Source organism: Bradyrhizobium sp. USDA 376 (genome assembly GCF_054063675.1).
In genome coordinates this window covers 3,777,742-3,835,412 of sequence record NZ_JBSSGN010000001.1, presented here as the reverse complement: position 1 = coordinate 3,835,412, position 57,671 = coordinate 3,777,742, and the positions used below count along the sequence as shown (strand labels likewise).

The following is a 57,671-nucleotide window of genomic DNA, read 5'->3' as shown; positions in this document are numbered from 1 at the left end:
TGTTCCAGTCCGCGGGATTGAAACGCTCGCGCACGATCTCGTGCATTGCCTGCAGCGCGCTGGAGACCAGCGTGCCGCCTGAGGCCGGGCCGTAGAAGAAGGTCTGCTCGTCCACCTCCTCGGCGCGATCGGTGTGGCGGATGAAGACGATCTCGACATGCTTGTAGCGGCGCTTCAGGAACACGTAGAGCAGCATGTAGAAGCGCTTGGCGAGGTCCTTCATGTGCTCGGACATCGAGCCGGAGACGTCCATCAGGCAGAACATCACGGCCTGCGCGACCGGCTTGGGCACCGTCTCGAAGCGGCGGTAGCGGATGTCGAGCGGATCGATGAAGGGAATGCGCTTCGATTTCGCCTTCAGTGCTTCGAGCTGGGCGATGAGCTCGGTACGCTCGTCCTCGTCCGTGCAGGCGGCGATCGCCGCCTCCAGCTCTTCGATCTCTTCCTTGCGGGGGCGCTTGAGCGCGATGCGGCGCGCCAGCGCGAGCTTCACCGTCCGGCTCACCGAGATGTTGGCGGGCGAGCCCGACGTGGTGTAGCCGGCGCGCTGGATGCCCTCGCTCTCGGTCTGCGCGATCTTGCGCTTGGCGAGATCCGGCAGTTCGAGGTCGTCGAGAAAGAGATCGACGAATTCGTCGCGGGAAAGGACGAAGCGGAAGGCGTCCTCGCTGTCGCCTTCGCCCGGACCGGAGTCCTTGGCGCTGCCCTGGCCGGAGCGCTGGAGATAGTCGCCCTCGATGAACTTCTTGTTCCCGGGCAGCACCATGTCGCGCGTTCCGCCTTCGCGGCGGAAACGCGGCTCGTGCATCCCGTCCAGCGGGATCGTGACCTCACCACCCTCCAGGACGTCCTTGATGTCGCGTTCCTGCGAGGTCTTCTTGACGGCGCCCTGCACCAGGGATTTGGCCCGACGCAAGAACCGCTGCCGGTTCTCAAGACTCTTGCCGCCTGGATTCAGGCGCCTGTCAATAATGTGAATGGCCACTTTCCCATCCGCCTCAACCGGCCTGCTTCACGCGCATGTACCATTCGACGAGCCGGCGAACCTGACGCTCGGTGTAGCCGCGCTCCACCATGCGTGCGACGAACTCGCCGTGCTTCTTCTCCGTCTCGCCGTCCTTCTTCGACCCGAAGGAGATGACCGGAAGCAGGTCCTCGACCTGGGAGAATATCCGCTTTTCGATCACGTCGCGAATCTTCTCGTAGGAGGTCCAGGTCGGATTCTTGCCGGCATTCTGTGCTCTGGCCCGTAACGAGAACTTGACCACCTCGTTGCGGAAATCCTTCGGATTGGCAATGCCGGCCGGCTTTTCGATCTTGGTCAACTCCTGGTTCAACAGTTCGCGATCGAGCAACTGGCCGGTGTCCGGATCCTTGAAATCCTGATCCTCGATCCACGCATCGGCGTAATCCACGTAGCGGTCGAACAGATTCTGGCCGTAATCCGAGTAGGATTCGAGATAAGCCTTCTGGATCTCGTTGCCGATGAACTCGGCATAGCGCGGTGCCAGTTCCGCCTTGATGAACTCCAGGTAGCGTTTCTCGGTTTCCTCCGGCAGCTGCTCGCGGCGGATCGACTGCTCCAGCGCGTACATCAGGTGCACGGCATCGGCGGCGACCTCCTGCGGATCATGGTTGAAGGTCGCAGCCAGGATCTTGAAGGCAAAGCGCGTGGAGACGCCGTCCATGCCTTCGTCAACGCCGGCGGCATCCCGGTATTCCTGGACGCTTCGTGCCTTGGGATCGGATTCCTTCAGGCTTTCGCCGTCGTAGACCCGCATCTTGGCAAACACCGTCGAATTCTCGTGCTTGCGCAGGCGCGACATGACCGAGAACCGCGCCATCGTTTCCAGGGTCGACGGCGCGCACGGCGCGGACGCCAGCTCCGAGCCCTGGATCAGCTTCTCGTAGATCTTCTGCTCTTCGGTGACCCGCAGCACGTACGGCACCTTGATCACGCAGATGCGGTCGATGAAGGCCTCGTTGTTCTTGTTGGCCTTGAAGCTCGCCCACTCCGCCTCGTTGGAGTGCGCGAGGATCACGCCGGTGAACGGGATCGCGCCGATATTCTCGGTGCCGATGTAGTTGCCCTCCTGCGTCGCGGTGAGCAACGGGTGCAGCATCTTGATCGGCGCCTTGAACATCTCGACGAACTCGAGGATGCCCTGGTTGGCGCGATTGAGGCCGCCCGAATAGCTGTAGGCGTCGGGATCGTTCTGCGCGTAGGTCTCGAGCTTGCGGATGTCGACCTTGCCGACCAGCGACGAGATGTCCTGGTTGTTCTCGTCACCCGGCTCGGTCTTGGAGACCGCGATCTGGCGCAGCCGCGACGGCTGGATCTTGGCGACGCGGAATTGCGAGATATCGCCGCCGAAGGCTTCCAGCCGCTTGTAGCACCACGGGCTCATCAGGCCGGTGAGACGGCGGCGCGGAATGCCGTATTTCTCCTCCAGCATCGGCCCGAGATGATCGGGATCAAACAGGCTGAGCGGGCTTTCGAACACGGGCGAGAGTTCATCGCCGGCCTTGAGCACGTAGATCGGCTGCACTTCCATCAGCGACTTGAGCCGCTCGGCGAGCGAGGATTTGCCGCCGCCCACGGGGCCGAGCAGATAGAGGATCTGCTTGCGCTCTTCGAGGCCCTGCGCCGCGTGCCGGAAGAAGCCGACGATGCGCTCGATGGTTTCTTCCATGCCGTAGAAGCCGGCGAAGGCCGGATAGGTGCGGATCGTGCGGTTCAAAAAAATACGGCCAAGGCGTGGGTCCTTGGCCGTGTCAATCGTCTGCGGATCGCCGATCGCTGCTAGCAGTCGCTCGGCCGCGTTTGCGTATTTCATGGGATCGCTTCGACACGACTCCAGATATTCCGCCATCGACATGTCGTGCTGGCTTCTCGCCTCGAACGACCGAGCGAAAGCGTTGAATAGAGAATCGTTGTACATGATCCCTCTCCGCGTGAGTTCCGCTACAAGCTGAAACGAAAGCAGTTACCGGACCGTTCCTCAGGCCGTTTCGAATCAGCGTGAGCACATGACGATCATAGGACACCCGAGAGCCGACTCGACGCAACGCACAACGTAGGCAACCAGGTGAGTTACGAACAGGCACCTGCCTGTTATTTATGCGAATCTATGTATATCTTCGCTCATTTCCAGCAAATGTCACTCGGCCGCCACATCCGGGCGTTACCGGGGATCAGCTCATCCGGCGGTGCAGCATAGCCGTCAGCCGGCGGCAGCTTTATGACGCTTGTACGGCCAAGCCTTGTGCGCCCGAGCCTTGTGCACCCGAGCCTTGCGTGCCTTGATCGCGGTCTCGCCGCAATGCGGTGCATGCATCGCTGGCGGCATGGCACTCACGGCAAGCGCGCAGCAATGTATCAAAATCGGTCGCCAGTCCCTCGGTGGAAATGACGATCCGATCGTCCTGCGCGCCGCGCGACGTCGCCCGGCTCCTGCCGCGAATACAGGAGAGCTGGCGCTGCAATGCCGGCGTCGGCGTCAGCACGATCATCCTGTGCCCGCGGCGATCCTCGGTCGAAATCTCCGCGATCGACTCCCACAGCAGAAATTCATTACCGATACGGAGATCGCGGATGCCGTAGGGGGTGACGATCACCACCGGCCCGCGCTCGCCGGGAAGCAGCCAGATCAGCCGGACCGTGATCAGGCCGAACACCGCAACGCCGGCATAGCCGGCCAGCGTATCGTAGTCGCCGAGGCTGTCCCACCAGTCGAAGGCAAGGCTCGCGCTGAACAACGTCATCGCGAACCCCGCCGCGACCAGCAGCCGCAAGCGCATGGTGCATTGCTTGATTTCGAGATCGTGGGACGCATCGATGCGCACGGTCGGCGCGACCGACTGCGGGCTGTCGGCGACGGCGGACGGAGGGCCGTCAGGATGTGCTTGCATGCTTTCCCCCAGCATGGCCATTCGCGACCGCGCGACCAAGTATCTGGCGGACCGAAATCCGCCCACGACACGCTGCGCAGCGGCCGACAGACGTTACGCAACCAGACCTCGGCCGGCCCCTTCCCGGCCAACGACTTTTACGCAACACAACCACCGCCTCCTGGATCGCCATGATCGCGACGGAGTTACACTGAGAGTATGACGCGCATACCCTTGATTGGTTCCCTCCCGGGGGCATGTACGGTACAGGATAGCGCGTCAGGACCGGCGCGGAAACCCCTCGCCCGCAGGCTTGGAGATAAATAAGCATCATGAATCCCGTCAAAGAACTGGAAAAGCACGGACAAGCCGTCTGGCTGGACTTCCTGGCCCGTGGCTTCATCGCCAAGGGCGACCTGAAGCGGCTGATCGACACCGACGGCGTCAAGGGCGTCACCTCGAACCCGTCGATCTTCGAGAAGGCGATCGCCAGCTCGGACGAATATGACGCCCCGATCGGCAAGGCGCTGAAGCGCGGCGACCGGACCGTGGCCGACCTGTTCGAGGCCGTCGCCGTCGAGGACATCCAGAACGCCGCCGACGTGCTGCGCCCGGTCTATGACCGCCTCAAGGGCGGCGACGGCTATGTCAGCCTGGAAGTGTCGCCCTATCTGGCGATGGACACAGCCGGCACCGTCGCCGAGGCGCGGCGGCTCTGGAAGGACGTGGGCCGCAAGAACCTGATGGTGAAGGTGCCGGCGACGCCGGAAGGCCTGCCGGCGATCGAGACGCTGATCGGCGACGGCATCAGCATCAACATCACTCTGCTGTTCTCCAAGGCGGTCTATCTCGAGGTTGCGGAGGCCTATCTGGCGGGTCTCGAAAAATACGTCGCCGACGGCGGCGATCCGTCGCACGTGGCCAGCGTCGCGAGCTTCTTCGTCAGCCGCATCGACTCGGCCGTCGACAAGCAGCTCGACGAGAAGATCGCGCGCGCCAACGATCCGTCCGAGAAGGAGCGGCTCGCCGCGCTGAAGGGCAAGGTGGCGATCGCCAACGCCAAGCTCGCCTACCAGGACTACAAGCGCCTGTTCTCGGGTCCGCGCTGGGAGAAGCTCGCCGCCAAGGGCGCCAAGCCGCAGCGCATGTTGTGGGCCTCGACCGGCACCAAGAACAAGGACTACAGCGACGTCCTCTATGTCGAGGAGCTGATCGGCCCCGACACCATCAACACCGTGCCGCCGGCAACGCTGGATGCGTTCCGCGACCACGGCAAGCCGCGCGACAGCCTGGAAGAGAATGTCGAGGACGCAAGGCGCGTGCTGGAGGAGCTGGAGCGCTCCGGCATCTCGCTCGATGCGATCACCGAGGAGCTGGTCAGGGACGGCGTCAAGCTGTTCGCGGACGCCGCCGACAAGCTTTACGGCGCGGTCGCGCACAAGCGCGCCACCGTGCTCGGGCCGGCGCTCGACCGCCAGCAGCTTTCGCTCGGGGACGGGCTCGGCAAGGCCGTGGCCAAGAGCACCGAGGAATGGCGCGCGTCTGCCAAGATCCGCAGGCTCTGGCAGCGCGACAAGTCGGTCTGGACCGGCACCGACGAGGACAAATGGCTCGGCTGGCTGGATAGTGCGGCCAAGGCCGACATTGCCGACTACGAGGATTATGCGGGCCGCGTGAAGGGCCAGAAATTCTCCGACGCCGTCGTGCTCGGCATGGGCGGATCGAGCCTCGGACCCGAGGTGCTGGCCGAGACCTTCGGCAAGAAGCCCGGCTTCCCCAAGCTGCACGTGCTTGACTCCACCGATCCCGCGCAGGTGCGGGCGATGGAGGGGAAGATCGACATCGCGAGCACCGTGTTCATCGTCTCCAGTAAATCCGGCGGCACCACCGAGCCGAACGCAATGAAGGATTATTTCCATGAGCGCGTGGCGCAGGCGGTCGGCCCCAAGGTGAAGACCGGCCATCGCTTCATCGCGGTGACCGATCCCGGCTCGTCGCTGGAGAAGGCGGCGAAGACGCTGAACTATGCCCGCATCTTCCATGGCGAGCCCTCGATCGGCGGGCGCTATTCGGTGCTCTCACCGTTCGGGCTGGTGCCGGCGGCGACGGCCGGCATCGACGTCAAGACCTTCGTCAAGCATGCGCTCTCCATGGCCCGCTCCTGCGGACCGGACGTGCCGCCGTCCGAAAACCCGGGCGTGCAGCTCGGCCTTGCCATGGGATTGGCCGCGCTCGAAGGCCGCGACAAGGTGACGATCCTATCGTCGGAGAAGATCGCCGATTTCGGTGCCTGGGCCGAGCAGCTGATCGCGGAATCGACCGGCAAGGAGGGCAAGGGCCTGATCCCGATCGACGGCGAGCCGCTGGGCGATCCCTCGGTCTACGGCAACGACCGCTTCTTCATCGACATCCGCATCGAAGGCGAAGCTGACGCAGCGCATGACTCCCAGCTTGCCGCGATCGAAGCGGCCGGCCATCCCGTCGTGCGCATCGTCATGAAGTCGATCGAGCATCTCGGCCAGGAGTTCTTCCGCTTCGAGATGGCGACGGCGGTGGCGGGCAGCATCCTCGGCATCAACCCGTTCGACCAGCCGGACGTGGAAGCGGCCAAGATCAAGACCCGCGAGCTCACGGCCTCGTTCGAGAAGACCGGCGCGCTGCCGGAAGAGCAGCCCGTGGTCAGCACGGTCGAGGCCGATCTCTACACCGACGAGGCCAACGCCACGGCGCTGCGCGCCGCCGGCGCCAATGGCGACCTCACCTCCTGGCTGAAGGCGCATCTGTCGCGCTCCAGCGAGGGTGATTATGTCGCCCTGCTCGGCTACGTCGCGCGCGACAAGGCCACCATCGACGCCCTCCAGGCGATGCGGTTGGAAGTTCGCGAGAAGCGGCATGTCGCGACCTGTGCCGAATTCGGCCCGCGCTTCCTGCACTCCACAGGCCAGGCCTACAAGGGCGGGCCCGACAGCGGCGTGTTCCTCCAGATCACGGCCGACGACGCCAAGGACCTGGCGGTCCCGGGCCAGAAGGCGAGCTTCGGCGTGATCAAGGCGGCGCAGGCGCGCGGCGATTTCGACGTGCTCACCGAGCGTGGGCGGCGCGCGCTGCGTGTCCACCTGAAAGGCGGGCTCAAGAAAGGTCTCGCGGCGCTCAATGCGGCGCTCAACGACGCACTGAATTAAGGGAATCTCTCACATGCAACTCGGCATGATCGGCCTCGGCCGGATGGGCGGCAACATCGTTCGCCGCTTGATGCGCCAGGGACATTCGACCGTGGTCTACGACAAGGACGCCAAGGCCGTCGCGGGCCTTGCCGCAGACGGCGCGACGGGATCGGCGACGCTGGAAGAGTTCATCTCCAAACTCGAGCGGCCGCGCACGGCCTGGGTGATGCTGCCGGCCGGCCACATCACCGAGACGACGATCGACACCATCGCGGGCGTGATGCAGGAGGGCGACGTCATCATCGACGGCGGCAACACCTTCTGGCAGGACGACGTCCGCCGCGGCAAGGCGCTGAAGGCGCGCGGCATCCACTATGTCGACGTCGGCACGTCGGGCGGCGTCTGGGGCCTCGACCGCGGCTATTGCATGATGATCGGCGGCGAGAAGGCTGTGGTCGACCGGCTCGATCCGATCTTTGCTGCGCTCGCGCCCGGCGCCGGCGACATCCCGCGCACCGAAGGACGCGAGGGGCGCGATCCCCGCATCGAGCAGGGCTACATCCATGCCGGGCCCGTCGGCGCCGGGCACTTCGTCAAGATGATCCACAACGGCATCGAATACGGCCTGATGCAGGCCTATGCCGAAGGTTTCGACATCCTCAAGAACGCCAATATCGACGCCCTGCCGGCGGATCATCGCTATGATTTCGATCTTGCCGACATCGCCGAAGTGTGGCGGCGCGGCAGCGTGATTCCGTCCTGGCTGCTCGACCTCACCTCGACCGCGCTCGCCGACAGCCCGCAGCTGTCGGAATATTCGGGCTTCGTGGAGGATTCCGGCGAAGGACGCTGGACCGTGAATGCCGCGATCGACGAGGCCGTGCCGGCCGAAGTCCTGACCGCGGCGCTCTACACACGTTTCCGTTCCCGCAAGGAACACACCTTCGCCGAAAAAATTCTCTCCGCGATGCGTGCGGGTTTCGGCGGCCACAAGGAGCCGAAGCAGCCGGGCGCTTCGAAACCAAAGTAACAAGTAGACAAGCGAAGGCCGACAGTTCGTGACAAAAGACCCGCAGACAAAGCGCAAGCCGGAAAATTGCGCCTTCGTGATCTTCGGTGTCACCGGCGACCTTACCCATCGCCTAGTGATGCCGTCGCTCTACAATCTGGCGGCGGAGCACCTGCTGCCGGAAAAGTTCTGCGTCGTCGGCGTGGCGCGCAAGGGTCAGTCGGATGATGAGCTGCGCAACAGCCTGTTGAAGGGACTGCACCAGTTCGCGACCCGTCCTGTGGACGACGACATCGCAAAGAAGCTGCTGGAATGCGTGACCTTCGTCGAGGCTGATCCGAAGGATCCCCCATCCTTCGACCGCCTGCGCGAGCATCTGGATTCGCTGGAATGCGCGCAGGGCACCGGCGGAAACCGCCTGTTCTATCTGGCAACGCCGCCCGCCGCGTTCGCGCCGACCGCGCGCGAACTCGGCCGCACCGGCATGATGAAGGAGAACGGCGCCTGGCGACGGCTCGTGATCGAAAAGCCGTTCGGCACCGACCTCGCCTCGGCCAAGGCGCTGAATGCCGAGCTGCTGAAGATCATGGACGAGCACCAGATCTACCGGATCGATCATTATCTCGGCAAGGAGACGGTGCAGAACATCCTGGTGCTGCGCTTTGCCAACGGCATGTTCGAGCCGATCTGGAATCGCAACCACATCGATCACATCCAGATCACCGTGGAGGAGAAGCTCGGCGTCGGCCATCGCGGCGGCTTTTATGATGCCACCGGCGCGCTGCGCGACATGGTGCCGAACCATCTGTTCCAGTTGATGTCGCTGGTGGCGATGGAGCCGCCTGCGCGTTTCGACGCACATTCCGTGCGCTCCGAGAAGGCTGACGTGCTCACCTCCATCCAGCAGCCAAGCCGGGAAGAGGCGCTGAAGAATTCGGTGCGCGCGCAATATCTCGCCGGCCGCAGCGGCACTGACGAGATCACGGACTATCGCAAGACCGAGGACGTCAAGTCCGACAGCACCACCGAGACCTTTGTCGCGCTCAAGCTGATGATCGACAATTGGCGCTGGGCCGGCGTCCCCTTTTACTTGCGCACCGGCAAGGCGCTGGGTCACAAGCGCACCGAAGTCGCGATCAAGTTCAAGCAGGCGCCGCTGTCGATGTTTTCGGGCACGGACGTCGACCGCCTGTCGCAGAATTTCCTCACCATCGGCATCGCGCCGACCGAGACCATCGAGCTGCAATTCAACGCCAAGATCCCGGGGCCGAGCATCACCATCGACGGCGTCGAGATGAAGTTCCGCTACGGCGACTATTTCCGCGCCGACCCGTCGACCGGTTACGAGACGCTGATCTACGACTGCATGATCGGTGACAACATCCTGTTCCAGCGCGCCGACGGCATCGAGGCCGGATGGCAGGCGGTGCAGCCGTTCCTGGATGCCTGGAAGAGCGCGGGCACCAACGGCATCGAGACCTATGAAGCCGGCAGCGACGGCCCGGCCTGCGCCGACGAACTGCTCCGGCGCGACGGACGAAGCTGGCGGAAATTTTCGTGATTGCGGCCGGACAGCCGAAGCTGATCGTCGAAGCCGATGCCGAGGCGCTGGCGCAGGCCGCGGCCGAACGGGTGATGGCGCGGATCGGTGCCAATCCCGGGCGTATCGCGATCTGCCTCACGGGCGGGTCGAGCCCGAAGAAGCTCTACCAGCTGCTTGGCGGCGATGCCTGGCGCGGCAGGATCCCGTGGGACCGCGTGCACTGGTTCATCGGCGACGAGCGGTTCGTGCCTGAAAGCGATCCTCTCAACAATATGGTGGTGGCGCGGGCGACATTTCTCGATCGCGATGCGCCTGCCGGCCATATCCACCCGATCCCGACCACGACTGAAAATCCCGATGCCGGTGCCGAAGCCTATGCGCGCGAGCTGCAGGCCTTCTACGGCGCGGACCGGCTCGATCCCGCGCGGCCGCTGTTCGACCTGGTCCTGATGGGCGCAGGACCGGACGGCCACACCGCATCGCTGTTTCCCGGCTACCCTGAAATCGAGGAGACCCGGCGCTGGGTCGTCGGCGTTCCCAAGGCCAATGTCGCGCCCTTCCTGCCGCGGGTCTCGCTCACCCTGCCCGCGCTGGCCTCCTGCCGCGAAATGCTGTTCGAGATTGCCGGGCACGACAAGCGGCCGATCTTGACGCGCCTCCTCAATGGCGAGAATCTGCCGGCCTTACGCGCGCGCTCGAATGGTGAGACCGTCTGGCTGGTCGACAGGGCCGCGCTTCCGGAGGAAATTCGTGGACCGCGTTGAAGCACCTTGTGCGTTGATCGTGATGGGCGTGTCGGGTTCGGGCAAGAGCACGGTCGCAGGAGCGCTCGGCGAGCGGCTCGGCTGGCGCTTCGAGGACGGCGACAGCTTCCACCCTGCCAGCAATGTCGAGAAGATGCGGGCCGGCCATCCCCTCACCGACGAGGACCGCTGGCCCTGGCTCAACGCCATCGCCGACGAGATCGAACGGGTGTGCGGACGCGGCGAGCATATCATCATCGCCTGCTCGGCGCTGAAGCACACCTATCGTGACGTGCTGCTGCGCGGACGCGACGACGTCCGCTTCGTGTTCCTGAAGGGGACGAAAGAGCTGATCGCCGAGCGGCTCGCGCAGCGCAAGGGCCATTTCATGCCGCCCGGGCTGCTGACGAGCCAGTTCGACACGCTGGAGCCGCCGGAAGCGGGCGAGCACGTCCTCACCGTCTCGATCGACGAGACCGTCGAGGCGATCGTGGACGGCATCGTAAGGCAATTGAAGCTGGGCGGCACAATACCCAAGGTTCTGCCATGACTCCCATCTCACTCGTGGTCTCCGACGTCGACGGCACGCTGCTGACCAAGGACAAGACGCTGACCGACCGCGCGCGGAGTGCAGTGCAGCGGCTGCACCAGGCCGGCATCGGCTTCACCATCACCTCCAGCCGCCCTGCGATCGGCATGCGTTTCCTGATCGAGCCGCTGGCGCTGTGGCTGCCGGTCGGCCCCTTCAACGGCTCCTCGATCGTCGATCCCGAGATGAGGCCGGTCGAGCAGCACCTGATTCCGCCGGGCGCCGCCGCGCGGTCCCTGCAGATCCTCCGCGACTACGGCGCCGACATCTGGCTGTTCACCACCGACAAATGGCTGATCGACAATCCCAGTGGTAAATACGTCGCGCATGAGCGGCACACGATCCGCTCCGATCCGACCATCGTCACGGATTTCGCGCCGTATCTTGCGAGCGCCTGCAAGATCGTCGGCGCCAGCGCCGACGCGGCCGGGCTCGCAGCTTGCGAGAAAGCGATGCAGGAGGCGCTCGGCAGCGAGGCCACCGCGGTGCGCTCGCAGACCTATTATCTCGACATCACGCCGCCCGGCTTCAACAAGGGCACGTTCGTCGAGTTTATGGCCAAGCGCTTGGACATCTCGACCGACGCGGTCGCCACCATCGGCGACATGCAGAACGACCTCGCGATGTTCCGCGTCAGCGGCACCTCGATCGCCATGGGCAACGCCGCCGACAACGTCAAGGACCAGGCGACCCACGTCACCGCGAGCAATGAGCAGGACGGTTTTGCCGAGGCGATGGAGGTGATCTTGAAGCGAAATGGGGTTGGCTAGGCAGGCTGCCGGCTAGTTTCGACTCTCCCGCTTGCGGGAGAGGTCGCCGCGTAGCGGCGGGTGAGGGTTCTTTCCTCTTGGGGGCTCTCGCCCCGCGGAGACACCCCCACCCCAGCCCTCCCCCGCAAGCGGGGGAGGGAGCGCACCTGCGCTCTGGATACACTCAGGGCTGATCCAAATTCACTTCGACCGCTGCATCGCCGGCTTCTCGCTCTTCTGTCTTGCCGCCGACAGGTTGTGCGCGGTGTTGATCAGCGCGATGTGGGTCAGCGCCTGCGGGAAGTTGCCGGTCTGACGCCGGGCCACGGAGTCGTATTCTTCGGCGAGTAGCCCGACATCGTTCGCGACACCCACTACGCGATCGAACAAGACCTGCGCCTTGTCGAGATCGCCCGACAGCACATGGGCATCGGCAAGCCACAGGCTGCAGGCGAGGAACGCGCCTTCAAGCGGCGGCTGTCCCGCAGGCAGCTCGCGCGGATCGTGCCGCAGCACGAAGCCGTCGCGCATCAGGCATCTCTCGACAGCCTCGATGGTGCCCCGGATGCGCGGGTCTTCCGCCGGCAGGAAGCCGACCGCCGGCAGCAGCAGCACGCTGGCATCGAGCAGTTTCGAGCCATAGGACTCGACGAAGGCGTTCTCCTCCGCGTCAAAACCGTCGTTGCAGACGTCGCGGTGGATGGCTTCGCGCAAGGCGTGCCAATGCAGCAGCGGCGCCTTGAAGCCAAAGGTCTCGGCGCTCTTGATGCCGCGGTCGAAGGCGACCCATGTCATCACCTTGGAGAAAACGTAGTGCCTGGGTTGCCCGCGGCGCTCCCAGATGCCGTGGTCGGGCCGGTCCCAGACCTCCGCGAGATGGTTGAGCACGTTGCATTCCAGCGCCCAGCTCTCGTCGTCGAGCTTCAGCTTGGCCATGCGCGACTGGTGGAAGGCGTCGATCAGTTCGCCGTAGACGTCGAGCTGGAGCTGCGCATGCGCGGCGTTGCCGACGCGCACCGGCCGCGCGCCCTCATAACCAGCGAGCCAGGCCGCCTCCCATTCCAAGAGCCGGCGCTGGCCCCAGATGCCGTACATGATCTGCATGTTCGACGGCGAGCCGGCGGCCGCGCGCAGCAGCCAGTTGTGCCAGGCCGAGGCTTCCTCGGTGTAGCCCGAATTCATCAGCGCCAGCAGCGTGAAGGTCGCATCGCGCAGCCAGCAGAAGCGGTAATCCCAGTTCCTGCTGCCGCCGAGCTTTTCCGGCAGTGAGGTGGTCGGCGCAGCGACAATGCCGCCGGTGGGAGCGAAGGTCAGCGCTTTCAGCGTGATCAGCGAGCGCAGGATGAGATCGTGATAATCGCCGTCGCGGGTGCATTGGCGGCACCAGTCCTGCCAGAAATTCTCGGTCTCCTTAAGCGCGAGCTCAGGATCTATCGGCCCGGGCGGATCGAGGTGCGAGGGGCCGTAGGTCAGCACGAAAGGGATCGTCTCGCCTGCCCTCACCTCGAAGTCTGACACCGTGGTCAGATCCTCGCCGCGGGTCTTCACCGGCGTGCGGAGCACCGTCATGTCCTGGCCGGCCACCGCAAGCAGCGCGTGGTCGATCCGTCGCACCCAGGGAATGTCGGCGCCGAAGCCGAAGCGGATGACAAGCTCCATCCGCATCCCGACCTTGCCGCTGACGCCGCGCACCAGCCGCACGATGTCGGACGCCTTGCCGCGCGGCGGCATGAAGTCGATCAGCGCGACGGAGCCGCTCTTCGTCTCAAATCGCGTTTCGAGGATGAGGGTATTGCCGAGATAGCGGCGCGATATGCCGGTCACCTCCCCGCTTGGCGCGACCAGCCAGCGGCCGTTCCTGGGCGTGCCGAGGATGGCGGCAAAGCAGGCGTCGGAATCGAAGGCGGGCCAGCACAGCCAGTCGATCGAGCCGTTGCGCCCGACCAGCGCCGCGGTCTCGCAGTCGCCGATCAGCGCATAGTCCTCGATCCTTTGCATCAATGTCGTACGAGCCTGGGAAGCCCCCGGCTGTTCAACTCCCGCCGGTCAGCGAACGTTCCCGTGTCGCGGCCTTCAAAGCCGCGAGATCGACCTTGGAGGCGATCCTGTCGAGCGTAACAGGAAGGCGCTGGCGCCAGTTCGGATGCTCGTCGATCGTGCCGGGAATGTTGGGCTGGTCGATCACGCCGAGCAGGTCCTCCATGGACACCGCCAGCAGGCGCGAGGGCGTGCGCGAGAGGAAGGCGAGCACCGAATAGAGGTCGTTGGCGCCGATGCCGTTCTGGCGCAGGATCTGGTCGAGCATGCCGAGCGCATCCCAGCGGGCCTGGTCGTTCTCGCCGGGATCGAGTCCGAGCGAGCGCTTCATCTTGAGATCGCTGAAGGAGCGCCAGCCTGCATAGGTGCAGAGGTCATGCGTGTTCAGCGTCACCAGCGCGTTGGGCCGGTAATGATCGATATTGCGGAAATGGCCGGCATCGTCGCGCTCGAACATCATGACGAGATAGGACCAGATGCCGAAATCCTGCATGGTCTCGCGAAAGCCTTCCGGCACGGTGCCGAGGTCCTCGCCGATCACGATGCATTTGTGGGCCGCGCTCTCGCGCACCACCGCGGCGAGCAGCGCCTCGAACGGCATCTGCACATAGGCGCCGTTGTCGGGCTTGAAGCCGCGCGGCACCAGATAAAGCCGCTTCAACCCGAGCACGTGATCGAGCCTGATGGCGCCGGGCATGGCGCATCGACGCCGCCAGCATGTCGGCGAACGGCACGAAGGATTGCGCCTCGAGGCCGCCGGCATTGAAGCCCGCGAGGCCCCAGTCCTGGCCGACGGTGTTGAGCACGTCGGGCGGCGCGCCGACGGCGAGGTGGCGGGAAATCGCGGTCTGCTCGTTCCAGGCATCGAAGCCATTGGACTGCACGCCGACGGCGACGTCGAGATAGAGCCCGACGCGCATGCCGAGCTGGCCGGCCAGCACCTTGGCGGCATGCAATTGGCTGTCGGCCGTCCACTGCACGAATTCGACGAACTCGACCTCGCGCCTGTCAGGCCCCTTGTGCAGCTCGGCGCACTTGGCTTCGTCCGGCTGTTGCCATTCGGACGGCCATTCCCACCACGGCCGGTTGAAGCGATGCCGCAGCACCTCGAAGCAGGCAAAGCGGGACAAAAGCGGCGCGCGGGCGGCGCGGAAGGCGTCAAACTCCTTGCGCCGTGCCGCGCTCGCGCTCGTCACGAAGCTGTTGAAGGCAGCGCGCAAGGCCAGCCATTTCAGCGCCGCCATATCCGCATAGGGCACGCGGTCGCCTTCGCGCAGCCGCGCGGCAGTGGCGGCCGCGTCGGGGACGAGGTCGGCGGAATATTCCGGGATCGCCTCGACGTCGATATAGAGCGGATTGAGAAACAGCCGGCTGTTCGGCGAATAGGGGCTGCAATCGGCCGGCTGATCGTCGAACAACACATGCAGCGGATTGAGGCCGACGCCGTCGGCGCCGAGTTGCTTGGCGAGCCGGACGAGACCGGCGAGATCGGTGAAATCGCCGATGCCCCAATTGCGGTCCGAGCGGACGCTGTAGAGCTGCACGGCGAGCAGCCAGCCGCGATCGAAATCGCCGCCGAAGGCGCGCTCGGGCGCCACGATCATCGGCACGTCTTCGGTCGCGCCCCCGGCATCCGTCAGCGTCAGGCGGTGATAGCCGAGCGGCAGGCCGGCGGGCCAGGCGATGACGGGCTCGCGCGTCTCGCCTTGCGCGATCACATTGCCGTTGCCGAGGACCTTCCATTGCAGCGGCGGCGTCCCGGTTGCCGCCAGTTCGGTGCGCGGATGTCCCAGGGCGCGGACCACGACCGGCCCGCTGACGAAGCGGTAGACCCGCTTCTCCGGCAGGGCATCGAGGATGGATTTGAGCGCCTCGGGCGCGGTGACCCGCAGCTTGCCGAGGGCGTCAACGAATTCGGACTGAACGCCCTTGATCCGGGCTTGAGCTAAAAGATCCATTCGGCACGCAGCTTGCAGGCCATCGTTTGGCCAAGGGCAGGGATTTTAACGAGGTCGCGGAAGAGGTTAGTCAGGGGTAACTCGCAAACTGCGCTTGCCGTTCCCCAGGGAACCAATGACACACAAGCGGCTTTCTATACTGGTACCAAGCGTAGGTTCCCGACAAGGGAAACGGGCTCCTGCTTTCTTGTCAATGGCATCACCGTGAACAAGACAATTCAAACTGTCGAGAGTGCCGCAGCCGGCGCTTTCCTCATCGAAGACGTCTATCCCCTGATCGACGGCGGCCGCTTCGCCGTGAAGCGGATCGCGGGCGAACGGGTCGAGGTCTGGGCCGACATCTATCGCGACGGCGACGCCGTGATCGCAGCCGCGCTGATCTGGCGCCGCGAGCAGGACCGCGAATGGCGGAGCGAGCCGATGACCAATCACCGCAATGACCGCTGGTCCGGCACGTTCACGCCCATTGAGCCCGGCCAATATGTCTACGCGATCGAGGCCTGGACCGACGAGTTCGCGACCTGGTCGCACGCGATCGCGCGCAAGCGGCGGACCGGGGCCGATGTCAGCCTTGATGCGATCGAGGGCGCCGGGCTCCTGACCAAGGCGCATGGCGCGGGGCAGGACGCCGCGGCGATCATCATCAAGCGATGCGAGGATTATCTCCAGACCGGCGACGTTACGCCGCTGCTCGCGACCGAGCTCGGCGAGGCCATGGCCGAGAGCCAGTCGCGGCCCGACCTGACGCGCTCGCTGCTCTTCCCGCTGATCATCGACCGCGACAAGGCGCGCTTCGGCGCCTGGTACCAGATGATGCCGCGCAGCCAGAGCGAGGTCCCCGGCCAGCACGGCACGCTCCGCGACTGCATTGCACGCGTCCCTGATATCGCCGCGATGGGCTTTGACGTGCTCTATTTCACGCCGATCCACCCCATTGGACACACTCGCCGCAAGGGCCGCAACGACGCGCCGGTAGCGAGCGGGGGCGATCCCGGCTCGCCCTATGCGATCGGCACCGCCGAGGGCGGGCACGATGCGCTGCATCCCGAGCTCGGTACGATCGAGGATTTTCGCGCGCTGGTCGCCACGTGTCTCGAATACGGGCTCGAGCTCGCGCTGGATTTCGCGGTGCAGTGCTCGCCGGACCATCCCTGGCTGACGCAGCATCCGGAATGGTTCAAATGGCGGCCGGACCGCTCGGTGCGGACGGCGGATGGGCCCTATTCGGACATCGTCATCCCCGACTTCCGCTGCGTCGATCGCGCCGGACTGTGGAACGCGTTCCGCGACGCCATGCTGTTCTGGATCGACCATGGTGTCACCATCTTCGCCATCGACAATCACGACACCGCGCCGCTTCCGTTCTGGGAGTGGCTGATCGGCGACATCCGCCGCCGGCATCCCGAGGTGATCCTGTTCTCCAAGACCTTTGCACGGCCGAAGCTGATGAAGGGCCTCGCCAAGCTCGGCTTCGCGCAGTCCTTCAGCTACTTTCCCTGGCGCACGGCGAAGTGGGAGCTGGAACAATATCTTGGCGAGCTGACCCGTTATCCCGAGCGGGACTTCTATCGCCCGAACCTTTTCGTCAACACGCCCGACCTGTTGCCCTATCATCTCCAGAGCGGCGAGGCCTGGGCATTCAAATCGCGCCTCGCGCTCGCCGCGACGCTGTCGGGCAATTACGGGATCTTTGGCGGCTTCGAGCTGCTCGAGCACGAGGCGATTCCCGGCCGCGAGGAATATCTCGATTCCGAGAAGTACCAGATCAAGACGCGCGACTGGAACAAGCCCGGCAACATCAAGCCCTACATTGCCGCGCTCAACCGGATCCGCAACGACAACGCGGCGCTTCAGCAGACCGCGAACCTTCGCTTCCTCGGCATCGAGGATGGCGAGACGATCGCCTTCGCCAGGGAGGCGGCCGATTCCGCAAACAGCGTCGTCGTCGTGATTGCGCTCTCGCGCCATGCGCGCGAATTCTGGCTGCCGCTCGGCGACGTCACTGTTGACGCCGGCGAAGAGCGACACCATGTGACGGCACTCGAAAACCTCCTCACCGGCGAACAGTCCCGCATCGAATGGGGCGGGGTCAGGTTGCGTATCGATCCCGACCGCGATCCGGCGCTCTTGTTCCGCTGCCTGGCGTAAGGGGTCACGCCATGAATGTTCTATCTTCCGTCGATACCAAGAAGGCTGAGGCTGCCGAGGTCGTGGATGAGCTCTGGTACAAGGATGCGATCATCTACCAGCTCCACGTCAAGGCCTTTGCGGACAGCAACCATGACGGCATCGGGGACTTCGCCGGCCTGACCGAGAAGCTGCCCTATCTCCAGGAGCTCGGCGTCACCGCGCTGTGGCTGCTGCCGTTCTACCCGTCGCCCGGCCGCGACGACGGCTACGACATCGGCGATTACGGCGCGGTCAATTCCGATTTCGGGACGATGAAGGACTTCAAGCGCTTCATCCAGGAGGCGCAGAAGCGCGGCCTGCGGGTCATCACCGAGCTCGTCGTCAACCACACCTCCGACCAGCACAAATGGTTCAAGCGCGCGCGCCGCAGCCATCCGGGCTCGAGCGCGCGCAACTGGTATGTCTGGAGCGACACCGACCAGAAATACCAGGGCACCCGCATCATCTTCACCGACACCGAGAAGTCGAACTGGACCTGGGATCCGGAGGCCGGCGCGTTCTACTGGCACCGCTTCTTCTCGCACCAGCCCGACCTCAATTTCGACAATCCGCGCGTGGTCAGCGCCATCATCCAGGTGATGAAGCGCTGGCTGGACGCCGGGGTCGACGGCTTCCGGCTCGACGCCATTCCCTACCTCTGCGAGCGCGAGGGCACCTCGAACGAGAACCTGCCGGAGACGCATGCGATCATCAAGCGCCTGCGCCAGGAGCTGGATTCCTATTCGAAGGGCAAGCTGCTGCTGGCCGAAGCCAATCAATGGCCGGAGGACGTGCAGGAATATTTCGGCCGTGGCGACGAATGCCACATGGCCTATCACTTCCCGCTGATGCCGCGCATCTACATGGCGATCGCCCAGGAGGATCGCTTCCCGATCACTGACATCCTGCGCCAGACGCCGGATATCCCGGCGAGCTGCCAATGGGCGCTGTTCCTGCGCAACCATGACGAGCTCACGCTGGAGATGGTCACCGACGTCGAGCGCGACTATCTCTGGACCACCTACGCCAACGATCCGCGCGCCCGCATCAATGTCGGCATCCGGCGGCGCCTCGCGCCGCTGATGGACAACGACCGCCGCAAGATCGAGCTGATGAACTCGCTGCTGCTGTCCTTCCCGGGCACGCCGATCATCTATTACGGCGACGAGATCGGGATGGGCGACAACATCTATCTCGGCGACCGCAACGGCGTGCGCACGCCGATGCAATGGAGCCCGGACCGCAATGGCGGCTTCTCGCGCTGCGACCCCGCCCGTCTCTACGCACCGCTGATCATGGATCCGGTCTACGGCTATGAATCGGTGAACGTCGAGGCGCAGTCGCGCAGCCTGTCCTCGCTGCTCAGCGCCACCAAGCGGCTGATCTCGGTGCGCAAGTCGACGCTTGCCTTCGGCCGCGGCACCATGACCTTCATCCGCCCGGCCAACCGCGCCGTGCTGGCCTATGTCCGGCAGTATCGCGACGAGGTAATCCTCTGCGTCGCCAATCTCTCGCGCGCCGCGCAGGCGACCGAGCTCGATCTGTCGCCGTGGAAGGACCGCATCCCGCAGGAGATGCTCGGACGGACGCGTTTTCCGGCGATCGGCGAACTGCCCTACATGATCACGCTGGGGCCCTACGGCTTCTACTGGTTCCAGCTCACCGAGCGAGACAAGTCCGAACCGGTAACGCCGCGCGCGGTGCCGGAGTTCGAGACGCTGGTGGTGCCGGTCAATTCGAACTGGGTGTCGTTGGCGCGCGAGCGCGGCGTGTTCGAACGCGACGTGCTGCCGGGCTTCCTGTCGCGGACACGCTGGTATCCCGATCACAACCCCAAGCACATCAAGGCCACGCTCACCTCGGCGGTGCCATTCAGCGACATCGGCGACAACAGACCCTGGATCGCGTTCTTCGAGACGACGCGGGACGACGTCACCACGCGCTACGTGATGCCGATGCAGATCGAGTGGGTGCGCTTCGACCGCGAACGCTTCAACCCGAAGGCGCTCGCCGCTGTGCGCCAGGGCGCGCGCGAGGGCACGCTGCTTGACGTTGCGACTGAGCAGATCTTCATCGGGCTTTTCCTGCGGGGTCTGTCGCAAAACCTGGTGGTGGACGAGAACAATCTGCGGCTGGAGTTCAAGGCCACCAGCCGGTTCGCCGATTACACCATCAAGGAGCCCCAGCGCATCCGCGCGATCGAGCAGTCGAACAGCACTGCACTGGTCGACAACCAATATGTCGCCAAGATCTACCGCCGGCTCCAAAGCGGGACCAGTCCCGAGATCGAGATCGGCCACTACCTCACGGAAGTGGCCCGCTTCGCCAATACGCCGGCGCTGCTCGGCAGCGTCGAGCTGGTCGACGGCGATCACCGCAGCGCGCTCGGCGTGCTGCATGCCTATGTCGAGAACCAGGGCGACGGCTGGACGGTAACAACCGGATATCTCGACCGCTATATCGACGAGCAGCGCGTCCTGCCGCTGGGTGAGATGCCGCGCGAGACCCAGGAGCAGGCCCCCTATCTGCACTTCATGGCGCAGATCGGCCGGCGGCTCGGCGAGCTGCATGTCGCGCTGGCTGCGGCAAAGCCCGACGATCTCGCCCCGGAGCCGATCGACTCCGCACAAATCGAGCGCTGGGTCTCCGACCTCAAGGCGCGGGCGGAGCGGGTGTTCGAACGCCTCGCTGAGAGCCGCGACGGCCTGCGGGAAGCGGACCGGCCGCTGATCGATCGGCTCGGCGCGGCGCATAACGCCCTGCCCGACCGGCTGAATGCACTATTGCCTTCCGGGATCGGCGGGTTGAACATCCGTCATCATGGCGACTTCCGCCTCGGGCAGACTCTGATCGTGAAGGACGACATCTTCATCATCGACTTCGACGGCAATCCGCGCCGGCCGCTGGCCGACAAGCGGCGCAAGCTGCCTGCCGCGCGCGACGTCGCCGGCCTGATCCGCTCGATTGATCTTTCGGTTAACGTGGCCCTCAATCGCGCCCTCACCGGCGCTTCCGACGAACAGGACCGGCTTGCGGCCGCGCTCGGCGAATGGCGCGAACGCGCCACCACGACGTTCCTGCACGCCTATCGGGAGGCCATGACGGACCGGCGGCTATGGCCGAAAGATCCGCAAGCAGCGCAAGGCCTGTTAAGGTTTTTCCTGCTTGATCAAGCGTTCGACGACGTAGAGTACGAACTGTCCCACCGGCCCGAGGGGCTCCATGCGCCGCTGACCGGACTGCTTCGCATTCTGTCCAGTGCCGAGAGCGAAGCCCATGCCTAAACTACCAGCCGAAGCCTACGCGATCATCGAGGGCCGCCACTCCGACCCCTTCCACTATCTCGGGCTGCATCCCGAGGGCGGCAAGAGCGTGGTGCGGGCCTTCCTGCCCGAGGCCTCCAATGTCGAAGCGGTCGGCGAGCATGGCGAGGTCGCGCCGCTCGACCGCGTTCATGACTCCGGCCTGTTCATCGGAGCCCTGCCCAACGGCTCGAAGCACTACCAGCTGCGCGCGAAATTCGGCAACAACGTCGTCGAATTCGAGGATGCCTACCGCTTCCCGCCGATCCTGACCGATTTCGATCTCTACCTGCTCGGCGAAGGCACCCACCAGCGCCTCTACGACAAGCTCGGCGCACATCCGATGCGGCTCGACGGCATCGACGGGATCGGCTTCGTGGTGCTGGCGCCGAATGCGCGGCGCGTCTCCGTGGTCGGCGATTTCAACTTCTGGGACGGGCGGCGTCATCCGATGCGGGTGCGCGGCGCCGGGTACTGGGAACTCTTCCTCCCGCATGCGAAGATCGGCGACCACTACAAGTTCGAGATCATCGGCCCGCATGGCCATCTGCTGCCGCTGAAATCCGATCCGCTGGCGTTTGCGAGCGAGGTACGGCCGAAGACGGCCTCGATCGTGCTCGACGAGGCGCATCTGCCGCGGCCGCGCCCGGCGCCCGACGGCATCAACGCGCTGTCGGCGCCGATGTCGATCTACGAGGTCCATCTCGGCTCGTGGCGGCGCAAGGCCGACAATGAATGGCTGACCTATCGCGAGCTGGCAGAGCAGCTGCCGGCCTATGCCCGCGACATGGGGTTCACGCATCTCGAAGTCCTGCCCGTCAGCGAGCATCCGTTCGACGGCTCCTGGGGCTATCAGCCGACCGGCCTCTATGCCCCGACCAGCCGGTTCGGAAGCCCCGAGGATTTCGCCGCGCTGGTCGACGCCTGCCACCGCGAAGGCATCGGCGTGCTGCTCGACTGGGTGCCCGGCCATTTCCCCGACGATCCGCACGGACTGGGCAGCTTTGACGGCACGGCGCTCTTTGAACACGCCAACCCGCTCCAGGGCCGCCACCTCGACTGGGGCACGCTGATCTACAATTACGGCCGCACCGAAGTGACGAACTTCCTGGTGTCGAACGCGCTGTTCTGGATGGAGCGCTACGGCATCGACGGGCTGCGCGTCGATGCGGTGGCGTCGATGCTCTATCTCGACTACAGCCGGCCCCCCGGCGCGTGGATTCCGAACCAGTATGGCGGCCGCGAAAACATCGAGGCGATCAACTTCCTGCGCCGTTTCAACACGGAGGTCTTTGCCCGCTTCCCGCAGGCGACCACCGCCGCGGAAGAATCCACCGCATGGCCGCAAGTCTCACGTCCGGTCGAATTCGGCGGGCTCGGCTTCGGCTACAAGTGGAACATGGGCTGGATGCACGACACGCTGAACTACATCAGCAAGGATCCGATCCACCGCAAGCATCACCACGGCGAGATCCTGTTCGGCCTGCACTACGCGTTCTCGGAAAACTTCATCCTGCCGCTGTCGCATGACGAGGTCGTGCACGGCAAACGTTCGATCCTTGGCCGCATGCCCGGCGACGAATGGCAGCGCTTTGCGAATCTGCGGGCCTATTACAGCTTCATGTTCGGCCACCCCGGCAAGAAGCTGCTGTTCATGGGAGCCGAGATCGCGCAGAGCCGCGAATGGAATCACGACCAGTCGCTCGACTGGCACCTGCTCGAATACAAGGTTCATGCCGGCATCCAGGCGCTGATCCGCGACCTCAACCGGCTCTACCGCGCCGTGCCGGCGCTGCATCAGATGGACTGCGACCAGGCCGGCTTCGAATGGCTGATCACCGATGATGCCAACCGCAACGTGTTCGCCTGGCTGCGCAAGGGCTTTGACGAGCACGCGCGGTGCCTCGTCATCGTCAACTTCTCCCCCAATGTCTATCGCAACTACCGCGTTCGCGTGCCCCTGCCCGGCAAGTGGAAAGAGGTGTTCAATTCCGATTCCGCCCATTACGGCGGCAGCAATGTCGGGAACATCGGCGAGGTTCAGACCGTTGACGGCAAGACGCCCGAGCTCCGCCTCACCATTCCGCCGCTCGCCGCGATCTTCCTCGTTCCGGAAAGCTGACAGATGCGCCTGACTGCTGGATCGCCCGCACGCCTCGGCGCAAGCTGGGACGGACGCGGCACCAATTTTGCGCTGTTCTCCGCCAACGCGCAGAAGGTCGAGCTCTGCCTGTTCGACACGCAAGGCCGCCGCGAGCTCGAACGCGTCGAACTGCCTGAAAAGACCGAGGACGTCTGGCACGGCTATCTCAACGACGTCTCGCCCGGGCAGCTCTACGGCTACCGGGTGCACGGTCCCTACGAGCCCGAGCACGGTCACCGCTTCAATGCCAACAAGCTGGTGCTCGACCCCTATGCGAAGCGGCTCGCGGGGCGGCTGGTCTGGAGCGATGCGCATTTCGCCTACCGCACCGGCTCGCCGCGCGAGGACCTGTCCTTCGACCGGCGCGACAATGCGCGCGGCATGCCCAAGGCCGTCGTGGTCGACGAGACCTTCAACTGGGGCCGGCGCGAGATCCGGCCGAACATCCCCTGGGAAGACACGATCATCTACGAGGCCCACGTCAAGGGCCTGACGCAGAAGCGCGACGACGTGCCGCCGAACCTGCGCGGCACCTATGGCGGCCTGTCCTCGCCGACGATGATCGAGCACCTGAAGAGGCTCGGCGTCACCACGATCGAGCTCTTACCGATCCACAGCTTCGTCGACGACCGCATCCTGGTCGAAAAGAAGCTCGCCAATTACTGGGGCTACAACACGCTGTCCTTCTTCGCGCCGGAGCCGCGCTACGCCCAGGACAATGCGCTGGATTCCTTCCGCACCACGGTCGCGCGCCTGCACGATGCCGGCATCGAGGTGATGCTCGACGTCGTCTACAATCACACCGCAGAAGGCAACCACCTCGGCCCGACGCTGTGCTATCGCGGCATCGACAATGCCTCCTATTACTGGCTCAATCGCGAGAACCCGCGCTACTACGACGACTTCACCGGCTGCGGCTCGTCGGTGAACCTCACCCATCCGCGCGTGCTGCAGATGGTGATGGACTCGTTGCGTTATTGGGTCGAGGTCTGCCATGTCGACGGCTTCCGCTTCGATCTCGCCACCACGCTCGCGCGCGGGCCGAACGGTTTTGATCGCGGCATGTCATTTCTGACCGCGATCCGGCAGGATCCGGTGCTGGCCGCCGTGAAGCTCGTCGCCGAGCCCTGGGACCTCGGCCTCGGCGGCTACCAGGTCGGCGCATTCCCCTCGCAATGGTCGGAGTGGAACGACCGCTATCGCAGCGCCATGCGCCGTTACTGGAGCGGCGAAGGCAGCCTGATCGGCGACATCTCCAGCCGCATGACGGCGTCCTCCGACCTGTTCAATCACGACGGAAGGCGGCCGCGCGCCAGCATCAACCACATCACCGTGCACGACGGCTTCACGCTCGCCGATCTCTTCAGCTACAACGAGAAGCACAACGAGGCCAATGGCGAGGACAATCGCGACGGCTCCAACGACAACCACAGCAACAATTGCGGTGTCGAGGGACCGACCGACGATCCGAACATCCTCGCCATGCGCCTGCAGCTTCGCAGGAACGTGCTGGCCTGCCTGATGCTGGCGCAGGGCGTCCCGCTGATCCTCGCCGGCGACGAGGTCGGCAATTCGCAGTCCGGCAACAACAACGCCTATTGCCAGGACAACGAGGTCGGCTGGGTCGGCTGGGACAATCTCGGCAAGGAGGGCGAGGACATGGTCGACTTCGTCGCCCATCTGGCCGACGTCCGTCGCCGCTTCTCGCAGCTTCGCAGCCATCGCTGGCTCGACGGGCGCCCGAAGGACGGCAGTTCCTACGGCGCGCTGTGGCTGACGCCCACAGGTAGCGAGATGACGGAGAGCGACTGGACATTCCCGGATGGGCGGTTTCTCTCCTATGTGATGGGGCCGATGGAACCCGGCAGCGCCGCGATCTTTATCGTCCTGAACGCCGCGCCCGAAGAGATCGCATTCAAATTGCCCCAGATGACCGAATACAAGAGCTGGCAGCAGATCCTGAACACGACCGATGCCAAGCTCAACACCATCGACTTCCCCTCCGGAAGCGACAGCAAGGCGCCGCCGCGCTCCGTGCTCGCCTTCGCGGGGGCGTCATGAGGCCATCCTTCGGGGCGCGGCCAACGAAAGACGGCGTGTCGTTCCGGCTGTGGGCGCCCGGCGCGCGCCGCGTCGATCTCCTGCTCGACCGCAGGCACGCGATGCATCGCCGGCAGGACGGCTGGTATGTAGCCGAGATTTCTGGTCTGCCCGTCGGCAGCCCCTACAAATTCAGGATCGACGACGAGATCGACGTGCCCGATCCGGCCTCGGCTTTCCAGCCCGAAGATGTATTCGGCCCGAGCGAGGTGATCGATCACGACGCCTTCGCCTGGCGCGCGCAGGATTGGCGCGGCCGCCCCTGGGAAGAGACGGTGCTGATCGAGACCCATGTCGGCACCTTCACGGCTGAGGGCACCTACCGCGCGATGATCGACAAGCTCGATCATCTCGCAGCGACCGGCATCAGCGCGCTGGAACTGATGCCGCTGGCCGATTTCGCGGGACGCCGCGGCTGGGGTTATGACGGCGTGCTGTGGTACGCGCCCGACGGCGCCTATGGCCGTCCCGAAGATCTGAAGACGCTGATCGACGAGGCCCATCTGCGCGGGCTGATGGTGTTCCTCGACGTCGTCTACAATCACTTTGGCCCCGAGGGGAATTATCTCGGCCGCTATGCGCCGACCTTCTTCACCGACGCGCATACGCCCTGGGGCAGCGCGATCGACTACCGCGTGCCGCAGGTGCGCGCCTTTGCGGTCGAGAACGCGCTGTCCTGGCTGACCGACTACCGCTTCGACGGTCTGCGGCTAGACGCCGCCAACCACATCATGGCGATTCCCGGCGAACAATCGATGCTGCAGGACCTCAGCGTGACCGCCGGCGAGCTTGCCAGGGCGACGGGGCGCCACATCCATCTCGTGCTGGAGAACGGCGACAATCGCGCCAGCCTGCTCGACGCCGCGCAGGAGCCGCCGAACGGCAAATATCGCGGACAGTGGAACGACGATTACCACCACGTCTGGCACGTGATGCTGACCGGCGAGCTCGCCGGTTACTACGGCGACTACCAGACCCCGCGCATGGATCTCTCGCGCGCGCTCGCCTCGGGCTTCGTCTACCAGGGCGAGATCTCGGAATTCTGGGGCAAGAAGCCGCGCGGCGAGCCGAGCGGCAAGCTGCCGCCTGCAACCTTCGTCAATTTCCTGCAGAACCACGACCAAATCGGCAATCGTGCGCTCGGCGAGCGGCTCGAGGCCCTCGCATCGCCGCAGCAGATCGAGGCGGCGCTCGCAGTGACCCTGCTCGCGCCGATGGTGCCGATGCTGTTTCAGGGCGAGGAATGGGGCTCGAAGGTCCCCTTCCCGTTCTTCTGCGATTTCCAGGGCGGCCTTGCCGATGCCGTGCGCAAGGGCCGCAAGCAGGAATATGCCTGGGCCTACGAGAAATACGGCGACGAGGTGCCCGACCCGCTCGATCCGGCAACGCTGCAATCGGCTGTGCTCGACTGGACCGGCCGCACGCCGGAGCAGGATGCGCGCCTCACTTTGGTGCGTGACCTGCTCGCGCGCCGCCGCAAGGAGATCATGCCACGGCTGAAGGGCGCAAGCTTCGGTGATGCGGAGGCAGCCGACAACGGCATGCTGAGCGCGCATTGGCGCATGGGCGACGGCACGACATTGCGCCTTCTCGCCAATCTGTCGGACCACGAGATCACCTCCACCGTCAGCACGGGCACGCCGATCTGGGGCAGCGCGGCCGGCGATCGGCTTCCGCCCTGGTCGGTGGTCTGGCGCCTCGGAGGTTGACATGCCTCCCGCCATTCCGCTTGCGACCTACCGGCTTCAGCTCACCGCCGATTTCGGCTTCGACAAGGCCACGGAAGTCATTCCGTACCTGAAGGGGCTCGGGATCACGCATCTCTATGCCTCGCCGGTGATGAAGGCGCGCAAGGGCTCGACGCATGGTTACGACACCGTCGACCACAGCCAACTCAGTCCCGAGCTCGGGGGCGAAGCCGGCTTCGCGCGGCTGAGCGAGGCGCTCAGGCAGCACGATCTCGGCCTCATCATCGACTTCGTGCCCAACCATGTCGGCGTTCATTTCGCCGACAATCCCTGGTGGCTGGATGTGCTGGAATGGGGCCAGGCTTCGCCGCACGCCGTCGCCTTCGATATCGACTGGGACCTCTTGCCCCACCGCGCCCGCGGCGGCGTGCTGCTGCCGATCCTCGGCTCCTCCTATGGCGACGCGCTGGAGCGCGGTGAGATCGAGCTGCGTTACGATCCCGATGAGGGAAGCTTTTCGGCCTGGTATTTCGAGCATCGCTTGCCCATCGCGCCCGAGCGCTATGGCGAAATCCTGCGGATGATCGTGAAGGAGGCGGACGCCGCCGAGACGGACGCCGGCAAGCGCCTGCTTTCGCTTGCTGCGCGCTACACGGGATTACGCCGCCCCAATCGCAAGGAAGCGCCGCGCTTCAAGTTGGAGCTCAAGGAGATCGCGGGCGCCGCCGACATCATCAGTCGCGGTCTTGCCGCCTATCGTGCCGCCAGGGACCGTCCCGCGCACACGCTGGCGCTGCATCACCTGCTGGAGCGCCAGAACTACAAGCTCGGACACTGGCGGCTGGCCTCCAGCGACATCAATTATCGCCGCTTCTTCGACGTCAACGGGCTCGCTGGCCTGCGCGTCGAGGACCCCGGCACCTTCGCCGCCACGCATCGGCTGGTGAAGCAGCTCGTTGCCGACGGCAAATTGCAGGGGATCCGCCTCGATCACATCGACGGCCTGCGCGATCCCGCGCAATATTGCCAGCGGCTCCGCCGGCTGGTGCGCGATGCGCAGGGCAAGACACAACCGTTCTATACGGTGATCGAAAAGATCCTCTGCGAACACGAGCACCTGCCGCATTTCGCCGGCGTCCAGGGCACCACCGGCTACGAGTGGATGAACGTCATCACGCAAGTGCTGGTCGACGCCAAGGGGCTGGAGGCGCTGGACGAGACCTGGCGCCAGATCAGCAACCGGCCGCCGCGGCTTGCGCCTTACGTCAAGGAGGCCAAGCGGCGCGTGCTGGAGACGCTGCTGACCAGCGAATTCACGGTGCTGACGCGCCTGCTCGCGCGCATTGCCAACGGGCATTATTCGACGCGCGACTTCTCAGCCGACAGCCTGCGGCAGGCACTCGAACTCTATGTGCTGCATTTCCCGGTCTATCGCACCTATCTGACCACGGCCGGGGCGACCGCACACGACCGCAAGCTGATCGAGGACACCATCGCGCGCGCCCGCGCCGAATGGTTCGCCGCCGACGAAGGCATCTTCGACTTCCTGCGCGATGCCCTGACCATGGATCTGCTCAAGCCCGGCCGGCCCCCGCACAGCACGCCGCGCGTGCGCCGCTTCGCGCTGAAGGTGCAGCAGTTCACCGGACCGATGATGGCGAAGTCGCTGGAGGACACCGCGTTCTACCAGTTCCATCGGCTGCTGGCGCTGAACGAGGTCGGCGGCGATCCCGCGAGCACCGGCCTTACCGTTCCCGCCTTCCACGAGGCGATGCGGGCGCGCGCCAGGGAGTGGCCGCAAGGGATGACGGCGACCGCCACCCACGACACCAAGCGCGGCGAGGACTCCCGCGCCCGAATTGCGGCGCTGAGCGAAATTCCCGGCGAATGGACCAGCGCGGTGTCGCGCTGGAAGGTGTTGAATGCGCCGCATCTTGCGCTCCACGGCAATCTGCGCGCACCGTCGGCGACGTTCGAATACATGCTCTACCAGACCCTGCTCGGCGCCTGGCCGCTGCAGGGGCCGCTTGATGCAAGCTTCGTCGAGCGCATCCAGGCCTATGCGCTCAAGGCCGCGCGCGAGGGCAAGGAGGAGACGAGCTGGCTCAACCCGCACGAGGCCTATGAGAGCGGTCTCAAGAGCTTCATCGGGACGATCCTCGATCCCGCGCTGTCAGGCGAATTCCTGGAGGCGCTGCAAGCCCTGGCCCGCCGTCTCGCGCTGCTCGGTGCGTTGAACTCGCTGAGCCAGCTCACGCTCAAGGCGACACTGCCGGGCGTGCCCGACTTCTATCAAGGCACCGAATTCTGGGATTTGTCGCTGGTCGATCCCGACAATCGCCGCCCCGTGGATTTTGCCGCGCGCGATACGGCGCTGGCGTCATTGAAAACACCGGACTGGACCGCCCTGACCAGAACCTGGCCCGACGGCCGGCTCAAGCTCGCCTGGACGCGGCAGCTGCTCAGGCGGCGCAACGAGCTCGCCGACGTTTTCGCGCAAGGCGACTACCAGAAGCTGGAGGTGCGCGGCACGCATGCCGAGCACGTCATCGCGTTCGCCCGTCGCCGCGGCCGCGCCGCCGCGATCGTCGTGGTCGGACGCCAATTTGCGCCGTTCACGCAAGCGGGCCGGCAATGGCCCGCAATCGAAGGTTTCGATGCGACCGTCGATATCACGGGCTATGCCGCGGCGGGACTTGCAGGCAACGCACTGCCGATCGTACAGGCTTTCCGCGATCTTCCGGCGGCCGTCATTGCGGCCCGCGCAGCAAGCGCCATCAGGCCCGCGCGGCAGCGCGCCAGCGCCTGAAACGATAGCGGTACGACGACCCCACCTCGTTTAGGTGGACGGGATGAGCGAGACTCGCGCGTGGATTTGACAACGCGAGGGACGCTCGTTCCATGCATCAAGACAGACATCAAGACGGGCATGATGCCGCCTCCTATCAGCGGATCGAGGTGATCACAGGGGAGAGGCGACGGCGCAGTTGGAGCGATGCGGAGAAGGCGCGGATCGTGGCCGAGAGTGCCGATCCGGAGACGAGCATTTCCGAGGTGGCTCGACGCAACGGGGTGAACCGGGGACTGCTCAGTGTGTGGCGGCGCCAGGCGCGGCTCGCGTCGAGCGAAGCGCCGCAGTTCGTGCAAGTCAGGCTCCAGGCCGCCGTCGAGGCGCAGCCGAACGCGATCGATAAGGCGCATGTTCTGACGGATCCGGCCGAGCGGATCGAGGTGATGATCGCGGGCGCGACGGTGCGCGTGCCCGTCGGCGTCGACGCCGCGACGCTGGAGCGCGTGCTGGCGGCGGTGAGATCGACGCGATGATCTCTTTCGGTCCAATGGTCCGTGTGTTCGTCGCGACGCAGCCGATTGACTTTCGTAAAGGCGTTCATGGCCTTGTCGCGCTGGTAGCGGAGGGATTAGGCGGCAAGCCCTACAGCGGTGACGTTTATGTCTTCCGATCGAAGCGATCGGATCGTTTGAAGCTACTGGTTTTTGACGGCTCGGGAATGGTTCTAGCGACGAAGTGGCTGGAGAATGGGGGCTTTGCCTGGCCACCTGTTCGCGAGGGTACGATGCCGGTGACGGGGGCGCAACTGGCGATGCTGATTGAAGGTCTTGCGGAGTGGTCGCGTGTGGTCCCGAAGGTGACGAAGCGGCCGACGAAGGTTGCCTGAAGCGTCTTGTTTTGCTGGCGATTGCGAGTGCGTTCGTGTAGCTCTGCGATATGGCGCTTCGCCCCGAAGATCTCCCCTCTGACCCTGCGGCTCTTGCCGAGATGGTGCTGGCTTTCGAAGGCGAGAACGATGATCTGCGCGCAGAGATCGCCACGTTGAAGAGCCTGATCTTCGGCGCACGATCGGAGCGCGCGGCGATCGTCTGCGCCGAACAGATCGCGTTTGATCTGGAACGGACCGCCGGCTCACAGCTCCCGGCCAATGACGACAAACCGGACGCGCCGCGGCCGGAGCGGCGCAAAGCGAAGCGCAACATCGGCGCGCTGCCGGCGCATCTGCCTCGGGTCGAGCGGGTGATCGAGCCGGCGTCCACGCTGTGCCCGTGCTGCACGGGTCAGATGCATCGGATCGGCGAGGAGAGCAGCGAAGCGCTCGATCGGGTTCCCGCGTGGCTGCGCGTGCTCCGCACGATCCGTCCAAAATACGCCTGCCGCTCCTGTGAGGGCCCGATTGTCCAGGCCCCGGCACCGGCGCGGCTCGTCGAGGGCGGCATGGCAACGACGGCGCTGATCGCGCATATCGCCGCGGCCAAATATGCCTGGCAATCGACGCTCTATCGCCAGACGCAGATCCTGGCGGGTCAGGGTGTCGTCGTCGACCGTCAGACGCTGGCGCGCTGGATGGGGAGCGCGGCGTGGCTGGTCAGGGGCCTCTACGATCTGCAACTGAAGACTATGCACGGCTTCGAGCGGCTGTTCTGCGACGAGACGCCGATGCCAGTGCTCGATCCGGGACGCGGCCGCACGAGGATCTGCCAGTTCTGGGCGCACGCGACGGACGATCGGGCGTGGAAGGGGCCGGCGCCGCCGGCGGTCGCCTACGTGTTCGCAGGTGGTCGCGGCAAAAAGGAGATCGTGGCGCAGTTAGCCGGCTTCGAAGGCGTGCTGCAAGTCGACGGCTATGCCGCCTACGCCTCGCTGGCGGGCGATGCGATGATGTCGGGCCAGATCCAGCTGGCGTATTGTCTCGTTCACGCGCGCCGCAACTTCGTGAGGGTGCACAAGACGACGAACTCACCCTTCGCCGCGGAGGTCATCGAGCGCATTGCGGCCGTCTACGCGATCGAGGAGAGGATCCGCGGTCTCGATGCTGGGGAACGCCGCGCGACGCGACAGGCCGAGACGAAGCCGCTGATGGAGGCGTTGAGGGCCCGTCTGATCGCGGTGAAGGACGGGATCTCCCGCCGCTCGACGCTCATCAAGGCGATCGACTACATGCTCGAACGCTGGCAGGGCCTGACGACGTTCCTGGATGACGGGCGGCTCGAGCCGGACACCAACACGGTCGAACGATCGATCAGGCCAATTGCGATCGGAAAAAAGAACTCGTTGTTCAGTGGTGACGAAGGCGGGGGCGAGACCTGGGCGATACTCGCTTCGCTTCTTAACACAGCGAAATTGAATGGCCTCGACCCCGAGGCGTATCTCGTCGACGTTCTCGATCGCATGGTGAGCGGCGCCACGAAGACCAACCAGCTTCACGAACTTCTGGCCTGGAACTGGAAGGCCGCACGCGAAGCCGAAAAGCGGGCCGTGGCATGACGAAGCCGAAGCAAGGGCGGGGAACGCGAAAAGCACGCAAGACGACGATGGCGGACTATGCCATGTCGTTCGAACGGCTCGGGCAATGGATCAGCAAGCGCGCCAGGTCGCCGACGCTTCGGCATCCGCGGGCGACGTCGCTCTCCATGCTCGATGGCGCGGTGGCCGCGGTCGTCGCCGGGCCGGTCTCGATGGCGTCCGAGGAATGGGTGTGCCCGCTCCTCGGCGTAGATCCCGACGCCTTCAATCACGACACCGAGGAGTTCTCGGCAATCGCCGCCACGCTGATGCGCCACAACGCTATCAGCGAGACGCTGTCGACGAGACCGGAGAGCTTCGAGCCGCTGTTCGTGCGATCACCGGACGGCGAAGTCGACCCGCAGCCCTGGTGCATGGGCTTCTACGCCGTCATGAAGCTTCGGCTTCTCGTCTGGTCGCGGCTTCTCCCCCCGAATGGAACCGAACACCTTATGCTGCGGCCGATCTTGGTCCATTGCATCGACGACGCCGGTCGACCCTTGCTACCCCCGGCCCGGCGCACGCTGGGAACGCAGCCCATCATCCAAAACGCCTGGCGCAACATTCCAGCAACCGTCGAGGCCCTCCGGCAGTTCTGGATGCCTATACGCTTCAAGCGCGGTGCGTAGGCCGTCCGCACCAAGTCCGTGGCTCCGTGGGCCTCTCGTACCGTTTACCCTGAAACTCACTTTCCATCGTCCTTGGTCAGCAGCAACTGCCCGCGCTTCTTGATGGTCGCCTGCGCCATCTCGGCAAAGCGCTGCAACAGCCACGGCAAGACCACCTGAACCTTGACGTGATCGTCGGCGACGTCGACCTGACCGGTCGCGATCTGCCCGAGCGCACGGATGCGGAAATTCATGCTGTCGCCGCTCCAGCGCTCCTCCTCGACCTGCAGCACGGGAATGCTGGCCGTCGCGCGGCCAAGCCCGCTCTTGAGCCGGCGCACCGCCTCCTCGCGGCCGAGACGATGCGGAATGGAAACGACAAACGGTGCTGACATGGCTCTGCCCCCGTGCTGCTTGATCCTCACTTAGTGATGCCGGCTGCAACCATAAAGGTTCCATGCAAGTTGATCCGTCAGCCGTTGTTTCAACGACGGAACTATAAAACCTGCGGCAAGTTGCCCTCGCACACGGGACAGGTGCAAACGACCCTTTCCACAAGGGCTGGAGGAGACTCGCATGTCAATCGGCACGATCATTCTGATCATTCTGGTCATCGCCCTGCTCGGCGGCTTCAGCGGCATCGGCGGCGGCCCGTTCTACGGCACCGGCTATTACGGCGGCGGCGGCCTCGGGCTGGTCATCGTCATCCTGCTGATCCTGCTGCTCATGGGACGGATTTAGCAACCCGGCGAAGACCTCGTAGGGTGGGCAAAGGCGCTCTTGCGCCGTGCCCACCACTTCGGGCGAAAGAAAGACGGTGGGCACGCTTCGCTTTGCCCACCCTACGAGACCGGCCTTCGTCGCAACAGCGACAGACCTACTTCTTCCCCGCCAGCTTCTTCATTGCCGCCTTGACCGGCGCAGCCGCATCGTCGTAGCCCTCCCACGCCTTCGAACGCGCCAGCAGGCCGGGTACGGTCCTCACCGTATATTTCTTCGGATCGAGATCGCCCTTCACCTGCGCCCAGGTCACGGGCATTGACACGGTCGCGCCGGCACGCGCGCGCGGCGACAGCGGGGCTACCGCCGTCGAGAGCCGATCGTTGCGGAGATAATCCAGGAAGATCTTTCCGTTGCGCAGCTTCTTCGACATGTTGAGCAGATAGCGTTCGGGATCGTCATCGACCATCCACTGGCAGATTCCTTGCGCAAACGCCTTGGCCTCCTTCCAGCTCACCTTGTCGCGCGCGCCGTGCAGCAGCGGCACGACCACATGCAGGCCCTTGCCGCCGGTGGTCTTGCAAAAGCTCTCCATGCCGACAGCGGCGAGCCGCTGCCGCATCTCCTTTGCGGCTTCCACGACATCGGCGAAATCGACATCCGGTGCGGGATCGAGATCGAACACCAGCCGGCCCGGCGTGTCATAGGCATCCGGCGCGCAATTCCAGGGATGCAGCTCGAGGCCGCCGATCTGCGCCACCGCCGCGAGCCCCTCGACCCGGTCGATCTGCAGATACGGCTTGCGATCGCCGGAGACTTTTGCGAGCTCGAGCAGGTTCGAGGTCCCCTGCATGGCGTGGCGTTGAAAGAACTTTTCACCGCCGATACCATCCGGCGCGCGCACGATCGAGCAGGGCCGCCCCTTGAGATGCTCAATCATCCAGGGACCAACCGCTTCGAAAAAGCGCGCAAGATCGAGCTTCGTGACACCCGCGCCATCACCGCCGTCGGGCCACAGCTCCTTGTCCGGCTTCGAGATCACGACGCCCATGACCTCGGCCGTACCGGCATCCTTCGACCGCTTATCCGTCTTCGGCACAGCGCGCTTCCTGGTCGAGGGTTCGGCGAGCGCGGTATCGACAGGCGTCTCGGCTTCGACCTCCTCGGCCGGCTTGTCCTGCCGCAAGCCCTTGAACGCGGCCTGGCGGATATTGCCGTCTGCGGTGAAGCCGGCGAATTCGATCTCGGCGACGAGCTCCGGCCTCAGCCAGTGCACGTCGCGCGTCTTCTTCGGCGCGTTCTTGCCGCCGAATGGGCTTTCCTTGACCTCCATGGCCTTGAGGGATGGCATGATGCGCTTGACCGTGTCGGCGCCAAAGCCAGTGCCGACCATGCCGACAAAGGCGAGATGATCGCCGCGATGCACGCCGGCCATCAGCGAGCGGAATTTGCCATTGGTGGTCTTGTAGCCGCCGATCACCACCTCATGGCCGGCGCGGCATTTGGCCTTGGTCCAGCTCTCGGTGCGGCCGGAGCGATAGGGTGCGTCGAGCTTCTTCGACACCACGCCTTCCAGCTCGAGCTTGCAGGCCGATTGCAGCACGGCGTCACCGCCGCTCACGAAATGCTCGACATAGCGGATCTGGACCGACTTGCGCTTGCGCGCCTCCAGCAATTCCTTGAGCCGCGCCTTGCGCTCGCCGAGCGGCAGCCGGCGGTAGTCGAGGCCTTCGGCGAACAGGAGATCGAAAGCGAAGAAGATGAGATCCCCGGTCTTGCCGTCCGACAGCGCGGCCTGGAGCGAGGAGAAATTCGGCGCTCCGTTGTGATCGAGCGCGACGATCTCGCCGTCGATCATGGCATCCGGCAGCGAAATCGCCTCCTTCGCGATCGACGCGAATTTGTCGGTCCAGTCCAGGCCCTTGCGCGTCTTCAACGTCGCCTCGCCGTCCTCGACCCGAAGCTGCACGCGATAGCCGTCGAACTTGATCTCGTGGCACCAGCCCGCGCCGGCCGGCGGCCGCTCAACCGACGTGCAGAGCTGCGGCGCCACGAAATCCGGCATCGCCGAGACCTTCCTGGCATTCGTCGCCGTCGTCGCCTTCTTTCCCGTCTTCCTGGCCTTCAACGCCGTGCGCGGCGCCGGCTGGACGGTCCTGCCTTTCGTCTCCTCGGTCCGATTGGACTGCCAGACCGCATCCGCCTTGGCCCTGCCCGTGCCCTTCGCCAGCATGAACGGCTTTGGCGCCCGGCCCTTGCCTTCGGCGATCTGCTCCATCGCGCGGCCGGAGGCGACCGAGGTGTCCTCGTCGAGAACGTCGTTGGCCTTGCCTTCGCGGGCATAGTCGTCGCGATGCTTGATCAGCAGCCAGTTGGTGCGTTTTTCGCCGCCGCGGTTGCGCATGCGTACGAGCACCCAGCTGCCCTGCAGCTTGTCGCCGTGGAGCGTGAACTTGAGGTCGCCTTTCTTGAAGCCGGCTTCGGGATCGTCGGATTCCCACGTGCCGCGGTCCCACAACATCACGGTGCCGCCGCCATATTGGCCTTCCGGAATCGTGCCTTCGAAGTCGCCATAGTCGAGCGGGTGATCCTCGACCTCGACCGCCAGGCGCTTGTCGTGCGGATCGAGCGAAGGCCCTTTCGTCACGGCCCAGGACTTGAACACGCCGTCGAATTCGAGCCGGAAATCGTAGTGCAGGCGCGTGGCATCATGCTTCTGGATCACGAAGCGCCGCTGTTCCGATGGCGCCACCGCGGTCTTGCCGGATGGCTCGGGCGTCTTCTCGAAGTCACGCTTCTGTCGATAGGTGGAGAGTTTTCGCAGCACGACCGGTCCCGCTTCTCTTTCGGCTTTCGAGCCTATCACGGCAAAAGTCCCACCCGGAACCAAAACCCGATCGCGAGGTTGGGGTTCCAAAACGTCTTGAAAACGCTGGAGAATGAAATGGCCCCCCGTGCCTATTGGAAGGGAACGCTGAAGCTGTCGCTGGTCAGTTGCCCTGTCGTGCTCTATCCCGCGACGACGGCCGCCGAGAAGACCCGGTTTCACATGATCAACCGCGAGACCGGCAACCGTCTCAAGCAGCAGATGGTCGATGCCGAGACCGGCGACGTCGTCGAGAGCGACCAGAAGGGGCGCGGCTACGAACTGCGCAAGGGCAAATATGTGGAGATCGAGCCGGAGGAGCTCGAGGCGGTGCAGATCGAGAGCAATCACACCATCCATCGAGAGTTTTGTGCCGAGCGAGGAAATCGACCAGCGCTACCTCAACCATCCCTATTACATCGCGCCCGACGGCAAGGCCGCGGCCGACGCTTTCGCGGTGATCCGCGATGCCATGAAGGATCAGGATCGCGTGGCGCTCGCCAAGATCGTGCTCACCAACCGCGAGCACATCATCGCGATCGAGCCGCTCGGCAAGGGCCTGCTCGGCACCACGCTGCGCTATCCCTACGAGCTCCGCGACGAGGACCAGTTCTTCGACGACATCAAGAGCCCGAAGATCACCAAGGACATGGTCGAGCTCGCCGGCCACATCCTGCACACCAAGGCCGCGCATTTCGACCCCGCCGAGTTCAAGGACGAGTACGAGACCGCGCTGAAGGCGCTGGTGAAGCGCAAGGCCAGCGGCAAGAAGATTGAACTGCCCGAGCCCGAGGAACGCCCGAGCAACGTCGTCAGCCTGATGGATGCGTTGAAGCAGAGCCTGAAGGGGCGCGGCGGGAAGAAGTCGGCGGCGAAGTCACACGCGCGCCGCGCGACGGGACGGCAGCGAGCCGCGCGGAAGACGCACCGGGCAGCGGCGAGGCATCGGAAGGCGGGCTAGTTTTCTTCGTCGTTCCGGGGCGCCTCGAAGAGGCGAACCCGGAATCTCGAGGTTCTCAGGTGCGCAAGTGCGCACCATAGTTCGATGCTTCGCATCGCCCCGGAACGACGGCTAATCAATCCCCCGCCTTCAGATATCGTAGGGTGGGCAAAGGCGCAACGCGCCGTGCCCACCAACTTTCCATGATCGCGATGGATGGTGGGCACGCTCCGCTTTGCCCACCCTACGGGTCTGCGGGAATCAATCCCCCGCCTTCAACCGGTAGCCGATCCCCGTCTCGGTCAGCACATATTGCGGACGCTCCGGATCGGCTTCGATCTTCTGCCGGAGCTGGCGGACATAGACGCGCAGGTATTGCGCATCAGTCAGCTCGTCCCAGAGCTCCTTGAGCAGGAATCTGTGGGTCAGCACCTTGCCGGCGTGCTGCACCAGGACGCGCAGGAGGTCATATTCCTTCGGCGACAGTTTGACGTCGCGCTCGCCGACCTTGACGATGCGGCGCACGAGATCGACGGAGAGATCGCCGGTGCGAAACACCGGGCGCTCGCCCTGGACCTGGAGCTGGTGCCGCAGCGCGGCGCGCAGGCGCGCCAGAAGCTCGTCCATGCCGAACGGTTTTGTCAGATAATCGTCGGCACCGAGATCGAGCGCCTGCACCTTGCCGGCCTCGTCGCCCCGGCTCGACAGCACCACGATCGGCACGGCCTCGTTGCGGGCCCGGATGGTGCGCAGCAGCTCATGGCCCTGGATGTCGGGCAGGCCGAGATCGAGGATGATCAGTGCGGGCCCTTCAGCGAGCTTTTCCAGCGCCGACTTGCCGTTCGGTGCTTCCAATATCTCATAGCCCTGCGTCGTCAGCCCCATCCGCAACAATTTGCGGATCGGCGGCTCGTCGTCGATGACCAGGACCTTGATTGCGGCAGCGCTCATGCGGCGGTATCCAATGCGTGGGTCTGCGCAGGAACCGGCAGACGGATGGTGAGGATCGCGCCGCTCCGGTCGTTGCGGTTGGCAGCCGAAATCGTGCCGCGCATCGCCTCAATGAAGCCGCGGGAGATGGCGAGCCCGAGGCCCGTGCCGGGACGGACGTGATCGCCCTTCTGCGCGCGGTAGAACTTGTCGAACACGCTCTCGAGCTCGTGGGGCGGAATGCCGTCGCCTTCGTCGGCAACCTCCAGCACCACCTGATCCCGCTCGCGCCGGCTCCGGATCGAGATGGTGGTGTCGGGCGGCGAATATTTTGCCGCATTGTCGAGCAGGTTGAACAGCACCTGCTCGAACAGCACGGCGTCCAGCTGCAGCATCGGCAGATCGGCGGCCAGCACCAGCTCGATCTTGTGCGCGGTCAGGATCTTGCTGGCGCGGCACAGCGCGCTGCCGATGATCTCGCCGAGATCGTGCAAGGCCGTGTTGGGCACGATGGCGCCGGACTCGAGCTTTGTCATGTCGAGGAGATTGGCAATGAAGCGGTTGAGCCGCTCGGATTCGTCGATCACGGTGGCGAGCAGATCGCGCTTCTCGGTGTCGGACAAGGCACCGGCGAGATCGCGCATGGTCGAGGCCGCCCCCAGCACGGAGGCGAGCGGCGTCTTCAGGTCATGCGAGATCGAGGTCAAGAGAGCAGAGCGCAGCCGCTCGGATTCGACGGTGCGCTTGACGCGATCCATGTCCTCGACAAGCAGCACGCGCTCGATCGCGAGCGCGCCCTGGTCGACCAGCGCGTCCAGCAGCCGGCGTTGGTCCGGCGTCAGCAGCGGGCCGGTGCGGTCGTTGTCGATGCCGATGGCGCCGATCAGGCCGCGCCCGGTGCGCATGGGCAGGAACAGCCGCTTGGCACCCGGCAAGGTGTCCGAGCCGCGGCCGGCCGAACGATCGTTGCTCCAGGCCCAATTGGCGGCGGCGAGATCGGCCTGATCGAGCTCGTCCTCCGGCGGATAGCCGGATTTCACCGTCAGCAGGCCCTCTTCCGGCAGCAGCAGCACCACACGCACCTTCAGCATCAGCGCGATCTGGTAGGCCGTCGCCCACAGCACATCGTCGAGCGTAGCCGTTCCGGCGAGCTTGCGGCTGAAAGCGTAGAGCTGCTCGGTCATCCTGATCCGGCCGATCGCGGTATCGGCCTGCGTACGCACGCGTCCCGCAACGTTCGACACCACGAACGCAATCAGCATGAAGAAGAAGAAGGCCGCGACGTTGGTCGGATCGGTGATGGTGAACGTATAGACCGGCGGCAGGAAGAAGAAATTGTAGGCCAGCGACGCCGCGACACTCGCAAGCAGCGACGGCCACAGCCCGTAGCGCACGGCAACGGCCACCACCGCGGTGAGGAACATCAGGTCGACGTTCTCGACGCCGAAATACGGCTTGATGGCCACGGCGGCAGCAAGGCCAACCGCGGTGATCCCGAGCGCCTTGAGATAGGGCCGAGCATCGAACGGTTCGGATCGCGCAGCGGTTTGCACCGCTGTCTTCGGCGCCGCCTCTGCGGAGAGCTCATCGCCGGGAATGACGTGAACGCTGATGTTGCCCGCGCCACGCACCAGATCATGCACCACCGAGCCGCGCGTCATCTCGAACCAGCGCGAGCGGGTCGACTTGCCGATCACGATCTGGGTGACGTTGTTGGCTTGCGCGAAGTTGATGACGTCGTCGGCGATGCGGCGGCCGACGGCGGGAATTGTCAAGGCTTCGCCGCCCAGCGATTCCGCGAGCCGCAGCGTATCGGCCAGCCGGTCGCGCTCCTCGTCGGACAATTGCAGGGATCGCCGGGTCTCGATCGAGATCGCGGTGAACGGCGCATGCAGCCGGTCGGCCAGCCGCTTGGTATAGCGCACGAGGCCGGCGGCACGCGGATCCTCGCTGACACAGACCAGGATGCGCTCGCCCGCGGCCCAGGGGCCGGCGATCGCATTCGCCTGCATGTGGCTGAGAAGCTGCTCGTCGACCCGTTCGGCCGTCCGTCGCAGCGCGAGCTCGCGCAGCGCGGTCAGATTGCCGGGCGAGAAATAATGCTCCAGCGCCCGCTCGGCCTGTTTGGGGACATAGACCTTGCCCTCCCTCAGCCGCTGGATCAGATCGTCGGGCGTGAGGTCGATCAGCTCGATGGCGTCGGCGCGGTCGAACACCGAATCCGGCACGGTCTCGCGTACCCGCACATGGGTGATCTGGGCGACGACGTCGTTCAGGCTCTCGATGTGCTGGATGTTGACGGCGGTGTAGACGTCGATGCCGTGGGATAGCAGCTCCTCGACATCGAGATAACGTTTGGGATGGCGGCTGCCGGCCGCATTGGTATGGGCGAGCTCGTCGACCAGCGCGATTTGCGGCCGCCGCGCGATCACGGCGTCGAGGTCCATCTCCTCGACCGTCTGGCCGCGGTAGTCCAGCCTATTGCGCGGGATCACTTCCAGCCCCCGCACCAGCGCCTCGGTCTCGGCGCGGCCATGGGTCTCGACAAAGCCGACCACGACATCGATGCCCGTCTTGCGCCTCGCGTGGGCGCTCTGCAGCATCTCGTAGGTCTTGCCGACGCCGGGGGCGGCGCCGACGAAGATCTTCAGCTTGCCGCTCGCGCTCTCCTCCCGCCGCGCAGCTTCCAGCAGCGCCTCGGGAGACGGACGTTGTTCGGGATCGCGGCGCTCTCGGACCATGTTGTCAATATAATCATCTGCGCACCGCGAGCCTAGACCGCTACTTGGCCACAGCGCGATCCAGCGCGAGGTTCAGCGCCAGTACGTTAACGCGGGGTTCGCCCAGCAGGCCGAACAGACGGCCCTGGACGTTGGCAGCCACGATCTGCTTCACAGCGTCCTGCGGCATATTCCGGGCCTTGGCGACGCGCGGCACCTGAAATTCCGCGGCTTCCGGCGAGATGTCGGGGTCGAGGCCGCTGGCCGACGTGGTGACAAGATCGACCGGCACCGGCGCATTCGGATTCTCGGCCTTCAGCTTGTCCACATCCTCCTTCAGCCGGTCAGCCAGCGCCTTGCTGGTCGGGCCGAGGTTGGAGCCACCCGAATTGGCAGCGTTGTAAGGCGCCGAAACCGTCTTGGTCGAATCATTCGGGTCCGGGGCCAGCGTCGCCGAGGGGCGGCCGTGGAAGTACTTGTCGTCCTTGAACTCCTGCCCGATCAGGGCGGAGCCGACCACCTTGCCGTCGCGCTCGATCAGGCTGCCTTGCGCCTGCGCCGGAAAGATCGCCCCGGCAATGGCCGTCATCGCGAGCGGATAAGCGAGGCCCGTGATGGCGGTGAGCACCAGCAAGAGGACGATGGCGGGGCGGATTTCTCTGAGCATGTTACGTCTCCTAAGTCTTCGTCACCGTGCGGGACGCCGCGCGTCCTGCACCACAACGATCAAGCCAGGTGCAAGGCGGTCACGACGAGGTCGATCGCCTTGATGCCGATGAAGGGAATGACGATGCCGCCAAGCCCGTAGATCAAGAGGTTGCGGCGGAGCAGCGCGCCGGCACCGACGGCGCGATAGGCGACGCCCTTCAGCGCGAGCGGGATCAGCGCAATGATGATCAGCGCGTTGAAGATGATCGCCGACAGGATGGCGCTCTGCGGGCTCGACAGGTTCATGACGTTGAGCACGTTGAGCTGAGGGTAGAACGCCAGGAACATCGCCGGGATGATCGCAAAGTATTTTGCGACATCGTTGGCGATCGAGAACGTCGTCAGCGCACCGCGCGTCATCAGGAGCTGCTTGCCGATCTCGACCACCTCGATCAGCTTGGTCGGGTTGGAGTCGAGGTCGACCATGTTGCCGGCCTCGCGGGCGGCCTGCGTGCCGGTGTTCATGGCGACGCCGACATCGGCCTGGGCAAGCGCCGGCGCGTCGTTGGTGCCGTCGCCGCACATGGCCACCAGCTTGCCCTTGGCCTGCTCGTCGCGGATCAGCTTGAGCTTGTCCTCGGGGGTTGCCTGCGCCAGGAAGTCGTCGACACCGGCTTCCGCCGCAATGGCGGCTGCCGTCATCGGGTTGTCGCCGGTGATCATGATGGTGCGAATGCCCATGCGGCGCAGCTCGGCGAAGCGCTCGCGGATGCCGCCCTTGACGATGTCCTTGAGCTGGATGACGCCGAGCAGCCTGCCATCCCTGGCGACCGCAAGCGGCGTGCCGCCGGCCTTCGAGATCTCGTCGGCAATGGTCTGGATCTCGCGGCCGAGCTCGGAGAGCCCGCCGGGCTGAAGGGCACGCGCGGTGTTGCCGGAGGCAACCGCCAACGGCGCGCGGCCGCCGACATAGTTCAGCATCGCATCGACCGCGCCCTTGCGCACCGACGAGCCGCCGGCATCGACGCCGCTCATGCGGGTCTGTGCCGTGAACGGGATGAAGGTGGCACCTAACTCGGCCATATCGCGGCCGCGGATGCCGTATTTCTCCTTCGCCAGCACGACGATGGAGCGGCCTTCCGGGGTCTCGTCGGCGAGCGAGGCGAGCTGGGCGGCGTCCGCCAGCTCCTGCTCGGTCACGCCGCGAACGGGGCGGAACGCGGTCGCCTGCCGATTGCCGAGCGTGATGGTGCCGGTCTTGTCGAGCAGCAGCGTGTCGACGTCACCGGCGGCTTCGACCGCGCGGCCGGACATCGCCAGCACGTTGAAGCGCACCAGGCGGTCCATGCCGGCGATGCCGATCGCCGACAAGAGCGCGCCGATGGTGGTGGGGATCAGCGTCACGAACAGCGCGACCAGCACGATCACCGAGATCGAGCCGCCGGCATAGGCCGCGTAGCTCGGAATGGTGACGGTGGCGAACACGAAGATGATGGTGAGGCCGGCGAGCAGGATGTTGAGTGCGATCTCGTTCGGCGTCTTCTGCCGCTCGGCGCCTTCGACCAGCTTGATCATGCGATCGATGAAGGTCGAGCCTTGCGCCGCCGTGATCCGCACGCGGATCCAGTCGGACAGCACCTGTGTGCCGCCTGTCACCGCCGAGCGGTCGCCGCCGGATTCACGGATCACCGGCGCGGACTCGCCGGTGATGGCGGCCTCGTTGACGGAAGCGACGCCCTCGATCACCTCGCCGTCGGAGGGAATGGTATCTCCGGCCTCGACCAGCACGACATCGCCGACCTTCAGGCTGGTGCCCGGGACCAGCTTGAAGGCCTGGCCGGCGCCGGTCAGGAGCTTGGCCTGGCTCTCGGTGCGGGTCTTGCGCAGCGATTCGGCCTGCGCCTTGCCGCGGCCTTCGGCCACCGCTTCCGCAAAATTGGCGAACAGCACCGTGAACCAGAGCCAGAGGATGATCTGGAAGGTGAAGCCCAGGCCGGCACCGCCCGTGACGATGTCGCGCAGGAAGATCACGGTGGTGAGCGCGGCCACGATCTCGACCACGAACATCACGGGGTTTTTGACCATCAGCCGCGGATCAAGCTTGGTGAAGGATGCGCGGATCGCGGGCAACACGATTCTGGGATCGAGCATCGCCGACATCGGAGCGCGCTTTTGCAGTTTCATCGTATCCATGGAGGTCACTCCAAACAATCAGAGTCAGAAGACTTGGCCGGCGTTCATCGCGAGCTGCTCGACGATCGGACCGAGCGCAAGTGCCGGGAAGAAGGTGAGGCCGCCGATGATCAGGATCACGCCGACGACGAGGCCGACGAACAGCCCGCCCGTGGTCGGGAACGTGCCCGCCGACGGCGGAATCGATTTCTTGGCCGCGAGCGAGCCCGCGATCGCCATCGCCGGAACGATCATGAAGAAGCGGCCGACGAACATCGCGGATGCGAGCGTGAGATTGTAGAAGAAGGTGTTGCCGGTGAGCCCTGCGAAGGCCGAGCCGTTGTTGCCGGTCGCCGAGGTGAAGGCGTAGAGCACCTCGGTGAAGCCGTGCGGGCCGGCATTCGCCATCGAGGCGACCGCCGCCGGATAGACCACGCCGACCGCGGTCCAGCCGAGATACATCAGCGGCAGCACCAGGATCGCGAGCATCGCCATCTTGACCTCGCGGGCCTCGATCTTCTTGCCGACATATTCCGGCGTGCGGCCGACCATCAGGCCGGCGACAAAGATCGCGAGCACGACGAACAGCAGCATGCCGTAGAGGCCGGCGCCGACGCCGCCGATGATGATCTCCCCTAACTGCATGTTGATCAGCGGGATCATGCCGCCGAGCGCAGTGAAGCTGTCATGCATCGCGTTGACCGCGCCGCAGGACGCCGCCGTCGTGATCACGGCGAACAGCGAGGAGGCGACGATGCCGAAGCGGACCTCCTTGCCCTCCATGTTGTCGCCGGTCAGGCCGAGAGCGTGGAGGGTCGAGGTGCCGTTCGCTTCCGCCCAGTAGGTGACGGCGACGCCGGCGACGAACAGCACGCCCATGACGGCGAGGATCGCCCAGCCCTGGCGCTGGTTACCGACCATGCGGCCGAACACGTTGGTCATGGCCGCGCCGATTGCGAAGATCGACAGCATCTGAACGAAGTTCGACAGCGCGGTCGGGTTCTCGAAGGGATGGGCGGCGTTGGCGTTGAAGAAGCCGCCGCCGTTGGTCCCTAACATCTTGATCGCAACCTGCGAGGCGACCGGGCCGACCGCGATGGTCTGCTTGGCGCCCTCGAGCGTCGTCGCCTCGACATAATCGCCCAACGTCTGCGGCATGCCCTGCCAGACCAGAAACAGCGTGTAGACGACGCAGATCGGCAGCAGCACATAGAGAGTGGTGCGGGTGACATCGACCCAGAAATTTCCGACCGTGCGCACCGAGGCGCGCGAGAAGCCGCGGATCAGGGCCACCGCCAGCGCGATGCCGGTTGCCGCCGACAGGAAGTTCTGGTGCGTCAGGCCGAGCATCTGAACGAGATAGGACAGCGTGCTCTCGCCGCCGTAATTCTGCCAGTTGGTGTTGGTGATGAAGGAGATCGCGGTGTTGAAGGAGAGATCTTGCGCGACCGCGCCCTGCCCGGCCGGATTGAACGGCAGCACGGCCTGGAGCCGCATCACGCCGTAGATAATGAGGAAGCCGCCAACATGGAACAGCAGCATGGCGACCGTATAGGTCACCCAGTGCTGCTCGCGCCTCTCGTCGACGCCGGAAATCCAGTAGATGCCGGCCTCGATGGGGCGCAGCACCGGCGACAGGAAGGTCCGCTCGCCGTTGAAAACGCGCGTCATGTACCAGCCGAGCGGTTTCGTGAGCGCGACGATGATGACGCAGAAAAGAATGATCTGGATCCAACCGATCATAGTCATGGTATTAACCCTTCAGACCTTGTGTCTGGCGCAACAGCGGCAGGAGCACCGCAAGCAGGCCGGCGACGAGCACGGTGTCGGCCAGCAGCAATTCGAGAAGCAGCAGCACGGGTCAGAACCGCTCGGGCCGCAGCAGCGCGTAGGTGAGGTAGACCAGGAGGCCGAACGAGACGGCGCCGGCGAGCGCATAATCGAAGATCATGGTCCGCTCCCTCACAGCCGTTCGCAGGCGTAGGTGTAGCCGATCGCGAGGGCGAAGAAGGCGAAGCCCAGCGCCAGCATCAGAATGTCCATCATGGCGATACTCCTCAATACGAGACGATATCCGGCATTGCCTGTCTCTGGATTCCCGGCAGGCCGCTTGCTGCAAGCAAATGCAACACGTGTCTCTCCCGGCCGGGAACTTCACCGCGCTGAAGTGCCATTGCGCACATAGGTTTTCGAGATGGGGCCTATGGCGACGTTATAGGAATCTCATAAAGGCCGGCACGCCGTGCCATCCGCCATGTGACACCGACAACGCATTCCGGGAGCACGCGCTTTGCAAGCCGTGCAGCGACGCAATCCACCGACGCTCTTGCTTCTCGTTGGTACGGCAGGCGACGGCCAAGGTCTTTTCAAAACGCCCTGCCTCTATAGGCCTCCACCTTCGGCGGAGACCGTTGTCGCGAATCTGTCGGTCCTATCCGGAAGAATCCGGGCACTTATGAAATCCCTATATCTCCCGCCCGATCCCCATCTCGTTTTCAAATGTCCTTCCAGCCATCTTGGAGAGGCCGGCCGACTGACCGACACCAATTCCAGGAGGCCTGACATGACCGTCGCTTTCCGTCACTACGATCCACCATCGCTCGGCGCGCGCCTTCGTCACGCGCAGGTTATGACGCGGCCGTTGATGCTCGACATCATGCATGGCTGCCGGCGCTTCCCCTCCCTCGGCCAGAGCGAGCGCACTGCGCGCGTCATGCGCCTGATCGACGCGGAGGCCTGGACCGATGCTGCGCTGGCGCTGATGGAGCTCGAGCTGCCGCTGTGGCAGGTTCGCCGCATCGCCTATGACGAGGGCGAATGGCACTGCGCGCTCTCGCGCGAGCGCGAACTGCCGGACTGGCTGGACGCGGCGGTCGAGGCACGCCACGCCGACCTCGCGCTCGCCCTGCTGTCGGCGTTCATCGAGGTCCAGGCGCTGGCCGCCGAGGCATCGCGGCCAAGCGTTCCCACGGTGCGCCCTGCCCCGGATCCGCTCTACGAGCCGGTTGCCTGCGAGAACTTCAGCTAAGCCAGCCGGACAGGTTCGCGCCTTGCCGCAATCTTCGAACACATCGCGCGCTCTGAGCCCGGCGCGGGTGATCGCGCGCTTTGCCGTGCGCGTCGTCCTGCTCGGAGCCTTTGCCGCGTTCGGCAGCATCGGCTTCGGCCGCAGCCTCGCCACCCTGCTCTGGATGTCGATCATTCTCTGCGCCGCCGTCGCGGTTCTACGGCGCGAGCAGCTGTTTGGCGCCGTCCTCAATCATTGGGACGAATGCGTCGCGTTCGGCGCGCTGTTCGCGCTAGTCCACCTTGCCAACGCGCAAAGCTGAACAGGAAGCTTTATGAGCTTCCTATGAGATCGCCACAGGGCCTCACTCGAAATCATATTCGCTTGAACAGATATTGATCGAACGGTGGCGGGCGCGCGCCCGCCACCGCCGTCAATCGGAAGGAATACGTCAATGAAGCTCGTCGAACCTCCCTCGTACAGCTCCCCTTCAACTATCGTCTTCATCGGCCGCAACCGCAGGGGACAATGGGTTGCGCAGGAGCAGAACGGCCTCTATGGCGGCCTGTTCGTCAGCCGCGCCGAGGCCGTCAAATACGCGCTGTTCGAGAACGGACAGCATCCCGAGACCATCGTCGAGCTCCCGCGCGAGATCGAGCTCGACATGGGCAAGCGCCCCGACATCATCGTCTCGCAGCGCGCCGCCTGAGCCGGCGCCAACAGGCGACATACCATGTTCATCCCTCCCTCAGCCTGGTTCACCGGCTTCATTCCAGACCTGCCGACGCCGTTCGACGCGGCTGACACGATCGATGTCAAGGCGTTCGCCGCACTCTGCGAGCGCCAGGTCGCGGCGGGCGTTCCCGCGATCGTGGTCTGCGAGACGGCCGGTGAGGCGCCGACGCTCTCCCCGGCGGAGCAGGAGCTCGTCATCCGCACCGCGGTAGAGGTCGCACGCGGCCGCGTGCGGATCATCGCCGGCGCGGTGTCGAATGCCACCAGCCACGCCATCGAGCTTGCGCGGCGTGCGGAAGCGGCCGGCGCCGACGCCGTGATGGCGGTGGTGCCCGCCTACAACAAGCCGATGCAGGAAGGAATGCTCGCGCATTTCCGCGCTATCGCCGGCGCGATCGGCCTGCCCGTGATCCTGCACGACGTTCCCTCCCGCACGCTGCGCCCGCTCGCCGACGAAACGCTTCTGCGTCTCGTCGAGTCCCGCCAGTTCGTGGGCCTGTGCGACGCAAGCGCCGACATCACCCGCCCGATGCGCCTCGCCCGGCTGCTGCCGGCCGGCTTTCGCCTGCTCTCCGGCGACGACGTCACCGCCTTCGGCTATATCGCGAGCGGTGGCGACGGCGCGATCTCGGAAATCTCCAACATCGCGCCCGATCTTTGCCGCACGATCTTCTCGCAGGTCAGGCAAGGCCGCCTGCAATCGGCGCGTTACCTGCACAAGCGCCTTGCCCCACTCATCACCTGCCTCGCCAAGGACAGCCCGGCGGCACTCAAGAGCGCCCTGAGCGTACTGGGTCTGATGTCGCCGGCCACGAGGCTGCCGATCGTGCCGCTGGACGCGGCCGCGCACCGGGAGCTGGTGCGGGCGTTCGCCGCGATCGCCGACGAGGAGCTGATCGACAGCGTCGGGGCCTGATACCTCGCGCGACGTTCGGATCTCGTATGCCTCCATCAGTCGACGACCATCACAGGCTGCTCTGCGCCTGGCAGCTGGCAGTGCTGCGCTTTGCCGTGACGCGAAGCGATTCCGACCGGCTCAATGTTGCCGCGCTCGCAGCCGAGCTCGATCGTCTTGGCGGCCGGCGCAGCGGCGAGGACTCGCTGCACTTCTTCCGGCGCACCAGTTCCCGTCTCTGCGCGGCCATCTGCGGCCAGCGGCAAGACGCGGAGGTAACCCTGGACTGTTTCTGCAAGCAGATCGACGAGCCGCGGCTACGGCTTGCCTTTGCCGCCGCCGTCGGGCTCGCGCGATCGAAGCCGGCACGATCCAAACCGCAACCGAAACGCGACCCGAACCTCTTCAGAGGACTGCCGGCCCGACCGCCAGCGCCTTTATGACTTTCCTATACGGCAGCCGCAGTGGTCACCTCGCAATCATACGCCGCGGTGGCCATCATACGAGACAGATCGGAGCGGCCGTCTCGCCGCACCGGATAAGGACTGAAAAAATGTCGATCCTGACACATGGCCTTGATCGTCCCTTCGTGGCTGAGCGTCCGGCGCGCTTCTCCGAGGCACGCAAGGCGCAGCTTAGAGGTTTCGCGCTCGGCGCACTGACGCTGCTCTCGATGGGGTGCGTGCTCACCGCGCTGATCGCGCTGAGGACCGCAATCTATGTCTGGCACATGCACGGCTGACCCGCAGGGAGGCCCCTATGACCTTGCAGATGTGTGAGGAGGCCGCCATGGCCGCAATTGCCCTTCAGGCTTCCCGTCACCGGGCCGACACCAGGCAGGTACCGGCATCGACGCTCAGGCCACTCGATCCGGATGTCGTCAGTGCCGCCATCCCCGCCTTCTTCATTGGACGCAACCGCGCCGGCCTCTGGGTGGCCCGCGAAGCGAATGGACGCGTCGGCGGTCTGTTCCTGTTCAAGAGCTCGGCGGTCGACTTCGCCAACCGCCAGAGCGCGCCGGTGCGCTGCGCCCTGGTATTCCCTGTCGAGACCTTCGAGCTCGACATCGAGAACCGCGGCAATCCCGTGATCGCGCTGGCGGAAGGAGCCAGGCAGCTTCTCGCGCGCATGGTCGCAAGGCTGAAGACATGATCGAGCTCAAGATCGCCATCCTGGTCGCATTGATGGGCGCATTGCTGCTCGGCATGCGCACCAGTGCGACGCCCGCGTCGGACAAGTAGCGTGCAGCTTCTGAAGGGAAATCTCGAGCACGCTGTCACCACGACGATCCTGACCATGACGCTGAGCCTGGTCTGGGGCGCGATCCTGACGATCGTGATCACGCTCGTTGCGCGCGGGCTCGGCGCCTGACCCTCACCTCTTATCCGCCTCGATCAGCCGCGCCAGCTCCGCCGCCGTCGGCCGCGATGCTGGGCGAGATCGGCGCCGCCTTCGACCGCGCCGAAAAGGAAGCCGAGATGGTGGTGCTGCGCTCGGCCCGGCCGGACATCTTCTCCGCCGGCTTCGATCTGAAAGTGTTCGCCTCGGGCGATGCCGCCAAAAGCCTCGAGATGGTCCGGGCCGGCGCGGAGCTTGCGCTGCGGCTGATGGCGTTTCCGCATCCGACCATCGGCGTGATGGAGGGCCATGCCTATCCGATGGGGACCTTCCTGCTGCTCGCCTGCGACGTCAGGCTGGGTGCACGAGGGCCGCACCGCATGGGTCTGAACGAGGTCGCGATCGGCATCGCACCGCCGAGCTTCGCCATCGAGCTGGCGCGCAGCCGCCTGCATCCGGCCTGGCTCAGCCACACCGCCACGCTGGGCAAGATGTACGAGCCCGACGAGGCGCTGACGGCAGGCTTCCTCGACCGCGTGGTTGCGCCGGAGGTCATCGACCATACCCTCGAGGAGATCATCGCGGCCTTGCGCGCGATCCACAAGCCATCGCATGCGACCGCAAAGAAGCGCCTGCGCCAGCCGGTCATGGACGCCATGCGGGCGGCGATCGATCGTGAATTGACCATGGCTGCCTATGAGGCAAGCAACCGGGCGCGCAGCGCGGTCGCGATGCCGGCCTGAGGCCTCGTATCCCGCGGAAAAAGGCTTCGCCTAAAAGTACTTGCCGATCTGGCGCAATTTCACGGAACCGTGTAGATCGGTTTCATGAGCACAAGCAGCGTCAACGTCGTCGCCCACCCCCTGATCCAGCACAAGCTCTCCCTGATGCGGGAGAAGGACCGCTCGACCAAGAGCTTTCGCGAGATCCTCAACGAGATCGGGATGCTGCTCGGCTACGAGGTGACGCGCGACCTGCCGCTCGAGCTGGTCGAGATCGAGACGCCGATCGCGGCCATGCAGGCGCCGAAGATCGCCGGCAAGAAGCTCACGCTGGCGCCGATCCTGCGCGCCGGCGTCGGCTTCCTCGACGGCATGCTGGCGCTGATGCCCTCGGCGCGCATCGCCCATATCGGGCTCTACCGCGACCCCGAAACGTTGCAGGCCGTGGAATATTACTTCAAGGCGCCGCAGGACCTGTCCGACCGCACCGTGATCCTGATGGATCCGATGCTGGCGACCGGCAACTCGGCTTGCGCCGGCGCGTCCCTGCTCAAGGACCGCGGCGCCCGCGACATCCGCTTCGTGTGCCTTTTGGCCGCGCCCGAGGGCATCGCCAGGTTCCAGAGCGAACACCCTGACGTGCCGGTCTGGACGGCTGCGATCGACGAGCGGCTCAACGACCACGGCTATATCGTGCCGGGCCTGGGCGATGCCGGCGACCGGATGTTCGGCACCAAGTAGACAGGTTTGCGCGATCGGGTTACTCCGGTTGCCATGAGCGCCGACGAACTCTCGCTGCAATCGCTAATCCGGGTCGAGGCAGCCGCCGATCCTGTCTTCGTATTCGACGGCACACCCGTCTCTCGCGCCGAATTCTCGGCAAAGGTCGAGAAGAGCGCCGCCTGGCTTGCGGCCCAAGGCATCGGCAAAGGCGACGTCGTCGCGGTCTGGCTGGTCAACCGGGTCGAATGGATCGCACTGCTGTTCGCCGCCGCCCGCCTCGGCGCGGTCGTCGCCGCCGTCAACACGCGCTACCGCAGCGCGGAAGTCGCGCATCTGCTTCGCGTTTCCGGCGCAAGGTTGATGGTGGTCGAGGCGGCGTTCCGCTCGATCGATTTTGCCGCCATTCTCGCCGATGTCGCCAGCGCCGAGGTGCCAGCGCTGCAAAAGCTTGCCGTGGTCGGCGCGGATGCGATGCCTGCGCACTGGCCCTGCGTACGGTTCGATGCGTTTGAGGAGTCCTATCCGCCGGCCCCGCCGACCCAGGACGATGTCGACCTGCCCGTGCTGCTCTATACGACGTCAGGCACGACCAAGGGGCCGAAGCTCGTCGCGCATTCGCAGCGGACGCTGGCGAGCCACGCTGTCTCTGTCGCCAGGGCGCTCAGGCTCGATCCGCGGCGTCATTCGCTGCTCGCCATGCTGCCGTTCTGTGGCACCTTCGGCATGACGAGCCTGCTCGGCTTCATCGCAGCGGGCGCGACCGTCCATGTGCTGGACGCCTTCGAGGCCGCGCCGGCGCTGAGGATCCTCGGTGAACACAGGATCACGCACTCGTTCGGCTCGGACGAGATGTTCCGCCGCATTCTCGCCCTCACCGATGCACCGCGTCCGTTTCCGCATCTCGAACTCTGCGGCTTCGCCGCGTTCCAGCCCGGCTGGCGCGAGCTGGCCGCAGAGGCCGAGGCCCGCGGCCTGCCGCTGTTCGGCCTCTACGGCTCGAGCGAGGTGCAGGCGCTGTTCTCGATTGGCCGTGCCAGCGACGCCTTCGCCGATCGCATCGAGGGCGGCGGCTGGCCGATGTCACCGGAGGCGAATGTGCGCGTCCGGGACACCGAAACCGGCGAGCTCACGGCCCAAGGCGTCTCCGGCGAGATCGAGATCAACGCACCCTCGCGCTTCCTCGGCTACTTCAACAATCCGGACGCGACCCGCGATGCGATCACCGCGGACGGCTTCTTCCGCACCGGCGATATCGGCCGGCTGCGCGGCGACGGCGCCTTCGTTTACGAGACCCGCGCGGGCGACGCGATGCGGCTCGGCGGCTTCCTCGTGGCCCCCGGCGAGATCGAGGATGAGCTCAAATCCTGCCCGGGTGTTGCCGATGCCCAGGTCGTCGCGGTCGATCTGAAGGGGCATGCGCGCTGCGTCGCCTTCGTGATCCCGGCGAAGGAGCCGCCGCAGCAGGAGGCGCTCACCGCGCGGCTGCGCGAGCGGCTCGCCGGCTACAAGGTGCCGGCCCGGATCTTTGTCGTCGAGGCCTTCCCCGTCACCGACAGCGCCAATGGCGTCAAGATCCAGCGCGCCAGGCTTCGCACCATGGCCATGGAGCGGATCGCCGCCGAATGAGTTCGTCCTATTTCAGGTAGCTCGCGAGGTTCAAACTCAGGATCTTGCCGAGCGCCGAATAGGACGCGGTAAGCTGGGTCTGGTAGGTCGAAAGCTGCGCGGTAATGGCGGCAACATCGACGCTGGTGAGGTCGTTCGACAGCGTCTCGGCATAGCTCTTGTAGTCGGTCTGGCGGGCGCTGGCGGTCTCGATCGCAGACGCGGCACTGGACAGCTTTGCCTGCACCGCCGCGGTGTCGTCGAGCGCCGTGCTGGCGAGGTCCAGCGCGCTGGTGATGTCCGAGGACGACAGCGTGGTGCTGTTGGCGACGAACTTCAGCACGCGCATCACCTCCTCGAATGCGGAATTGTCGGCGGTGACGCCGTAGGACACGGTTTCATCGGCCGCAACCCGCACCGAAGCAATCTCGCTGTCGCCATTGTAATAGCTGGTGTCCGCCGTGGTCGTCGAGCCGGTGCCGGACGAGAAGGTCGTGAGATCGACCGGCGCCGTCTCAGTCTTGCCGCCGGCGAAGACGTACTGGCCGTCATATTGCGTATTCATCAGCGAGCCCATCTGCTCCAACAGCTGCTGGGCGGAGCTGATCACCGAATTCACCTCGGTCGAGCTTCCCGTCGAGGCGGCGCTGAGCTGGGAGCGGAGCTGGGTGAGGATGTCGGTGACCGAGCCGACCGCCGAATACATCACCTGGACCTTGCTGTCGGCGAGCGTTGCCGCATCGATATAGGACTGCGCGCGCGTCACCGAGACCTGGAGATTGACGACGTGCTGCGCGTCGGAGCCGTAGCCGCCGAAATCGGTCGAGACGACGCCCGAGGATTCCTGGATCTGCTTGTTGGCCATGACCGACTCCACGCGCATCGCGTCGGCGATCATCCGGTTCGACTGGGCGAAGGTGGCAACCCGCATCGCGACCATGCGCGTGCCCTCTTACGTCGACTGTACGGCGGTGAGCAGCGCCGAGTACATGGAGTTGATGGCCTGGATCAGTGCCGACGCCGCCGAATATTTGTTCTGGAGCGTGCTCAGATTGGCCGATTCTTCGTCGAGGTTGACGCCGGACTGCGACGACAGCGAATTCGCATAAGTCGACTGCGCCGTTTCCTTGGCGGTGTAATCGGTAGACGCCTGCGAGGCCTTGCTCGCAACATCGGACACGATGGCCGAGGCGTAGTCGGCCAGCGACCCCGTGGTGGCAGCAAGGCCGCCGGTCGACGCGAAGGTCCGCGAGTCCGTCAAGGCATCGTAGAAGGCATTGATCACGGTGGCGGAGCCCGACGACAGCACCGTGCTGCCGGCCGTCAGGGTCGACGACGAATCCAGCGTCGCGAGTTGCAGTTCGTTCGTGCCGGACAGGATCTTGCTGTTGACCGCGATGTCCGAGGCGCTGGTCCCCGTCACCAGGTCGTTGAGGCCAAAATACTCGGAAAATCCCTCGCCCGAGCTCCCGACCGAACTCGTCATCTCGTTGATGGCGACGCCGTTGCCGGAACCAGTCGCCGTGATCGAGAGATGGCCGTCCGCATCGACCGACGCGGACAGGCCCGAGATGCCGTTGATGGCGGTGACGAGGTCACCGACCGTGGCATAGGACGACAGGTCGAGATCGCTGTAGGAGACCAGATTGCCGCTCTGGTCGGTCACGGCAAGGCGTACCGTGCCGGTGGCCGACAGCGCCGTGCCGCTGGTGACGGACGTCGTGCCGGTCAGGCTCGTCGGCGCCGGCACCGAGGAGGTGCTGTTCGAGACGCTGTTCATCGCGGATGCAAGCTGCTGGGCGAGCTGGTCGAGCTGGGACTGCGCGTCCGGCAGCGTATCATCGCGGAGCGTGATCAGCGCCCCGATGTCGCCGCCGGTGATCTGCGAGGTGATGTCGACCCCGTTCACCGTGATCGCGCTGAAGCCGCTCGACGAGGTGCCGGCCGTATAGGTCGTCGACGCCGTCACATTGGCGGCGGCCGTATAGCTGATCGTGTGCGCGGAAGAGTCCACCAGCGCCTGGCCCGACGTGGTGTAGATCTGGAGATCGCCGTTCGACGCCGTGAAATAGCTGATGTTCATCTTGGAGGCGAGGTCCTGGAGCGCGGTGTTGCGCTGGTCCTCCAGGTCCGCGGTCGACTGGCCCGTCGCCGCGGTCTGCTTGATCTGGGCGTTCAGATCCGCGATCTGCTGCAGGTCGGTATTGACGTCGTCGATCGAGGACGCGATGTCCTGGTCGGCGTCGGACCGAAGCTTCTGGATCCCGCTCGATGTCTCTCGCAACTGGCTTGCGACGTCGTCGAGCGCGCTGACGACGTTGGATTGCAGCGAGGCGCTGCTCGGCGTGCTCGCCAGCGACGACAGCGCCGATTCCAGCGCGGCGATGCTGTTGGCGAGTGAGGTCCCGGACGAGGAATCGTCGCTGCTGCTGATCGAGCCATAGAGCTTCTGGAGCGACGTCAGATAGGTGTTGGTGGTGTCGGCCGCGCCGAGTTCGGAATCCGCACCGACCAGCGACTTCAGGAGCAGCTTGTCGACCGTCGAGGTGATGCCGGTCACCGTGACGCCGGTACCGACGCCGTTGGTGACGCTGCTCGACTGGTTGGCGGATTTCTTGGTATAGCCGGTCGTGTCGGCGTTGGAGATGTTCGACGACGTCACGCTGATCTGCACGGACGTCGCCGACAGCCCGCTGAAAGCAATCGATCGTGCGATATCGAGCGACACGGCGGCTTCCCTCGCTTGGTCAGGCGCTGCGGCTGGTGCCGCTGGAGACGGCGCGGGCGGCGGCGACGCGCCCGGACGCGCCATAGGGTGACACCGCAGCGATCTGCTCGCGGATCGCCTGCATGACCGCCTCGATCCGGCGGTTGCTGGCCTCGATCGCCGCGCGCAGGCGCACCAGATTCTCGTCCATCGCCACGCGCAGTTTCAGGATCCGCTCCATCAGCTGCTCGCGCAGGATGCGGTCGCGCACGTGCAGGCTGGTCGTGCCCGCCGCGCATTCGGCCACCGTCCGCTCGAACATCTCCGCCAGCCGGTTCTTCTCGTCGACCTGCTTCAGGCGCGAGGCCGGCAAGCCCTTGGCGAGTTCGGCATTCTCCTCGGCGACAAGCACGGTCAGCGTGTCGATCAGTGTGATCAGCGACTTGATCCTGACGTCGCCATTCGCAGCGTTCGTCATCTTGGCCTGGGCTACACTCATGGTCATCGCCTTCTTCTAGTTATGCCGTTTGCCGCGCTGGACTTGCGAGTTGCGCAAGTAGGCGCCGATCGCGGTCGCCCTCACGGTTGCCTGCCGCATCTCGCCCTCGATCTCCGCGCATTCCCGCAGAAGGCCGCGGCGTGTCGTTTCGACGTCGTCGAGCAGCGCAAGGAGCTGCTTGCGGTCACGGCCCCTAATGGTCGCGGCCCGCGCCAGGAGCCGTTGCATCCGGCGCAACAGCGCTTCGCCGGCAGCGCCCGTCTTTTCGCCGGACATCGCTCACCTCATCGCCGAGATCAGGGTGTCGTACATCTTGTTGACGGTGGAGATGACCTGGGACGCGGCGGAATAGGCCTGCTGCGCCGAGATCATGCTCGAGAACTGGCTGGAGGTATCGGTGGTCGAGGATTCCAGCTCGCTGCCGTAGATCGTGCCCGCACCGTTCTCGCCGGAGGCCTGCAGCGCGGCATTGCCCGACGCCACGGTCGCCGAGTAGAGGCCGTCGCTGGCGGCGGCAAGTCCGTTGGGATCGGCGAACGTCGCCACGGCGATCTTGTAGATCGCGATGGTCTCGCCGTTGGAATAGGTGGCGTCGACCACGCCGTTCTTGCCGATCGAGATGCTCGACAGCTTGCCGTAGGACAGGCCGTCCGAATCGATGCTGGTGACGTTGACCGAAGGCGTGGTCTCGCCGGACGCATATTGCGTCAGCCCATCGGTGCCGCCAACCGTGCCGAGGTCCATGGTGATGGTGCTGTCGGCCGCACCGTCGGTCCAGCCCGTGATCGAGACGGTCGCCGGGTCCGGACTGGTGCTGGCAAGCGAGCCGTCGCTGTTGAAAGTGATGTCGATCGTGCCCGAGGCCGTGCCCGTCGCGGTCGTGGTGTCCGAGGTCGAGGTCGGATTGGCGAAGCTCGCGCTCCAGGCGTTGGAGCCGGTCTTGGTCCAGGTGATCTGCATCGTGTTCGCCGCGCCGAGCGAATCGTAGAGCGTCATCGAGCTGGTATAGGTGTCGCCGGTGGCGGCATCCGACGGCAGATTGGCCGCGATCGTGGTCTTGGTGGTGGCGCTGCCGCTGGTCGAGGCGATCTGGGTGTTGATGGCCTCGAGATTGCTCGCCGACTCGCTGCCGACGACATTGCCGTCCGAATCGGTGCGCCAACCCTCGAGGTAGCTGCCGTTGTTCTCGAGATAGCCGGCATTGTTGATCGTGAAGGCGCCGTTGCGGGTGTAGGACGTGATGCCGCCGGTCGCGGCACTGGTCACCACGAAGAAGCCCGAGCCCTGGATCGCGACGTCGGTGGCATTGGAGGTCGCGGCGAGCAGGCCCTGCTGGGTGATGTTGGAACGGCCCGAGACGGTGACGCCGCCCGATGCGTAAGAGGTTGTGTTGCTCGAGGCCGTCACGAGTGCGTCGAACATCGCCGACGTCGTCTTGTAGCCCGTCGTGCTCGA

General features: G+C 65.2%; 45 protein-coding genes and 2 pseudogenes (2 of these 47 only partly in view). 29 read left to right on the top strand and 18 right to left on the bottom strand.

Features of this window, described 5'->3' with window-relative positions:
- The 3 genes from ACVJ19_RS17945 to ACVJ19_RS17935 form a co-directional block, all read right to left on the bottom strand.
- Positions 1-979: the 5' portion of a YeaH/YhbH family protein gene (locus tag ACVJ19_RS17945; RefSeq protein WP_453955155.1), read on the bottom strand. Its footprint begins 299 nt before the window's first position; 979 of the gene's 1,278 nt are visible here — the first part of the coding sequence; it begins with the start codon at positions 977-979; its stop codon lies off the left edge, out of view.
- Positions 980-998: 19 nt separating this feature from the next.
- Entirely contained in the window at positions 999-2,942 is a 1,944-nt protein-coding gene (locus ACVJ19_RS17940) for a PrkA family serine protein kinase (RefSeq protein WP_453950361.1), read from the bottom strand.
- 298 nt (positions 2,943-3,240) lie between these two features.
- Positions 3,241-3,933, bottom strand: coding sequence for an STM3941 family protein (locus ACVJ19_RS17935; protein ID WP_453950360.1), 693 nt, complete (start codon positions 3,931-3,933; stop codon positions 3,241-3,243).
- 290 nt (positions 3,934-4,223) lie between these two features.
- Here ACVJ19_RS17935 and ACVJ19_RS17930 point away from each other — a divergent pair, with 290 nt between their 5' ends.
- Genes ACVJ19_RS17930 through ACVJ19_RS17905 form a run of 6 tightly spaced genes read left to right on the top strand, consistent with a single transcriptional unit; the run spans position 4,224 to position 11,709 of the window.
- Positions 4,224-7,073: a bifunctional transaldolase/phosoglucose isomerase gene (locus ACVJ19_RS17930; RefSeq protein WP_453950359.1), complete on the top strand. Its 2,850-nt coding sequence runs from the start codon at positions 4,224-4,226 to the stop codon at positions 7,071-7,073.
- Between the two features lie 13 nt (positions 7,074-7,086).
- Positions 7,087-8,085 carry a phosphogluconate dehydrogenase (NAD(+)-dependent, decarboxylating) gene (gene gnd / locus ACVJ19_RS17925; RefSeq protein ID WP_453950358.1) on the top strand — a complete coding sequence of 333 codons (999 nt, stop codon included), beginning with the start codon at positions 7,087-7,089 and terminating at the stop codon, positions 8,083-8,085.
- Between the two features lie 28 nt (positions 8,086-8,113).
- Positions 8,114-9,625 (top strand): glucose-6-phosphate dehydrogenase, encoded by a 1,512-nt coding sequence (zwf, locus tag ACVJ19_RS17920; protein WP_453950357.1) that lies wholly within the window; start codon positions 8,114-8,116, stop codon positions 9,623-9,625.
- Positions 9,622-10,371 (top strand): 6-phosphogluconolactonase, encoded by a 750-nt coding sequence (gene pgl / locus ACVJ19_RS17915; protein WP_453950356.1) that lies wholly within the window; start codon positions 9,622-9,624, stop codon positions 10,369-10,371. Before zwf ends, pgl begins: the two co-directional genes overlap by 4 nt.
- Positions 10,358-10,900: a gluconokinase gene (locus tag ACVJ19_RS17910; RefSeq protein ID WP_453950355.1), complete on the top strand. Its 543-nt coding sequence runs from the start codon at positions 10,358-10,360 to the stop codon at positions 10,898-10,900. The genes pgl and ACVJ19_RS17910 overlap by 14 nt, the downstream gene beginning before the upstream one ends.
- A complete protein-coding gene (locus ACVJ19_RS17905; RefSeq protein WP_453950354.1) occupies positions 10,897-11,709 on the top strand; it encodes an HAD family hydrolase in 813 nt (270 codons plus the stop codon). The genes ACVJ19_RS17910 and ACVJ19_RS17905 overlap by 4 nt, the downstream gene beginning before the upstream one ends.
- A 180-nt stretch (positions 11,710-11,889) precedes the next feature.
- Here the strand turns inward: ACVJ19_RS17905 and ACVJ19_RS17900 are convergent, their stop codons facing one another.
- Positions 11,890-13,689: a glycoside hydrolase family 15 protein gene (locus ACVJ19_RS17900; RefSeq protein WP_453950353.1), complete on the bottom strand. Its 1,800-nt coding sequence runs from the start codon at positions 13,687-13,689 to the stop codon at positions 11,890-11,892.
- 31 nt (positions 13,690-13,720) lie between these two features.
- Positions 13,721-15,683: pseudogene (malQ, locus tag ACVJ19_RS17895) on the bottom strand (4-alpha-glucanotransferase).
- Positions 15,684-15,887: 204 nt separating this feature from the next.
- On the opposite strand from malQ, the gene ACVJ19_RS17890 reads away from it, so the two are divergent.
- From ACVJ19_RS17890 to ACVJ19_RS17845, 10 genes are all read left to right on the top strand, one after another.
- Positions 15,888-17,831, top strand: coding sequence for a maltotransferase domain-containing protein (locus tag ACVJ19_RS17890; protein ID WP_453950351.1), 1,944 nt, complete (start codon positions 15,888-15,890; stop codon positions 17,829-17,831).
- Positions 17,832-17,842: 11 nt separating this feature from the next.
- The gene (gene treS, locus ACVJ19_RS17885) at positions 17,843-21,136 is read left to right on the top strand and encodes a maltose alpha-D-glucosyltransferase (protein ID WP_453950350.1); all 3,294 of its coding nucleotides are present in this window, start codon (positions 17,843-17,845) and stop codon (positions 21,134-21,136) included.
- Positions 21,129-23,276 (top strand): 1,4-alpha-glucan branching protein GlgB, encoded by a 2,148-nt coding sequence (glgB, locus tag ACVJ19_RS17880; protein ID WP_453950349.1) that lies wholly within the window; start codon positions 21,129-21,131, stop codon positions 23,274-23,276. Before treS ends, glgB begins: the two co-directional genes overlap by 8 nt.
- Positions 23,277-23,279: 3 nt before the next feature.
- The gene (gene glgX / locus ACVJ19_RS17875) at positions 23,280-25,358 is read left to right on the top strand and encodes a glycogen debranching protein GlgX (RefSeq protein WP_453950347.1); all 2,079 of its coding nucleotides are present in this window, start codon (positions 23,280-23,282) and stop codon (positions 25,356-25,358) included.
- The gene (gene treZ, locus ACVJ19_RS17870) at positions 25,355-27,106 is read left to right on the top strand and encodes a malto-oligosyltrehalose trehalohydrolase (protein ID WP_453950346.1); all 1,752 of its coding nucleotides are present in this window, start codon (positions 25,355-25,357) and stop codon (positions 27,104-27,106) included. The genes glgX and treZ overlap by 4 nt, the downstream gene beginning before the upstream one ends.
- A gap of 1 nt (position 27,107) precedes the next feature.
- Positions 27,108-29,894, top strand: a complete 2,787-nt coding sequence (gene treY / locus ACVJ19_RS17865; protein ID WP_453950344.1) for a malto-oligosyltrehalose synthase — start codon at positions 27,108-27,110, stop codon at positions 29,892-29,894.
- Between the two features lie 92 nt (positions 29,895-29,986).
- Complete coding sequence (gene tnpA, locus ACVJ19_RS17860; RefSeq protein WP_424578819.1) at positions 29,987-30,409, top strand: IS66-like element accessory protein TnpA; 423 nt, start codon at positions 29,987-29,989, stop codon at positions 30,407-30,409.
- Positions 30,406-30,762, top strand: coding sequence for an IS66 family insertion sequence element accessory protein TnpB (gene tnpB / locus ACVJ19_RS17855; protein ID WP_018273742.1), 357 nt, complete (start codon positions 30,406-30,408; stop codon positions 30,760-30,762). The genes tnpA and tnpB overlap by 4 nt, the downstream gene beginning before the upstream one ends.
- A 50-nt stretch (positions 30,763-30,812) precedes the next feature.
- Positions 30,813-32,363, top strand: coding sequence for an IS66 family transposase (tnpC, locus tag ACVJ19_RS17850; protein ID WP_035681142.1), 1,551 nt, complete (start codon positions 30,813-30,815; stop codon positions 32,361-32,363).
- Positions 32,360-33,010, top strand: a complete 651-nt coding sequence (locus tag ACVJ19_RS17845; protein ID WP_063712394.1) for a UPF0149 family protein — start codon at positions 32,360-32,362, stop codon at positions 33,008-33,010. The genes tnpC and ACVJ19_RS17845 overlap by 4 nt, the downstream gene beginning before the upstream one ends.
- 56 nt (positions 33,011-33,066) lie before the next feature.
- Here ACVJ19_RS17845 and ACVJ19_RS17840 read toward each other — a convergent pair whose 3' ends face one another.
- Positions 33,067-33,384 carry a polyhydroxyalkanoic acid system family protein gene (locus ACVJ19_RS17840; protein WP_453950343.1) on the bottom strand — a complete coding sequence of 106 codons (318 nt, stop codon included), beginning with the start codon at positions 33,382-33,384 and terminating at the stop codon, positions 33,067-33,069.
- Between the two features lie 181 nt (positions 33,385-33,565).
- Between ACVJ19_RS17840 and ACVJ19_RS17835 the strand changes: the two genes are divergently transcribed.
- The gene (locus ACVJ19_RS17835) at positions 33,566-33,730 is read left to right on the top strand and encodes a DUF3309 family protein (protein WP_018318514.1); all 165 of its coding nucleotides are present in this window, start codon (positions 33,566-33,568) and stop codon (positions 33,728-33,730) included.
- Between the two features lie 136 nt (positions 33,731-33,866).
- Here the strand turns inward: ACVJ19_RS17835 and ligD are convergent, their stop codons facing one another.
- Entirely contained in the window at positions 33,867-36,536 is a 2,670-nt protein-coding gene (gene ligD / locus ACVJ19_RS17830) for a DNA ligase D (protein ID WP_453955154.1), read from the bottom strand.
- A gap of 117 nt (positions 36,537-36,653) precedes the next feature.
- Here ligD and ku point away from each other — a divergent pair.
- Positions 36,654-37,536: pseudogene (ku, locus tag ACVJ19_RS17825) on the top strand (non-homologous end joining protein Ku).
- A gap of 240 nt (positions 37,537-37,776) precedes the next feature.
- On the opposite strand, the gene ACVJ19_RS17820 reads toward ku, so the two are convergent.
- The 6 genes from ACVJ19_RS17820 to ACVJ19_RS17795 all read right to left on the bottom strand — a co-directional run bounded on the left by ACVJ19_RS17820 (position 37,777) and on the right by ACVJ19_RS17795 (position 45,936).
- Positions 37,777-38,466, bottom strand: coding sequence for a response regulator (locus tag ACVJ19_RS17820; protein ID WP_211412202.1), 690 nt, complete (start codon positions 38,464-38,466; stop codon positions 37,777-37,779).
- Positions 38,463-41,186 carry a DUF4118 domain-containing protein gene (locus tag ACVJ19_RS17815; protein WP_453950342.1) on the bottom strand — a complete coding sequence of 908 codons (2,724 nt, stop codon included), beginning with the start codon at positions 41,184-41,186 and terminating at the stop codon, positions 38,463-38,465. The genes ACVJ19_RS17820 and ACVJ19_RS17815 overlap by 4 nt, the downstream gene beginning before the upstream one ends.
- Before the next feature lie 40 nt (positions 41,187-41,226).
- The gene (locus tag ACVJ19_RS17810; RefSeq protein ID WP_453950341.1) at positions 41,227-41,832 is read right to left on the bottom strand and encodes a K(+)-transporting ATPase subunit C; all 606 of its coding nucleotides are present in this window, start codon (positions 41,830-41,832) and stop codon (positions 41,227-41,229) included.
- A gap of 59 nt (positions 41,833-41,891) precedes the next feature.
- Positions 41,892-44,006 carry a potassium-transporting ATPase subunit KdpB gene (kdpB, locus tag ACVJ19_RS17805; RefSeq protein WP_453950339.1) on the bottom strand — a complete coding sequence of 705 codons (2,115 nt, stop codon included), beginning with the start codon at positions 44,004-44,006 and terminating at the stop codon, positions 41,892-41,894.
- A gap of 24 nt (positions 44,007-44,030) precedes the next feature.
- On the bottom strand, positions 44,031-45,734 hold the full coding sequence (kdpA, locus tag ACVJ19_RS17800) for a potassium-transporting ATPase subunit KdpA (RefSeq protein ID WP_453950337.1): 1,704 nt from the start codon (positions 45,732-45,734) through the stop codon (positions 44,031-44,033).
- Between the two features lie 112 nt (positions 45,735-45,846).
- The gene (locus ACVJ19_RS17795; RefSeq protein ID WP_018641117.1) at positions 45,847-45,936 is read right to left on the bottom strand and encodes a K(+)-transporting ATPase subunit F; all 90 of its coding nucleotides are present in this window, start codon (positions 45,934-45,936) and stop codon (positions 45,847-45,849) included.
- 612 nt (positions 45,937-46,548) lie between these two features.
- Between ACVJ19_RS17795 and ACVJ19_RS17790 the strand changes: the two genes are divergently transcribed.
- From ACVJ19_RS17790 to ACVJ19_RS17740, 11 genes are all read left to right on the top strand, one after another.
- Positions 46,549-47,013 (top strand): hypothetical protein, encoded by a 465-nt coding sequence (locus ACVJ19_RS17790; RefSeq protein WP_453950336.1) that lies wholly within the window; start codon positions 46,549-46,551, stop codon positions 47,011-47,013.
- A 22-nt stretch (positions 47,014-47,035) separates the two neighbouring features.
- Positions 47,036-47,314: a hypothetical protein gene (locus tag ACVJ19_RS17785; protein WP_453950335.1), complete on the top strand. Its 279-nt coding sequence runs from the start codon at positions 47,036-47,038 to the stop codon at positions 47,312-47,314.
- A gap of 132 nt (positions 47,315-47,446) precedes the next feature.
- Entirely contained in the window at positions 47,447-47,701 is a 255-nt protein-coding gene (locus tag ACVJ19_RS17780; RefSeq protein WP_453950333.1) for a hypothetical protein, read from the top strand.
- 24 nt (positions 47,702-47,725) lie between these two features.
- Positions 47,726-48,643 (top strand): 4-hydroxy-tetrahydrodipicolinate synthase, encoded by a 918-nt coding sequence (gene dapA, locus ACVJ19_RS17775; protein WP_453950332.1) that lies wholly within the window; start codon positions 47,726-47,728, stop codon positions 48,641-48,643.
- Between the two features lie 80 nt (positions 48,644-48,723).
- Positions 48,724-49,065, top strand: coding sequence for a hypothetical protein (locus ACVJ19_RS17770; protein ID WP_453950331.1), 342 nt, complete (start codon positions 48,724-48,726; stop codon positions 49,063-49,065).
- A 110-nt stretch (positions 49,066-49,175) separates the two neighbouring features.
- The gene (locus ACVJ19_RS17765) at positions 49,176-49,364 is read left to right on the top strand and encodes a hypothetical protein (protein WP_453950330.1); all 189 of its coding nucleotides are present in this window, start codon (positions 49,176-49,178) and stop codon (positions 49,362-49,364) included.
- A 17-nt stretch (positions 49,365-49,381) separates the two neighbouring features.
- Positions 49,382-49,774, top strand: coding sequence for a hypothetical protein (locus ACVJ19_RS17760; RefSeq protein ID WP_453950329.1), 393 nt, complete (start codon positions 49,382-49,384; stop codon positions 49,772-49,774).
- 90 nt (positions 49,775-49,864) lie between these two features.
- Positions 49,865-49,993 carry a hypothetical protein gene (locus ACVJ19_RS17755; protein ID WP_453950328.1) on the top strand — a complete coding sequence of 43 codons (129 nt, stop codon included), beginning with the start codon at positions 49,865-49,867 and terminating at the stop codon, positions 49,991-49,993.
- Positions 49,994-50,049: 56 nt separating this feature from the next.
- Positions 50,050-50,703: a crotonase/enoyl-CoA hydratase family protein gene (locus ACVJ19_RS17750; RefSeq protein WP_453950327.1), complete on the top strand. Its 654-nt coding sequence runs from the start codon at positions 50,050-50,052 to the stop codon at positions 50,701-50,703.
- A gap of 84 nt (positions 50,704-50,787) precedes the next feature.
- Entirely contained in the window at positions 50,788-51,423 is a 636-nt protein-coding gene (gene upp, locus ACVJ19_RS17745) for a uracil phosphoribosyltransferase (protein WP_456739407.1), read from the top strand.
- Positions 51,424-51,456: 33 nt separating this feature from the next.
- Positions 51,457-53,031 carry an AMP-binding protein gene (locus ACVJ19_RS17740; protein ID WP_453950326.1) on the top strand — a complete coding sequence of 525 codons (1,575 nt, stop codon included), beginning with the start codon at positions 51,457-51,459 and terminating at the stop codon, positions 53,029-53,031.
- Between the two features lie 7 nt (positions 53,032-53,038).
- Here ACVJ19_RS17740 and ACVJ19_RS17735 read toward each other — a convergent pair whose 3' ends face one another.
- The 5 genes in view from ACVJ19_RS17735 to flgE are tightly spaced (at most 19 nt apart) and all read right to left on the bottom strand, a layout consistent with a single transcriptional unit that may run on beyond the window.
- The gene (locus ACVJ19_RS17735) at positions 53,039-53,950 is read right to left on the bottom strand and encodes a flagellin (RefSeq protein WP_453950325.1); all 912 of its coding nucleotides are present in this window, start codon (positions 53,948-53,950) and stop codon (positions 53,039-53,041) included.
- A gap of 12 nt (positions 53,951-53,962) precedes the next feature.
- Positions 53,963-55,738, bottom strand: coding sequence for a flagellar hook-associated protein FlgK (flgK, locus tag ACVJ19_RS17730; protein ID WP_453950324.1), 1,776 nt, complete (start codon positions 55,736-55,738; stop codon positions 53,963-53,965).
- 19 nt (positions 55,739-55,757) lie between these two features.
- Positions 55,758-56,216 (bottom strand): flagellar protein FlgN, encoded by a 459-nt coding sequence (locus tag ACVJ19_RS17725; protein WP_453955153.1) that lies wholly within the window; start codon positions 56,214-56,216, stop codon positions 55,758-55,760.
- 15 nt (positions 56,217-56,231) lie between these two features.
- Entirely contained in the window at positions 56,232-56,492 is a 261-nt protein-coding gene (locus ACVJ19_RS17720; RefSeq protein WP_453950323.1) for a hypothetical protein, read from the bottom strand.
- A gap of 3 nt (positions 56,493-56,495) precedes the next feature.
- Positions 56,496-57,671, bottom strand: partial view of a flagellar hook protein FlgE gene (gene flgE / locus ACVJ19_RS17715; protein ID WP_453950322.1) — the 3' portion only. It continues 90 nt past the right edge of the window; only the last 1,176 of its 1,266 coding nucleotides appear in the window; its start codon lies beyond the right edge, outside the window; the stop codon is at positions 56,496-56,498.

What these genes read in the sequence shown, in the direction of transcription:
- treS (WP_453950350.1), top strand. Translation starts at nt 17,843, where the DNA reads ATGAATGTTCTATCTTCCGTCGATACCAAGAAGGCTGAGGCTGCCGAG.
- gnd (WP_453950358.1), top strand. Translation starts at nt 7,087, where the DNA reads ATGCAACTCGGCATGATCGGCCTCGGCCGGATGGGCGGCAACATCGTT.
- ACVJ19_RS17835 (WP_018318514.1), top strand. Translation starts at nt 33,566, where the DNA reads ATGTCAATCGGCACGATCATTCTGATCATTCTGGTCATCGCCCTGCTC.
- ACVJ19_RS17810 (WP_453950341.1), bottom strand. Translation starts at nt 41,832, where the DNA reads ATGCTCAGAGAAATCCGCCCCGCCATCGTCCTCTTGCTGGTGCTCACC.
- ACVJ19_RS17760 (WP_453950329.1), top strand. Translation starts at nt 49,382, where the DNA reads ATGACCTTGCAGATGTGTGAGGAGGCCGCCATGGCCGCAATTGCCCTT.
- ACVJ19_RS17765 (WP_453950330.1), top strand. Translation starts at nt 49,176, where the DNA reads ATGTCGATCCTGACACATGGCCTTGATCGTCCCTTCGTGGCTGAGCGT.
- ACVJ19_RS17840 (WP_453950343.1), bottom strand. Translation starts at nt 33,384, where the DNA reads ATGTCAGCACCGTTTGTCGTTTCCATTCCGCATCGTCTCGGCCGCGAG.
- ACVJ19_RS17725 (WP_453955153.1), bottom strand. Translation starts at nt 56,216, where the DNA reads ATGAGTGTAGCCCAGGCCAAGATGACGAACGCTGCGAATGGCGACGTC.
- kdpB (WP_453950339.1), bottom strand. Translation starts at nt 44,006, where the DNA reads ATGGATACGATGAAACTGCAAAAGCGCGCTCCGATGTCGGCGATGCTC.
- treY (WP_453950344.1), top strand. Translation starts at nt 27,108, where the DNA reads ATGCCTCCCGCCATTCCGCTTGCGACCTACCGGCTTCAGCTCACCGCC.
- ACVJ19_RS17720 (WP_453950323.1), bottom strand. Translation starts at nt 56,492, where the DNA reads ATGTCCGGCGAAAAGACGGGCGCTGCCGGCGAAGCGCTGTTGCGCCGG.
- ACVJ19_RS17815 (WP_453950342.1), bottom strand. Translation starts at nt 41,186, where the DNA reads ATGGTCCGAGAGCGCCGCGATCCCGAACAACGTCCGTCTCCCGAGGCG.
- glgB (WP_453950349.1), top strand. Translation starts at nt 21,129, where the DNA reads ATGCCTAAACTACCAGCCGAAGCCTACGCGATCATCGAGGGCCGCCAC.
- tnpB (WP_018273742.1), top strand. Translation starts at nt 30,406, where the DNA reads ATGATCTCTTTCGGTCCAATGGTCCGTGTGTTCGTCGCGACGCAGCCG.
- ACVJ19_RS17930 (WP_453950359.1), top strand. Translation starts at nt 4,224, where the DNA reads ATGAATCCCGTCAAAGAACTGGAAAAGCACGGACAAGCCGTCTGGCTG.
- treZ (WP_453950346.1), top strand. Translation starts at nt 25,355, where the DNA reads ATGAGGCCATCCTTCGGGGCGCGGCCAACGAAAGACGGCGTGTCGTTC.
- ACVJ19_RS17940 (WP_453950361.1), bottom strand. Translation starts at nt 2,942, where the DNA reads ATGTACAACGATTCTCTATTCAACGCTTTCGCTCGGTCGTTCGAGGCG.
- ACVJ19_RS17790 (WP_453950336.1), top strand. Translation starts at nt 46,549, where the DNA reads ATGACCGTCGCTTTCCGTCACTACGATCCACCATCGCTCGGCGCGCGC.
- dapA (WP_453950332.1), top strand. Translation starts at nt 47,726, where the DNA reads ATGTTCATCCCTCCCTCAGCCTGGTTCACCGGCTTCATTCCAGACCTG.
- tnpA (WP_424578819.1), top strand. Translation starts at nt 29,987, where the DNA reads ATGCATCAAGACAGACATCAAGACGGGCATGATGCCGCCTCCTATCAG.
- ACVJ19_RS17905 (WP_453950354.1), top strand. Translation starts at nt 10,897, where the DNA reads ATGACTCCCATCTCACTCGTGGTCTCCGACGTCGACGGCACGCTGCTG.
- ACVJ19_RS17845 (WP_063712394.1), top strand. Translation starts at nt 32,360, where the DNA reads ATGACGAAGCCGAAGCAAGGGCGGGGAACGCGAAAAGCACGCAAGACG.
- kdpA (WP_453950337.1), bottom strand. Translation starts at nt 45,734, where the DNA reads ATGACTATGATCGGTTGGATCCAGATCATTCTTTTCTGCGTCATCATC.
- ACVJ19_RS17780 (WP_453950333.1), top strand. Translation starts at nt 47,447, where the DNA reads ATGAAGCTCGTCGAACCTCCCTCGTACAGCTCCCCTTCAACTATCGTC.
- ACVJ19_RS17820 (WP_211412202.1), bottom strand. Translation starts at nt 38,466, where the DNA reads ATGAGCGCTGCCGCAATCAAGGTCCTGGTCATCGACGACGAGCCGCCG.
- ACVJ19_RS17735 (WP_453950325.1), bottom strand. Translation starts at nt 53,950, where the DNA reads ATGGTCGCGATGCGGGTTGCCACCTTCGCCCAGTCGAACCGGATGATC.
- ACVJ19_RS17740 (WP_453950326.1), top strand. Translation starts at nt 51,457, where the DNA reads ATGAGCGCCGACGAACTCTCGCTGCAATCGCTAATCCGGGTCGAGGCA.
- glgX (WP_453950347.1), top strand. Translation starts at nt 23,280, where the DNA reads ATGCGCCTGACTGCTGGATCGCCCGCACGCCTCGGCGCAAGCTGGGAC.
- ACVJ19_RS17935 (WP_453950360.1), bottom strand. Translation starts at nt 3,933, where the DNA reads ATGGCCATGCTGGGGGAAAGCATGCAAGCACATCCTGACGGCCCTCCG.
- ACVJ19_RS17795 (WP_018641117.1), bottom strand. Translation starts at nt 45,936, where the DNA reads ATGATCTTCGATTATGCGCTCGCCGGCGCCGTCTCGTTCGGCCTCCTG.
- ACVJ19_RS17750 (WP_453950327.1), top strand. Translation starts at nt 50,050, where the DNA reads ATGCTGGGCGAGATCGGCGCCGCCTTCGACCGCGCCGAAAAGGAAGCC.
- upp (WP_456739407.1), top strand. Translation starts at nt 50,788, where the DNA reads ATGAGCACAAGCAGCGTCAACGTCGTCGCCCACCCCCTGATCCAGCAC.
- tnpC (WP_035681142.1), top strand. Translation starts at nt 30,813, where the DNA reads ATGGCGCTTCGCCCCGAAGATCTCCCCTCTGACCCTGCGGCTCTTGCC.